Source organism: Streptomyces sp. NRRL S-920 (assembly GCF_000717945.1).
Classification (GTDB): Bacteria; Actinomycetota; Actinomycetes; order Streptomycetales; family Streptomycetaceae; genus Streptomyces; species Streptomyces alboniger.
The window spans coordinates 115,344-173,014 of sequence record NZ_JODF01000009.1; the positions used below are offsets into that span (position 1 = coordinate 115,344).

Below are 57,671 nucleotides of genomic sequence, written 5' to 3' on the forward strand. Positions count from 1 at the left end.
CGTACGCGAAGTAGACGATGAAGCCGAGCACCATCCAGATGCCGAACCGCAGCCAGGTCTCGGCGGGCAGGTTCAGCATCAGCCACACCGAGGCCGCCACCGAGAGGATGGGCACCAGGGGCACCATCGGGGTGCGGAAGGCGCGCTCCAGGTCGGGGCGGGTGCGGCGCAGGATGATGACGCTCAGGGCGACGACGACGAAGGCGAAGAGCGTGCCGATGTTCACCAGTTCGGCGAGTTCGTTGAGGCTGGTGAAGCCCGCGAGGATGGCGATGAGCACACCGAGCAGGATGGTCGGCCGGTGCGGCGTCTTGTACTTCGGGTGGACGTGCGAGAAGAACCGGGGCAGCAGCCCGTCCCTGCTCATCGCGAAGAAGACGCGGGTCTGGCCGAGCAGCAGGATCATGCAGACGGTGGTGAGGCCGACGGCCGCGCCGAAGCTGATGATGCCGGCGTAGAAGGGGTGCCCGGTGGCCTTGAAGGCGTCGGCCAGCGGGGCGTCCACGGAGAGTTCGCTGTAGTGCTGCATGCCGGTGACGACGATCGACACGGCGACGTACAGGACCGTGCAGATGAGGAGGGAGCCGAGGATGCCGCGCGGCATGTCGCGCTGCGGCAGCTTGGTCTCCTCGGCGGCGGTGGCCACGATGTCGAAGCCGATGAAGGCGAAGAAGACGACCGAGGCGGCCGTGAAGATGCCAAGGACACCGAAGTTGGTGGGCGCGTATCCGAACATCAGCTGGATCAGTGGCGACTGGATGCTCTCACCCGCGGGCACGTCCTGCGCCTTGGGAATGAACGGCTTGTAGTTGTCGGCCTTGATGAAGAAGGCGCCCGCGATGATGACGATCAGCACCACGGCCACCTTGATGGCCACGACGACCGTGGTCACGCGCGCGGAGAGCTTCATGCCGAGGACGAGGATGGCGGTGAGGACGAGCACCAGGGCGAAGGCGAGCAGGTCGAAGCCGAAGCCGTCGGCGGCATCGGGCCCGGTGAGCGTCTCCGGCAGATGCCAGCCCGCGTTGTCCATCAGCGACCGGACGTAGCCGGACCAGCCGACGGCGACCACGGCGGTGCCGAGGGCGAATTCGAGCACCAGGTCCCAGCCGATGATCCAGGCGGGCAGCTCGCCCAGGGAGGCGTAGGAGAAGGTGTACGCCGACCCGGCCACCGGCACGGTCGAGGCGAACTCCGCGTAGCAGAGGGCCGCGAGCGCGCAGACGACGCCCGCGACGACGAAGGCGAGCGCGGTGGCGGGGCCCGCGGACTCCTTGGCCACTTTGCCGGTCAGGACGAAGATGCCGGTGCCGATGATGACACCGACGCCGAAGACCGTGAGGTCCAGGGCGGACAGCGATTTCTTGAGCGCGTGCTCCGGCTCCTCGGTGTCCTGGATGGACTGCTCGACGCTTTTTGTTCGGAACAGGGGGCTTGTCACGGGTGAACCTCCAGCTTGTCGTCCACGACATGATCGAGAGGGCGAGTACCCCTGAAGCCCCGGCACGGGCCTATTCACGCGAATGGGCCGGTCCCACCACCCGTACAGGGTGGTCGGTACCGGCCCATCGGCCGTGCGGGTTGACGTCAGTCGCGGGCGGGCTCCACGGAGTCCACGGCCGCGGCGGCGGACCGCTCGAACCGGCCGTCCAGCTTGGCCACCAGCCCCGTCACCTGCCGGGCGATGTCCGGCGCGGTCAGGCCGATCTCGGCCAGGATCTCCTTGCGGGAGGCGTGGTCGAGGAAGCGCGGCGGGATACCGAAGTCGCGCAGCGGCACGTCCACGCCCGCGTCGCGCAGGGCCTGGGCGATCGCCGAACCGACGCCGCCCGCACGGGAGTTGTCCTCCACGGTGACGACGACGCGGTGCTTCTCGGCGAGCGGCGCCATGGCCTCGTCGACCGGCTTGACCCAGCGGGGGTCGACGACGGTCGTGGTGATGCCCTGCTTGTCCAGCAGGTCGGCGATCTCCAGGCACATCGGGGCGAGCGCGCCCACGGAGACGAGCAGGACATCCGGCCGGCCCGTGCTCGCCTTGCGCAGCACGTCCATGGCGCCGACCTTGCCGACGGCCTTGACCGCCGGGCCGACCGCGCCCTTGGAGTAGCGCACGACGGTCGGCGCGTCGTCGACCTCGACGGCCTCGCGCAGCTGGAGGCGGACCTGGTCGGCGTCGCGCGGGGCGGCGATCCGCAGGGTCGGCACGCACTGGAGGATCGACATGTCCCACATGCCGTTGTGCGAGGCACCGTCCGTGCCGGTGACGCCCGCCCGGTCCAGGACGAAGGTGACGCCGCACTTGTGCAGGGCCACGTCCATCAGGAGCTGGTCGAAGGCGCGGTTGAGGAAGGTCGCGTACACGGCGAAGACCGGGTGCAGGCCGCCGGTGGCGAGGCCCGCCGCGGAGACGGCCGCGTGCTGCTCGGCGATGCCGACGTCGTAGACCCGCTCCGGGAACGCCTTGGCGAACTTCTCCAGACCGACCGGCTGGAGCATGGCCGCCGTGATGGCGACGATGTCCTCGCGCTCGTGGCCGAGCTTGACCATCTCCTCGCCGAACACGGACGTCCAGTCCATGCCGCCCGCGGCGATGGGCAGCCCGGTGTCGGGGTGGATCGGGCCGATGCCGTGGAAGTGGTCGGCCTCGTCGTCCTCGGCGGGCTTGTAGCCGCGGCCCTTCTCGGTGATGCAGTGCACGATGACGGGGCCGCCGAAGCGCTTGGCGCGCTGGAGCGCGGACTCCAGGGCCTCGATGTCGTGGCCGTCGATCGGGCCGACGTACTTCAGGCCGAGGTCCTCGAACATGCCCTGCGGGGCGATGAAGTCCTTCAGGCCCTTCTTGGCGCCGTGCAGCGTCTCGTAGAGCGGCTTGCCAACGACCGGCGTGCGCTCCAGGAGGTCCTTGCCGCGGGCCAGGAAACGCTCGTAGCCGTCGGTCGTCCGCAGGGTCGCCAGGTGGTTGGCGAGTCCACCGATCGTGGGGGCGTACGAACGCTCGTTGTCGTTGACGACGATCACCAGCGGGCGGTCCTTGGCGGCCGCGATGTTGTTCAGCGCCTCCCAGGCCATGCCGCCGGTGAGCGCGCCGTCACCGATGACGGCGACGACGTGGTCGTCCTTGGCGCGCACCTCGTTGGCCTTGGCCAGGCCGTCGGCCCAGCCGAGGACCGTGGAGGCGTGGCTGTTCTCGATCACGTCGTGGTCGGACTCGGCGCGCGAGGGGTAGCCGGACAGGCCGCCCTTGCTGCGGAGCTTGCCGAAGTCCTGGCGGCCGGTGAGCAGCTTGTGCACATAGCTCTGGTGGCCGGTGTCGAAGAGGACCTTGTCCTTCGGGGACTCGAAGACGCGGTGCAGGGCGATGGTCAGCTCGACCACGCCGAGGTTGGGGCCGAGATGGCCGCCGGTCTTGGAGACTGCCTCGACGAGGAAGCCCCGGATCTCTCCGGCCAGCTGGTTCAGCTCCTCGGGACTGAGCCGGTCCAGATCGCGCGGTCCCGTGATGCGGGTCAGCAGCGGCACCCGTGCCTCCTTGCAGTAGAGCTGAGATGTGCTGTTCGAGCGTTGCCGGGTCTGTCGAGTCTAATGTTCCGCATCCCCGAACCGCGCCCGGGGAGCCGCTCCCGGCGCACAAACAGATCCCCCGCGCCCCTGAGGGGACGCGGGGGGAAGCCCCGTGAGGGGCGCGGGGAACTGCGCGACCAGCGACGACGGCGCCGCACCCGAAGAGCCGCCCCACCAGCGGAGCGCCTACGCGCGCCCGGCGGACTTCTGCGTACGCCGCGAAACAGAGTCGATGACCACCGCGGCGAGCAGCACAGCCCCCGTGATCATGTACTGAATCTCACTCGCCATACCGAGCAGATTCAGCCCCTGCTGAATGGACTGGATCACCAGCATGCCGAGCAGCGCGGACCACACCTTGCCGCGTCCGCCGAAGAGGCTCGTCCCGCCGATGACGGCCGCCGCGATCACCATCATCAGCGTGTTGCCGCCGCCCAGGCTCTTCGTGGCGCCGCCGGAGAGGCTCGCGATGAACAGGCCGCCGAAGGCCGCCAGCATCCCGGACACCGCGAAGACGATGATCCGGACCCGGTCGACGTTGATACCGGCCCGGCGCGCGGCCTCCGCGTTGCCGCCGACCGCGAAGACCTGGCGGCCGAAGGTGGTGCGCCGCGCCACGAAGTCCGCGACGACCAGGACGGCGAGGAAGAGCACCAGGGCGAGCGGCAGTCCGCGCGCTCCCGCGGGCTCGTTCAGGACGTACGCGGCGCCGCCCGCGAGGACGGCGACGACGACCGTGCGCAGCACGATCTCGCTGACCGGGCGCGAGGGCAGCCCGGCGGCCTTGCGGCGCTTGCTGTCCAGCAGCAGGGACGCGGCGTACGCGATGATCGCGACGGCGGCGAGACCGTAGGCCGCGGCCTTCTCCGCGAAGAAGTGCCCGGTCAGGTCCTCGACGACGCTGCCCTCGGGCGTGTTGATGCTGCCCTCGCCGCCCATCAGCCAGATCTGGAGGCCGCTCCAGCCGAGGAAGCCCGCCAGGGTGACCACGAAGGCGGGTACGCCGATCTTGGCGAAGAAGAACCCGTGGACGGCGCCGATGGCCAGGCCGGCCAGGACGGCGATGACGACGGCGAGCCAGTCGTTCAGATCGTGGGTGACGCTCAGCACCGCCCAGACCGCCGCACCCATGCCCGCGACCGAGCCGACCGAGAGGTCGATCTCGCCGAGCAGCAGGACGAAGACGATGCCGACGGCCATGATGCCGAGGCCGGAGGTGAAGACGGCGATGTTCGCGAGGCTGCTCGCGTCCAGGAAGTGGTCGTTCTTCAGCTGGAAGACGACCGCGATGACGATCAGGCCGATGACGACGGGCAGCGAGCCCAGCTCACCGCCGCGCATCTTGCGCTTGAACTCGGTCCAGTAGCCGGCCAGGCCCTCCTCGCGGACGAGGAGGCGCGGGTCGACGGCGGGGACCGGGGCGGCCGGGGCCGGGGTGCCGGAGTCGGTGCTCGTCGGGGTCTTGGCGAGGTCGCTCACTTCGCTCCCTCCTTCGGTGCCGTGGCCGTACGCGCCTTGCGGCGGGTCACGGCGTTGTCCGTGGCGCCGGTGATCGCGGCGATGATCTCTTCGTTGGTGGTGCCGGCGACGGAGAACGTGCCGTTGTTGCGGCCGAGCCGCAGCACCGCGACCTTGTCCGCGACGGCCCGTACATCGGCCATGTTGTGGCTGATGAGGATCACGCCGTGGCCGCGCTCGCGCAGCCGTTCGACCAGGTCGAGGACCTGCGCGGTCTGCTCGACGCCGAGGGCCGCGGTGGGCTCGTCGAGGATGACGACCTTGGGGTCGCCGACCAGCGCGCGGGCGATCGCGACGACCTGGCGCTGACCGCCGGAGAGCGCCGCGACGGGGATGCGGACGCTGGGGATGCGGATGGAGAGGGTGTCCAGGAGTTCCCTGGCCCGCTTCTCCATCCTGATCTCGTCGAGGACGGAGGCGCTCTTCAGCTCGCTGCCGAGGAAGAGGTTGGCGACGACGTCGAGGTTGTCGCAGAGGGCGAGGTCCTGGTAGACGGTGGCCACGCCGAGGTTCTGGGCGTCGTGCGGCCGGCCGATGCGGACCGGGCGGCCCTCCCACTCGATGGTGCCGTCGTCGATCGGGTGAACGCCCGAGATCGTCTTGACGAGGGTGGACTTGCCGGCGCCGTTGTCGCCGACCAGGGCGACCACCTCACCGGTGTGGATTTCGAGGTCTACGTCCGTGAGCGCCTGGACGGCGCCGAACCGCTTGGAGACCCCGCGCAACGCCAGCACGGGCGTAGCGGACACGTGAATCATCTCCTTCACCGCCTGACCGGCGGGGATGGTGGTACAGCGAGAGCAGAACAGCGGCCCGTGGAGCGCTCTCACGAACGCCCCACGGAGCCCGTGGGGTGCGAACGGCGCGGCCGTCCGCGTCAGTTGCGGGAGTTACTTGATGCCCGCCGCGTCGCACGCCTTCTTGTACTGGGCGGTGCAGATCTCGCTGACCTTGTAGACCTTGTCCTTGACGATCGTCTCGGCGACCTCGTTCTTGGTGATCGCCTGCGCGTCGTACAGCCGGGCGGGGATCCCCTTGAAGTCGCCGCTGAGCGAGTCGACCTTGCGGTCGGTGACGGTGTCGATGGCCTTGCCCTGGAGCAGGCGCACGGCGATCTCGGCGGTGGTCTCGGCCTCCGGCTTGATCTCCTTGTAGATCGTGTAGTCCTGGTCGCCGCTCAGCAGGCGCTGCACGCCCGCCAGCTCGGCGTCCTGGCCACCCACCGGGACCTTGATGCCGCGCTGCTTCAGCGCGGTGATCACGCCGCCCGCCATGCCGTCGTTGGCGGCGTAGACGCCCTGGATGCCGTCCTTGCCCAGCTTGTCGATCGCGGAGGACATCTTCCTGTTCGCCTCGTCGGGCGACCAGTCCGGGATGTCCTGCTCGTACGCGATCTTCTTGACCTTCTTGTCGAGCACCGAGTGGGCGCCCTTCTTGAAGAAGGGGGCGTTCGGGTCGGTCGGCGAGCCGTTGATCATGACCACGTTGGCGTCCTTGGCCTTGGCGCCGAGCGCCCTGACCATGGCGCCGCCCTGGAGGCGGCCGATCTTCTCGTTGTCGTAGGACACGTAGGCGGCGAGCGGGCCCTCGGCGAGACGGTCGTACGCGACGACCTTGACGCCCTCCTTGTCGGCCCGCTCGACCCAGGACTTCGTCGACTTGTAGTCGACCGCGTCCAGAATGATCACCTTGACGCCCTGGGTGATGAGGGCGTCGAACTGCTTCTTCTGGTTCTCGATGTCCTGAGCGGCGTTGTTGTACTTGACCTCGCAGTCCGAGCAGAGTTCCTTGATCTTCGCCTCCATGATGGGGCGGTCGAAGGTCTCGTACCGGGTCGTCTTGTTCTCGGGGAGCAGCAGACCGATGGTCTTGTCGTCGCCGCCGCTGCCCTTGTCATCGCCGTCTCCGGCCTTGCCGCACGCGGTCATGGCCAGTGCCATCGAAACCGCGGCCGTGCCTATGACGACGCGACGCGTCATTGCGTTCATGGTGGGGTGCCTCCCTGACGAGGCCGCGTCGTTGCGGCCGAGGTGGCTCGAAGTCAACTCGGCCGCCACACCAGCGTCAAGGAGTAAATCCTTAACGAGATGACAACGGTGCCATGCGTTATCTAAGTGAAGGCGGGAGTATCTGCGGGGAGCGTTCCATCCAAAAGGGTTGAATCGCCCATCTCGCTGAGTGCGAGGGCCAGTGCGCCGAGCACCTCGGCGCGGCCGCCAAGTGCCCCCGGCAGCACGGTCAGTTGCCGGGCCGCGCTCGGGATCGCGTACCGCCCGACGGACTCCCTGATCGGGCCGAGCACCAGCTCACCGGCCTCCGCGAGGTCGCCGCCGAGGACGACCCGGGAGGGGTTGAGGAGGTTGCAGAGGTTCGCCACGCCGCTGCCGATGTGCCGCCCGACGTCGGCGATCACGCGCCGGCACCCCGGGTCGCCCTCCCGGGCGAGGCCCACCACACGCTCCATGGTCAGATCCGTGCCGTGGCTCGACTGGAGCAGCGGCAGGACATAACGGGCGGCGGTGAAGGTCTCCAGGCAGCCGCGGTTGCCGCAGCGGCAGACCGGGCCCGACTCGTCGAGGGTGATGTGGCCGATCTCCCCCGCCGTGCCGCCGGGCCCCCGGTAGATCCGCCCGCTGATCACCAGCCCCGCGCCGACACCGCTCGCGACCTTGATGTACGCGAGGTCCTTGACCCCGCGGCCGCTCCCCCAGACCAGCTCGCCGAGCGCGCCGAGGTTGGCGTCGTTGTCCACGTGCACCGGCACGCCGAGCCGGGCGCCCAGCTCCTCGGCGGGCTTGGTGCCGGCCCAGCCCGGCAGGATCGAGGTCGAGCCGAGCGTCCCGGACTCCACGTCGATGGGCCCCGGCACGCCGAGCCCCACGCCCGTGATCTTCGTACGGTCCACGCCGGTGGCCGCGATCAGCCTGCTGACCAGCTGCTCTGCCCGGTCGAAGCCCTGCGCGGCGGACGCGTCGACGTCCAGCGGCTCGGCCTCCTCGGCGAGTACCTGGTGGGCGAGGTTGCCGACCGCCACGCGCAGGTGGGTGTGTCCGAAGTCGACGCCGATGACGATGCCCGCGTCGCCGCTGAGGGAGACGCTGCGGGCCCGCCTGCCGCCCGCCGAGGTGGGCGTGACCTCGACCGTTCCGGCGTCCTTCAGCTCGCGCACGATGTTGGAGACCGTCGCCGCCGACAGGCCCGTCGTCCTCGCGATCTCCGCCTGCGTGAGCGACCCGGCCAGGCGTACGGCGCGTACGACCCGCTCCAGATTGGCCCGGTGCAGAGAGGACTGCGACCCCGGAGTCTCCATTGACTCTTCCACCTTTGCCGTATGACGTACGGCACCAGGGCCGCCCGTACAAGTTGTGAACTCCAAGCTCCGATGAAGGGGTTGGCGCAGTCAAGTCCTTGACGGAAAAACAGGGGAACGGACACGGAACGGGCCGGGGCCCGGCGGGAGGTATTCCGCTCCCCCGCCGGGCCCCGGCCCGCCTCGGCGCCGGCCGCTACTTCACGGACCCCGCCGTGAGCCCCGACACCACATGCCGCTCGATGAAGGCGAAGAGCACGATGACCGGCACGATCGCGACCACCGACGCGGCGAAGAGGTAGTTCCACTGGACCGTGTAGTTGCCGATGAAGTTGCTGAGGCCCACCGTCAGCGGCTGCTTGTCCGGCTCCGTGGTGAGCGTCAGGCCCATCACGAACTCGTTCCAGGAGGTGATGAAGGTGAAGATCACCGCGGTGACCACGCCGGGGAGCGCGAGCGGCAGCGTCACCTTGATCATCGCGCCGAAGCGGCTGGTGCCGTCCACCATGGCGGCCTCCTCCAGCTCGGGTGGGATCGAGCTGATGTAGGCCGTCAGGATCCACACGGCGAAGGCGAGGTTGAACGCCGCGTTGGTGAGGATCAGCGTCCAGACCGAGTTCAGCATGTCCAGCTGGTGGAACTCGCGGTAGAGGCCGACCAGCAGGGCCGTCGGCTGGAACATCTGGGTGACGAGGACGAGGACCAGGAAGAGCTTGCGGCCGCGGTAGCGAATGCGGGCCGTGTAGTAGGCGGCCGGGAGGGAGACGAGGAGGACCAGGAGCGTGGCGCCGCCTGCCACGAGCAGGGTGACCTGGAGGTTCTGGCCGAGATCGGACTCCTTCCATACGTCGATGAAGTTGGCCCACTCCAGGTTCTGGGGCAGATACGTGCGGTCCCGCAGCTCCTCCTTCGGGCGCAGCGCGGTGACGATCATCTCCAGGTACGGCGCGAGGAAGACCGCCGCGAGGAGCCAGGCGCAGGCCGTGATGACCAGGGTGCGGGGCCGGAAGGAGCGCTTGGGTGCGCGGCCCTTCCGGGGCGCGGGGCGGGTCGCCGTGGCGGTGGCCATCAGTCCTCCTCGTTCCACCGGCTGACCTTCAGGAAGATCAGCACGAGCACCACGACCATCAGGAAGTTGACGACCGACATGGCCGCGGACTCACCGATGTCGGTCTCCTTCAGCTTGTACATGAACACCATCGACGTGGAGGTGTCGTAGCCCGGCCCGCCCTGGGTCATGGCCCAGATGATCGGGAAGGAGTTGAAGACGTTGATGAGGTTGATGACCACGCCGACGAGGAAGGCGGGCCGCAGCATCGGGAGCGTGATGTGGCGGTACGTCTGCCAGGGCCCCGCCCCGTCGATCCGCGAGGCCTCGTAGATGTCCCGCGGGATGGTCTGGAGGCCCGCCAGGAGCGTGTACGTGGTGAAGGGCAGGGAGACGAAGACGGCGACGGCCATCATCCAGGGCCAGGCGGTCTCCGGCCGGCCGAGCCAGTCCTTGGAGCTGTCGATGAGGCCGAGGTCGAGCATCAGCGTGTTGAGGACGCCGGCGGTCTGGTTGAGCATCCACTTGAAGCCGATGGCGGTCATCAGGACGGATGCCGCCCAGGGGGCGATGAGGGCCCAGCGGGTGAGGCGCCGGCCCGGGAACTTCTGGTTGAAGAGCTGTGCGAGGGCGAGGGAGAGCAGCATCGTGACGGTGACGACGACGAGCGTCCAGATCACCGTCCACGTCAGGACCGCCCCGAAGTCGCTCTCCTCGAAGAGCTTCTTGAACTTGTCGGCCCCGGCGCTGCCGCGCACCTTGCCGGCGATGGAGATGTTGAGGAACGAGGTGCGGATCAGCTCGATGACGGGCCAGACGACCACGGCGAGGATCAGCAGGATGACGGGCGCTATCCAGGGCAGCGGGCCGAGCCGGGCGATGCCGCTGCGGCGGCTCACCGGCCTTGCCGCGCGCCCGCCCCGTCCCCGGCCTGCGTCGGCAGGGGACGGAGGGGCCTTCAGTGACACAAGGACTCCTTGCGAACTGGGTTGACGGGGGGTGCCTGGGGGATGCCGGAGGTTACTTGGCGTCGGCCGCCGCCGACTCCGCCTTCTTCTGGAGGTCGCCGAGCACCTGCTTCGGGTCGTCGACGACGGCCTTGCCGCCGGTCTTCTTGATCTCGGCGGAAACGAGGTCCCAGGAGGTGTCGCCCAGCGGGTAGAACTTCGCGCTCGGCAGCACCTTGAAGAACGGCTCCAGGTCCTTGTGCTTGCCGTTGCTCCGCATGGTCTTCAGGGCGTCCTGGGTGACGGGCATGAGGTTGTACATCTCGTCGAACTCCAGCATCTTCTTGGAGTACGTGAAGTCCAGGAACTTCTTCACGCCCGCCTTCTCGGCGCCGCCGTCCTTGAACGCCATCATCCAGTCGGCCACGCCGAGGGTGCTCTCCAGCGGGCCGTCCTTGCCGGGGATGGGGACCACGCCGTAGTCGACGTTGCCGCCCTTGGCCATCTGGATGAGGCTCGGGTGGCCGTTGAGCATGCCGACCTTGCCGCCCGCGAAGTCGGCGAAGGCCGTCTTGCGGTCGGTGGAGGCGGGGTTGGCGTAGGTGAGGCCGGGCTTGACCAGGTTGGTCTTGAGCCACTCGAACGTCTCGACGTTCTGGGCGCTGTCGAGGGTGTACTTGCCGCTCGCGTCGGTGTAGCCGCCGCCGTTGCCCAGCTCCCACATCATCGTCTCGCCCTGGGTCTCCTCGGGGCCGAGCGGCAGGGCGTAGGGGGTCTCGGCGGCCTTCTTGTCCTTGATCTTCTTCGCGGCCGCGGCGAGTTCGTCCCAGGTCTTCGGCGGGGTCTTCACGCCGGCCTTCTTGAAGACGTCCTTGTTGTAGAACATCACGCGGCTGGAGGAGACCCACGGGATGCCGTACTGGGTGCCGTCGACCTCGCCGGCCTTGGCGAAGGTGGGGATGAGGTTCTCGCGGGTCTTGGCCGACATCACCTCGTCCGCCTTGTAGAGGAGGTCGTCGGCGACCTTGTCGGCGTAACCGCCGGTCTGGAGGAGGTCGGGCTCGTCGCCTGCCTGGATCATGTTCTTGACGGACTTGTCGATCTCGTTCCAGTTGATGACCTGGACGTCGACCTTGTAGCCCTTGTTGGCCTTCTCGAATTCCTTCTTGACCTGGTTCCAGTACACCTTGGAGGCGTTGGAGGCCTTGTCGCCGTAGTCGGCGGCGACGAGCTTGATCGTCTTGCTGTCGCCGCTGTCGCCGTCCCCGCCGCAGGCGGTAAGTCCCAGTGCCATGCAGAGCGTTGCCGCACCGGTGGCGACCATTCGATTCCTCATGCTGTCCAACCCTTCGACATCGGTGTCGACTTGAGCGCGTACAGTCGCACCCCCGCGGCGCCGTGGCGCCGAGAATACGCACGTCCACTTCTGCCTAGACAGGCCTAGACCACTTTCGTGGCCAACCTGAAATCACCTGCCCTACCAGGTCACTTGAGGGCGCCGGCGGTCAGACCGGCCTGTACCTGTCGCTGGAAGACGGCGTAGACGACGAGCACCGGCAGCATCGCGATCGTCAGACCCGCGAAGAGCGCTCCCCAGTCGCCGCGGTAGCCCTGGGAGACGGCCAGCGAGGCGAGGCCCTGGGGCAGTACGTAGGTCTTCTCGTCCTCGTTGTTGAGCAGCAGCGGAAGCAGGTACTGGTTCCACTGGCCGAGGAAGTTGAAGATGCCGATGCTGACCAGGCCGGGCTTGGCCATCGGCATCATGATCTGGAAGAACGTACGGGTGTGCGAGGCACCGTCGACCATCGCCGCCTCCTGCACGCCGGTCGGCAGCGTGCGGAAGAAGGAGGTCAGGAAGAAGGTGGTGAAGGGCAGTGAGTACGCGATGTAGGCGATCATCAGGCCCGGCCGGGTGTCGAGGAGCCCGAAGTTCTCCATGACGGCGAAGAGCGGGACGAGCGCGAGGATGACGGGGAACGTCATGCCGCCCACGAAGAGCAGGAAGATGAGGCGGTTGCCGGGGAAGGCGAAGCGGGCGAGGACGTAGGCGGCCATAGACCCGAGCAGCATGGTGCCGGTCAGTGAACCGGCCAGGATGATCAGCGAGTTGACGGTGTACTGGCCGATGTTCGCCTTGTTCCACGCGTTGGTGAAGTTCTCCCAGTGGAAGGAGGCGGGCCAGCCCGTCGGATCGCTGAGGATGTCGGCCGAGGGGCGGAACGCGGTGAGGGCGACCCAGATCAGGGGCCCGGCGGCGAGGACGACCCACAGGACGAGGAAGGCGTGCGAGAAGACGTTGAGGGTCGCGCCCGACTCCTTCGCGCGGGGTACGGCGGCGGTCTCGGGGCGGGGCGCGGCGGCGCTGGTCGTGGTCATGTGCAGGTGGCTCCCGCGGTCTCGGTATTCGATCCGGTCTCAGTATTCGATCCGGTCGCGGTTCCCGGCCCGCATGACGATCACGGAGAACGCCATGCTCAGGACGAGCAGGACGACACCGATGGAGGTGGCGTAGCCGTACTGGCCGTCACGGAACCGTTCGTAGAGGAAGACCGGGGTGACCTTCAGGACGTGCGAGGGCACCATCACGAGGCAGATCGCGAAGGTGTCGAGCGCCTGGATGCCCATGTAGATCCAGCCGGTGCGCACGGTGTCCCAGATCAGCGGGAGCGTGACGCTGAAGAACGTACGGGCGCGGCCCGCCCCGTCCAGGAGCGCGGCCTCGTAGATGTCCTTGGGGATGGCGCCCATCGCGGCGGAGAACAGGACGACGTAGAAGCCGATGAAGCTCCAGCTGATCACGATGAGCAGCGAGATGAGGCCGAGCGTCTGGTCACCGCCCAGCCAGGCCGGGCCGTCGACGCCGGCCTTGTCAAGGCCCCCGTTGATCAGGCCGCTGTTGGTGTTGAAGACGCGCCCCCACACCACGGCGATGATGGCGACGGACAGGACCTGCGGGAAGAAGTAGACGACCTTGTAGAACGACGATCCGACGACGCCCGCGATGGCCTGTCCCCTGCGGTGCCGGCCGCCCGCGGTGATCATGTAGGCGAAGAACATGCCGAGGACGAGGGTCAGGAGCGGGGCGACGACGAGCAGGAGGACGCTGACCTCCAGCGAGTCCCAGAACCGCTCGTCGTCCCACATCTTGCGGTAGTTGTCGAACCCGACGAAGTTCGCCACCGGGCCGCCGGACCAGTCGGTGAAGGAGTAGTAGATCGCCTGGAGGAAGGGCGAGATGACGAACAGCACGTAGAACGCGAGCGGCACGGCGAGAAAGCCCACGATGAAGCGGTACTTGTCGAGCGTGCGGTAGCGCCGGTCGTAGCGGACCCGGCGCGGGGTCAGGCCGGGCGGCAGCAGGAACGCCAGACACAGCAGCGGCCCGTTGGCCGGTTTGGGCGGAGTTTTGGGCTCCGCCCTCTTCTTCGAGGGCGGGGGCTTGGCCACCCGGGGGTCGGTCTTCACGCCGTTCAGGCCTTCTTGACCTTGGTGACGTCGGGGTCCTTCAGGATCCGCTCGCTGGCCTTCTGCATGGTGTCCATCGCCTGCTTGGGGCCGATCTGGCCCTGCATGAACTTGTGGATCATGTTGTTGAAGTCCTCGCGGAACAGTTCGTTGTACCAGTCCATGAACTGGGGAATGACGATGTTCTCGCCGGCCGCCTTGATCGCCGCCTGGGCGCTCGCCGTACCCGAGGGGAGCTTCTGGCCGTCGATGGCGCCCTTGACGACGGGCATCGAGCCGATCTCCTTGAAGAGATTGAGCGCGGCCTCCTTGCTGTACATCATCCGCAGCCACTCCAGGCCGCCCTGCCGGTTCTTGGCCTTGGCGGGGATGATGAAGGGCTCACCGGCCGGGGCGTAGAGCGTGCCGAACGGCATCTTGTCGCCCGAGTCCAGCGACGGGGTCGCGCCCACGGTCATCCGGAAGTCCTCGGGGGTGGTGTCCTTCGCCTCGTTCTCCACCCAGGAACCGTTGGGTACGAAGAGGCACTTGCCCTCCTTCGTCCAGGCGGTCTGCATCTCGGTGTGCGCCTGCTGGCCGTCGAAGCCGGTCAGCACGTACTTCTTGGCGACCAGTTCCTCCCAGGCCTCGAAGACGTCCTTGACCGCGTCGTGCTTCCAGGCGCCCGGCTCCAGGTAGTCCATCGCCTCGATGACCTCGCGGCCGCCGCGCTGGGCGAACATCGTGTACATGCTGAAGAACATGTACCGCGGGTGGCCGCCCGGGTAGCTCCAGCCGTGGATTCCCTTGGCCTTGGCCTTCTTGCAGACCGCGAGCATCTCGTCCCAGGTCTTCGGGTACGCGGAGTCAAGGCCGTCCTCCAGGAGCTTCTTGGAGTGCCAGTTGCCGTACACCGTCAGCGCGATGTTCAGCTGGTAGCACTCCCTGCCGCCGAAGCGGCCCATCTGCTCCACGACCGGCACCAGCGTCTCGCGCACCGTGACGTCCGGGTCGTCCCACGAGGGGGCGTCGAGCACCTCGCTCAGATCGGCGACCTGCTTGTTGTGCACGAGCTTGCCCGGGTTCATCTGGTCGGCGCCGGAGTTGTTGACGACGTCCGCCGTGGGCTTGCCGCGTACGATCTTCGGCTGCACCTGGGTGGCGATCTTCTCGGTCGCCTTCTGGCTCGCCTCGGCCTTCGGATACTTCTCGGCGTACATGTCCGTGACGAACTGGGCGTACTTGTCGCCGTACCCGCCGTTGAAGATGTAGACCGCGAGGGCCGCGTCCTCCTTCACGCCGAGGGGATTCTTCTTGCTCTTCTTCCCCTTCTCGGCCTTGTTCTCCTCGCCGCCCCCGCTGGCGCAGGAGCTGAGCGCCCCCACGGCGGGCACCGCGAGCAGACCGGTGGCGGCCGCCCTCTTGATGACATCACGACGGTTGACGCTGGTGGATCCCATGCTCAAGTCCTCGCCTTCTCACAGGACTCAGGCGGTGAACCGGACCCTCCCCGGCACCGCGGTGGTGTGAAGCTGGGGTCGTGCGTGGACGCCGAGCGGCTGTGCGGGCCGACGGGTGCCGACAGGTATAGTCCACTCGCGCTCGACTGGGCAAGATCGAATACACATTTGCCCCACGGGGTTTCCTAGTTGAGACCTATGGGATCGCCTGGTCAAACCTCTCGCACAACACCGGGCGGGGACGTGGACTTTCGCGGCGTTTCTTTTGGACTTTCCCTGATTTCGGTTCAGGGCAGTCCGAGAGCACGGAAGACCCAGCCGGCCTCGCGCCAGGCGGCCGGGGCGAGGGCCATGCAGACCCTCATGCGGGGCTTCAGGTCCGAGGCGGTCGACATGGCTCAGGGCGCCTTCGAGCGGGCCAGAGGGCAGGGCGTGCCCCGCGTGCCGGCGTTCACCAAGCTGATCGGGTCCCGGGGCTGCCCTCAGCTGGAACGCGCAGGCCACCGCGATGCCGACCGGGGCGTACACCCGGTCCGTCGGCATGCGCCTGGCGATCGTCGGGACCGCCCACCTCGCGGCGCGAACCGGCTGCCCGTGAGTTCGTCCGGCGGACCCGCGAGCGGCCCGGCCTCGCCGCCTGATCCTCGGGCAGCCCCCGTGCCTTCGATCCGGGACGGGCAAGGGCGGGGGCCCCCACCGTGGGCGGCGCTGTCGCTGCGTAGAGTCGCAGTGAATGATCATCGATCCGACCCGCTCCAACTCGCTCCCCAGGGGAAATCCATGCGCCGCTTACCGCCCCGCGTCCTCGCAGCAGTAGCTCTGACCGCTCTCAGCGCCGGCGGGCTCTCCGCGTGCTCGACCCTCGATCAGAAGACCCTCGAGGACGACGCCACGGTGTCCCGGAAAGTAACCTCGATCCGCCTCGACAGCGGCAACGGCGGGGTGGAGGTGGACGCCTCCGCGGACATCTCGGCGGTCTCCGTTCACCGCACGGTCAGCTACCGCGGTGACAAGCCGAGCCGCACGTCATTCAGCGTACGGAACGGCGTTTTGACGCTCTCCGGCTGCGGCGAGGACTGCGGCGTCGACTACGTCGTCAAGATCCCCGCCGGGCTTCCGGTGACGGGAGGCGCGTCCAACGGCCGCCTCGAACTGACCGATGTCGGCGCGGTCGACGTGCACACGACCAACGGCGAGATCGCGGTGACCGGCGCGACGGGCCCGGTGGAGCTGCGCTCACGCGACGGCGGCGTCCACGTCAAGGATGCCAAGGGCGGCGGCATCGACACGCGGACGACGAACGGCGAGGTGACGATCCACGCGGCCACCCCGCAGAACATCAAGGCCCGCACCACCAGCGGCGGCCTCACCGTGACGGCCCCGCCCGCCAAGTACCGGGTCTCGGCGAAGGTCACCAACGGCGAGAAGAAGGTGGCGTTCAAGAACGACCCGTCGGGCGAGTACCGCCTGGATCTGTCGACCACGAACGGCGCCCTGACGGTGGAGTCGGCAGGCCGGTGATCTGCCTGCCGCAACAGCCTTGACACCGCTCGCCACTTGACTCCCTACTAGACCTTGCGCAGCGATCGTGACAACGTTGTCCAACTCGCAAGGAGGGGCTCGGGGATGCCGTACACGGCACGTAGACCTCGTTACAGACACCACCGTCCGGGTGCGCCCGGACGGCCCCGCTCGGCCGCGGCCATCGGCACGCTGGCGCTGGCACTCGTCGTGGCGGCACAGGGGGCCGCCGTCGCCGAGCCGGAGCACGCACCCCGCGAGGAACGGGAGTTCGTCTCCTCGTTCGAGGAGGGGGACGCCCGGCCGGACTGGGTGAGTACCGTCGAAACGGGTCCTGGCGGCAAGAAGAAGGCCTCCGGGGTCAACGGCGCGTTCAGCTCCGGTCTGCCCGGCAGCGTGATGGACCACGTCACCGAGGTCCGGGCCAGCGGGGAGAACGCCGGTTCGGGTGAAGTGGCGGAGAATCTCGTCGACGGCGAGGCGACGAGCAAATGGCTGACGTTCGCGAAGGACGGCTGGGTCGAGTTCGACCTGGACGACCCCGCCAAGGTCGTGACGTACGCGCTGACCTCCGCGAACGACCACGCCGGGCGCGACCCCAAGGACTGGACCCTGAAGGGTTCCACGGACGGCAAGGACTGGAAGGTCCTCGACGAGCGCGCGGGCGAAACGTTCGACGGGCGGCACAAGACGAAGAAGTACGACGTCACGGGCGGGGCCGGCGCCACGGCGTACTCCCACTTCCGCCTCGACGTCACCGCGAACAACGGCGCCGCCGACATCCTCCAGCTCGCCGATGTCCAGCTGTCGGTGGGGGGTTCCGAGGGCCCCGCGCCCGAGGACATGCTCAGTCTCGTGGACCGCGGACCCAGCGGCTCCCCCACCGCCAAGTCGCGCGCCGGGTTCACGGGCAAGCACGCGCTGCGCTACGCGGGCACCCACAAGGTGGACGGCCGCGGTTACTCGTACAACAAGGTCTTCGACGTCGACGTCCCGGTGCGGGCGGACACCGAGCTGGGCTACCGCGTCTTCCCCTCGATGGCCGAGGGCGACCTCGATTACGCGGCCACGAACGTCGCCGTGGACCTGGCGTTCACCGACGGCACCTATCTGAGTGACCTCCGCGCCACCGACCAGCACGGCTTCCCGCTGAGTCCGCGCGGCCAGGGCGCCGCCAAGGTGCTCTACGTCAACCAGTGGAACAACGTGACCTCCCGCATCGGACAGGCCGCGCGGGGCAAGACCGTCGACCGGATACTCCTGGCGTACGACGCGCCGAAGGGCCCGGCGAAGTTCCGCGGCTGGCTCGACGACGTGTCCTTGGCGGAGAAGGCCCCGCCGAAGCCCAGGGCGCACCCTTCCGACTACGCGGACACCAGGCGCGGCACGAACTCCAGCGGCGGCTTCTCGCGCGGCAACAACTTCCCGGCGACAGCCGTCCCGCACGGCTTCAACTTCTGGACGCCGGTGACCAACGCGGGCTCCCTGAGCTGGCTCTACGACTACGCGCGCGGCAACAACGACGACAACCTCCCGACGATCCAGGCGTTCAGCGCGAGCCACGAGCCGAGCCCGTGGATGGGCGACCGGCAGACGTTCCAGATGATGCCGTCCGTCGACAAGGACACGCCGAGCGCCTCGCGGACCAAGCGGGCGCTGCCCTTCCGGCACGAGAAGGAGACGGCGCGCCCGCACTACTACGGCGTGACGTTCGAGAACGGGCTCAAGGCCGAGATGGCGCCGACCGACCACGCCGCGATGATGAGGTTCACCTATCCCGGTGACGACACGAGCCTCGTCTTCGACAACGTCTCGGAGAAGGGCGGCCTCACCCTCGACAAGGAGCGCGGGATCGTCTCCGGGTTCTCGGACGTCAAGTCCGGCCTGTCGACCGGCGCCACGCGCCTGTTCGTCTACGGGACCTTCGACTCGCCCGTGACCGCCGGCGGCAAGCTCGACGGCGGCGGTGGCGGCGACGTCACCGGCTATCTCCGCTTCGACGCGGGAAAGGACCGCTCGGTCCAGCTGCGGCTCGCCACCTCCCTCATCAGCGTGGACCAGGCGAAGGACAACCTCGACCAGGAGATCCCGGCGGGCACCTCCTTCAGCCGGGTGAAGGACCGCGCGCAGAAGCAGTGGGACGCCCTCCTCGGCAAGGTGGAGGTGGAGGGCGCGAGCGAGGGCCAGTCGACGTCGCTGTACTCCTCGCTCTACCGGCTGTACCTGTACCCCAACTCGGGCTTCGAGAAGGTGCGTTCGGCGAACGGCAGGGCCGCGTACAAGTACGCCTCCCCGTTCTCGCCGCAGACCGGACCCGACACCCCGACCCACACCGGCGCGAAGATCGTCGAGGGCAAGCCGTATGTCAACAACGGTTTCTGGGACACCTATCGGACGACGTGGCCCGCGTACTCCCTCCTCACTCCGAAGAAGGCGGGCGAGCTGGTCGACGGGTTCGTACAGCAGTACAAGGACGGCGGCTGGACCTCGCGCTGGTCGTCGCCGGGGTACGCGGACCTGATGACGGGCACCTCCTCCGACGTCGCGTTCGCCGACGCGTACGAGAAGGACGTGAAGTTCGACGCGAAGGCCGCGTACGAGGCCGCGCTGAAGAACGCGACGGTGGTGCCGCCGAGTTCGGGCGTCGGCCGCAAGGGCATGAAGACCTCGCCGTTCCTCGGATACACGAGCAGCGAGACGCACGAGGGCCTGTCGTGGGCGCTGGAGGGTTACCTCAACGACTACGGCATCTCCCGCATGGGCGCGGCCCTCTACAAGAAGACGGGTGACAAGCGGTACAAGGAGGAGTCCGCGTACTTCCTCAACCGCGCCCGCGACTACGTGCACCTCTTCGACGACAAGGCGGCGGGGGCGGGCACGTCCCCCGGGTTCTTCCAGGGCAAGGACGCCAAGGGCAACTGGCGTGTCCCGTCGGACAAGTTCGACCCGCGCGTGTGGGGTCACGACTACACCGAGACGAACGCCTGGGGGTACGCCTTCACGGCTCCGCAGGACTCGCGCGGTCTGGCGAACCTGTACGGCGGCCGCAAGGGCCTCGGCGAGAAGCTCGACACGTACTTCGCGACTCCCGAGACCGGCTCCGCCGAGTTCGCGGGCTCCTACGGCGGTGTCATCCACGAGATGACGGAGGCGCGTGACGTGCGTATGGGCATGTACGGGCACTCCAACCAGGTCGCCCACCACGCCGCGTACATGTACGACGCGGCCGGGCAGCCGTGGAAGACGCAGGAGAAGGTCCGCGAGGTCCTCTCACGCCTCTACACCGGCAGCGAGATCGGCCAGGGCTACCACGGCGACGAGGACAACGGCGAGCAGTCCGGCTGGTACCTCTTCTCCTCACTCGGCTTCTACCCGCTGGTGATGGGGAGCGGTGAATACGCCATCGGCTCACCGCAGTTCAAGAAGATGACCGTGCACCTGGACAACGGACGCGACCTGGTCGTCAAGGCGCCGAGGAACAGCGCCGAGAACGTCTACGTCCAGGGCCTGAAGGTCAACGGCAAGGTGTGGAAGTCGACCGCGCTGCCGCACGAACTCATAGCGCGCGGCGGGGTCCTGGAGTTCGACATGGGACCGAAGCCGTCCGCGTGGGGCTCGGGGAAGAACGCGCAGCCGACGTCGGTCACCCGGGACGACAAGGTGCCCTCGCCGAGGAAGGACGCCCTCAAGGGTGAGGGCGCGCTCTTCGACAACACCTCGGCCACGGAGGCGACTTCGGAGTCGGCCGTGGAACTGCCGGTCGCCGGGCGTACGAAGGCGGTGCAGTACACGCTGACGTCGTCCACGGACAGGGCGAAGGCGCCGCGCGGCTGGGTCCTTCAGGGTTCCGCCGACGGCCGCGGGTGGAAGGACCTGGACAAGCGCTCCGGTGAGTCCTTCGCCTGGGACCAGCAGACGCGGGTGTTCACGGTCGCGCACCCGGGGACGTACCGCCACTACCGGTTGGTGCCGGACGGCTCCTCGACGCTGGCGGAGGTCGAACTGCTCTCCTGAGCCTGGCCGTTCAGGCCCACCCATGGATGCCTCGGTCCGTGCCGCAAGCGGCGCGGACCGGGGCATCTCGCCATGGTGGGGTTCTCCATACCCCTGGTCAGTGGGTTCTCCACAGCCCTGGTCTGGGGGGTTGCTCCATGGCCCGGCGTCGCCCTCCCGTGGCTCAATGATCTTGGGACGAGCGCACTGACCACCACCCCTTCGGCCATGTGAGGCAACCACCATGACGCACCTGCGAAAGACCCTGGGAACGGTGACGGCGATCGTCGCCACGGCGACGCTGGCGATGCCGGTCTCCGCCGCCTGGGCCCACTCCGACGACGCCGGCAGGGCCGGTTACGGCCGGGCGGACCTCCAGCGGGGTCTTGACGACATCGTCCGCGAGGACGGAGTGGTGGGCGCCCAGGCCACCTTGGTGGACGGCAGGCACCGCACGTCGGTGCGGAGCGGGACCGCCGAACTCGGCACCGGCCGGCCGGTACCGCATCAGGGCTACTTCCGGATGGGCAGCAACACCAAGACCTTCGTCTCCACCGTCGTCCTGCAACTGGTCGCCGAGGGCCGCATACGCCTCGACGACAAGGTCGACCGGTGGCTGCCCGGCGTGGTCGAGGGCAACGGCCACGACGGCCACCGGATCACCGTACGGCAGCTGCTCCAGCACACCAGCGGCCTGCCCGACTACGCCCCGAAGCTGCCCATGATCGACGAGGAGGGGTTCCAGAAGAACCGCTTCCACCAGTACGCGCCGCGCGACCTGGTCGACATAGCCCTGCGGGACAAGCCCCTCTTCGAGCCCGGCAAGGGCTGGAGCTACTCCAACACCGGTTACGTACTGGCCGGGATGATCATCGAGAAGGTGACGGGCCGGCACTGGAGCGACGAGGTCCGGGCCCGGATCATCGAGCCCCTCGGCCTCAAGCACACCTTCTCACCGGGCACGCGCACCGGCCTCCCCCAGCCGCACGCCAAGGCCTATCAGCAGTTCAAGCCGGGTGGCCGCCTCGTCGACACCACCGAGGTGAGCATGACCTGGGGCGACGCGGCGGGCGACCTCATCACCACCTCGAACGACCTCACGCGCTTCTGGCGGAGCCTCCTCGGCGGCAAGCTGCTCGGCCCCCAGCAGATGGCGCAGATGCTCAAGACGGTGCCGGCCCCGTCGGAGCACGCGAAGTACAGCAGGGAAATGGGCCTCGGCATCATGCGGACCCAACTCAGCTGCGGCGGCGGCTACTGGGGCCACGGCGGGACCACCCTCGGCCATCTGAACGCCAACGGCTTCGTCGACAAGGGCAAGAAGTTCGGCAAGGACCTGAAGGGGATCATCGTGATGCGCTCCACCAACACGGCCGCCGAGGACCGCGAGGACCGCACCGACCAGCTCGTCGACGACGCCTTGTGCAAGATGAAGTGACCCTTTGCGCAAGATGTGATCGAGGTCGACAACCCGATGCGGGCATGTCTAAGATCCACGGCGACATCGCGTGTCGGTCACCGGCCGGGTGAGGCATGGAGGTGTCAGGAGGTGCCTTCTGGAGGCATTCCTTGTCGGTCGAGCTGAACCACACGATCATCCACGCCCGGGACAACCGGGAGTCCGCCGAGTTCTTCGCGGACCTGCTGGGTCTTGAAATCACCACGGAGTGGGGGCCGTTCATCGCGGTGGCCCTGAGCAACGGCGTCACCCTGGACTTCGCCACCCTCCCCGCCGAGCACATCACCCCGCAGCACTACGCCTTCCTGCTATCGGAGGCGGAGTTCGACACCGCGTACGAGAAGATCCGGGCACGCGGCATCCGGCACTGGGCGGACCCGCACCAGAAGCAGCCGGGCGAGATCAACCGCAACGACGGCGGAAAGGGTGTCTACTTCCTCGACCCGTCGGCCCATGCGATGGAACTGATCACGGTTCCGTACGGCGGCTAAGGCCTGTCCGGCGGATCAGGGCGCATGTGCGCATGTGCGCATGTGCTGGAACACACGAGGGCCGCACCCCGTACGGAACGGGGTGCGGCCCTCGACTGCTGCTTAGCGCCTGCCTACTTGCGGATCAGGCTGCGCAGCACGTACTGCATGATGCCGCCGTTGCGGTAGTAGTCCGCCTCGCCGGGGGTGTCGATGCGGACGACCGCGTCGAACTCGACGCCCGTGTCCGTGGTGACCTTGACCGTGCGCGGCGTGGAGCCGTTGTTCAGCTCCTCGACGCCGGTGAAGGAGAAGGTCTCCTCGCCGGTCAGGCCGAGGGACGCGGCGGACTGGCCCTCCGGGTACTGGAGCGGCAGCACGCCCATGCCGATGAGGTTCGAGCGGTGGATGCGCTCGTACGACTCGGCGATGACGGCCTTGACGCCGAGGAGCGCGGTGCCCTTGGCGGCCCAGTCGCGGGACGAGCCGGAGCCGTACTCCTTGCCCGCGAGGACGACCAGCGGAATGCCCTGGTCGATGTAGTTGCGCGAGGCGTCGTAGATGAACGAGACCGGAGCGTCCTCCTGCGTGAAGTCACGCGTGAAGCCGCCCTCCGTGCCCGGCGCGATCTGGTTGCGCAGGCGGATGTTGGCGAACGTGCCGCGGATCATGACCTCGTGGTTGCCTCGGCGCGAGCCGTAGGAGTTGAAGTCGCGGCGCTGCACGCCGTGCTCCGTGAGGTACTTGCCCGCCGGGGTGTCGGCCTTGATCGCACCGGCCGGGGAGATGTGGTCGGTGGTGACCGAGTCGCCCAGCTTGGCGAGGACGCGGGCGCCCGTGATGTCGGAGACCGGGGTGGTCTCCATCGTCATGCCCTCGAAGTAGGGGGGCTTGCGGACGTACGTCGACTCGGTGTCCCACTCGAAGGTGTTGCCCGTGGGGATCGACAGCGCCTGCCACTGGGCATCGCCCGCGAAGACGTCCTGGTAGGACTTGTTGAACATGTCCTCGCCGATGGAGTTGGCGACGACGTCGTTCACCTCGGCCTCGGAGGGCCAGATGTCCTTGAGGTAGACCGGGTTGCCGTCCTGGTCGGCGCCCAGGGCCTCGGTCGTGATGTCGATCTTCATCGAGCCGGCGAGGGCGTACGCGACGACCAGCGGCGGGGACGCCAGGTAGTTCATCTTGACGTCGGGGTTGATGCGGCCCTCGAAGTTCCGGTTGCCGGAGAGGACGGACGTCACGGCCAGGTCGTGGTCGTTGACGGCCTTCGAGACCTCCTCGGGCAGCGGGCCCGAGTTGCCGATGCAGGTGGTGCAGCCGTAGCCGACGAGGTTGAAGCCGACCTTGTCGAGGTAGGGGGTGAGCCCCGCCTTGTCGAAGTAGTCGGTGACGACCTTCGAGCCGGGCGCGAGGGTGGTCTTGACCCACGGCTTGCGGGTCAGGCCCTTCTCGACGGCCTTCTTCGCGACGAGCGCGGCGGCGACCATCACGTACGGGTTCGAGGTGTTGGTGCAGGAGGTGATGGCCGCGACCGTCACCGCGCCGTGGTCGATCTCGTACGTCGAGCCGTCGGGCGCCGTGACCGTGGTCGGGTTCGACGGGACGCCGTTGGTGGTGGCCGGGGCGTCGGAGGCCGGGAAGGACTCCTGGCCCGCCTCGTCGGCGGTGTCCACGTAGTTGCGCACGTCCAGGGCGAACTGCTGCGCGGCGTTGGCGAGGACGATGCGGTCCTGCGGACGCTTCGGGCCCGCGATGGACGGGACGACCGTGGAGAGGTCCAGCTCCAGCTTCTCGGAGAAGTCGGGCTCGGCGGCCGGGTCGAGCCAGAGGCCCTGCTCCTTGGCGTACGCCTCGACGAGCGCGACCTGCTGCTCGTCGCGGCCCGTCAGCTTCAGGTACTTCAGCGTCTCGTCGTCGATCGGGAAGATCGCGGCGGTGGAGCCGAACTCCGGCGACATGTTGCCGATGGTGGCGCGGTTGGCGAGCGAGGTGGCGGCCACGCCCTCGCCGTAGAACTCGACGAACTTGCCGACGACGCCGTGCTTGCGCAGCATCTCGGTGATGGTCAGCACGAGGTCCGTGGCGGTGGTGCCGGCGGGCAGCTCACCGGTCAGCTTGAAGCCGACGACGCGCGGGATGAGCATGGAGACCGGCTGGCCGAGCATCGCGGCCTCGGCCTCGATGCCGCCGACGCCCCAGCCGAGGACGCCCAGGCCGTTGACCATCGTGGTGTGCGAGTCGGTGCCGACCAGGGTGTCGGGGTAGGCCTGGCCGTTACGGACCATGACCGTACGGGCCAGCTTCTCGATGTTGACCTGGTGGACGATGCCGGTGCCCGGGGGGACGACCTTGAACTCGTCGAAGGCGGTCTGGCCCCAGCGCAGGAACTGGTAGCGCTCCTTGTTGCGGCCGTACTCCAGCTCCACGTTCTGGCCGAAGGCCTCCGCCGTGCCGAACTTGTCGGCGATCACGGAGTGGTCGATGACCAGCTCGGCCGGGGCCAGCGGGTTGATCTTCGCCGGGTCGCCGCCGAGTTCCTTCACGGCCTCACGCATGGTGGCGAGGTCCACCACACACGGGACGCCGGTGAAGTCCTGCATGATCACGCGGGCCGGCGTGAACTGGATCTCCTGGGACGGCTGGGCCTGGGAGTCCCAGTTGCCGAGCGCACGGATGTGGTCGGCGGTGATGTTCGCGCCGTCCTCGGTGCGGAGCAGGTTCTCAAGGAGGACCTTCAGGCTATAAGGGAGCCGTGCGGAGCCCTCGACCTTGTCCAGCTTGAAGATCTCGTACGACTCGTCGCCCACGCGCAGCGTGCTGCGGGCGTCGAAGCTGTTCGCCGACACGACAGTCTCCTTCATTTTTTGTGCGCGTTCCAGCACATCCTGCCGCCACGACTCCTCGTCGATCCGCTAAGGTAAAGCTTAGTTAGGTAACCCTTACCCGGGGGCGGCTTCTGGTGCGCCTCGGCAGATATCTCGATGTCGAGATAACTCTAGTACATGACCCGCCGTGGCGACGAGGCGCGCCTTCATTCGCGCGTTCGGTGAGCCCTGATGACGAGAGCGGTCTCCGTCGGGCGGTGGAGGTGGGCACTCCTCGCGGGGGACGTGCGCGGCAGTGGGATGCCCAAGGCTGGAGTTCCTGCCAAGAAGGGAACGTCCAGGTGGAACGCTGGGACCGGGTCGGTCGGTGCGCGGGATACGGGGCCGCTTTGTCGCTGGCGCCGTATCTGTTGATCAAAGTGTTGTGGGTCGTCGGCTCGCTCCTGGGAGTGGTGCCGATCGGCGAGGGTTACAGCCAAGCCGGTTGGGTTCTGCTCAATACGGTGACCATCGGCATGGCGGCCATCGGTATCGCCCTGGCGCTCGCCCTGGTGCGACCCTGGGGCATGCGCTTACCGGGACGACTGGTGGCATTCTGCGCCTGGACCGGGTCGGGCTTCCTTGTGTCGATCCTGCCGTACGCCGTACTCAGTACGCTGCTGGATGCCGCGCGCGGCAGTTCGTCCGACGACGGGGGCGACAGCAACGCCATGCCCGGCTGGATGGGCGCCCTGCTCCAGTTCAGCTTCATGGGGATGGGGCTGGGGCTTGCCCTCGCACTCCCCGCCTACCTGCGTCGCCGCTGGCCGCAGGCGTTCACCGGACGAGGCCGGGGCAGCGCCGGTGCCGGTGCGCCCTGGGCAGCTGTCGTCGCTGTCGTCGTCGGCCTGGTCTGGCTGTACTGGGCAGTGGGCGGCACCCTCGGAATCGCCCACCCCGAAGAGCGCCACACCAACGGAGAGCTGCTCACTGGCCTGGGCGCGCTCTGGGCGCTGGCCGGCGCCGCTGCCATCTGGACCCTCACCCGGGCACGGCCCGCCCGGCGGCCCCACTGGCTTCTCCTGGCGCTCGGCTGGCTCGGGTCGGGCTCGCTCTTCGCATGGAGCAGCTGGAAACTGCCCCTCACGCTGCTCGTGGCGCTGACCCACCCAGGCGACGTCACCCCACCGGAGAACCCAGCCGTCGCCGCGGTGCTGCACCTCGCCGCCATCGCAGCGGGGGCCGGCATGCTGAGAACACTCCTACGCTCACGGCCGCGCATCCCGGCTGCCTGATACGGGCCTGAGGCTCCCTGCACGAGCTTGGACCCGGGGGTGCGACGCGCCTCCCCCAGCGACGAGGCGCGCCGTCATCGCGCCCTGCCGCGTCAGACCATCTCCGGCTGCGGCTCCAGCTGCTGCGTCGGTGGCGCGGCCTTCGGTTCCCGCGGCTCGGCGGTTCTTATATAGCCGTAGATGACCGAGGCCATCGCCCCGATGAGCAGCGGCCCGAACAGCCACGGGTGCCGGGCCATCTCCATCGGCAGGAAGCGGTACGACAGCAGGAACAGGACGAACACCGTCGTGCCGTAGGCCACCAGCTGGATGCTCGCCCGGTCCCAGCCCCGGTCGAACGAGCGCAGCGCCGCGTCGATCGTGTACGCGAACACGACACCGGCGACGATGTCCGCGCCGTAGTGGTAGCCGAAGCCCAGCGTGGCGCCGAGCGTGGCGATCAGCCAGAACGTGCCCGCGTAGCGCAGCAGTCTCGGCCCCTTGCGGGAGTGGATGAAGATCGTCGTGGCCCACGCCGTGTGCAGACTGGGCATGCAGTTGCGCGGGGTCTTGTCGTCGAACGGCATGACGTGCGGGGTGGTGATCGTCGGCGGCGTGTTCGGCCAGATGTCGGCCACCGCCCAGTGCTCGCCGTGGACGCCGTACGCGAAGATCGGCCCGACGACCGGGTAGATCATGTAGATGCCGGGCCCGAGCAAACCGATGACCAGGAACGTACGCACCAGATGGTGCCCCGGGAAGCGGCCCTCGCTCGCCACGTTGCGCAGCTGGTACAGCGCGATGACCACCGCGGCCACCGCGAGCTGGATATAGACGTAGTCGAGAACGTGCGCACCGATCTCGCCCGTGGCGTTGACCATCCGCCCCACGACCCACGACGGGTTGCCCAGCGCGTGATCGGCGGTCGCCACGTACTGGTCGAGGACCGTCGGGCGGGTCTTCCACGTGATGAGCAGCCAGGTGTCACCGGTCTTGCGGCCGGCCACCAGCAGCAGGCCGAGCCCCACGCCCTTCAGCAGCAGGAGCCGGTCCCGGCCGGTGCGGCGCGTGACGGCGATCACGGCGCAGGCGAGGATCACCCACAGCGCGCCGTTGCCGAACATCATCTTGGCGTCGACGGCCCAGCGCACCAGGAAGAAGACGATGTCGATGCCGACCGCGACGCCCATGGCGATGAACCGCTGCCGCCAGGTGAGGACCACCATCATCAACGCCATGCCGGCGTACAGCAGCGGACCCGACTTGGGGGCGAAGATCACCTCGCGCGCCTGGTTGGTGATCGGCCCGGGCAGGCCGTAGCCGCGCGCGGCGACCTCCAGCGCGATGAGGAACGCGAGGGCCACCACAGCCGCTGCGGTCCACAGGATCGCCCGTGGTTGACGCCATGCGGCGAGCACGGCTGTGCAGTTTGTTCGCGAAAACACCCGCGATGCTCTGGATATCAATTGTCCGGCCGATTTGTTAGACGTGGGCTGTGGGTCCGAGCATGTTATCGGAGCTATACGGGTGGGCTTCGCGGGTCATGCCGCCTCCCTGCGGTGAGCGTGGCCTCCGTGCGGTGAGCGTGGCCTCCATTATCCGGGCCCGCGCGCCGGCTCCCCGCCGGATGAGGCCCGCACCAGGAGCGCGGCCGGTACGACCAGCGGGCCGGGAGCCGTCCGGCACGTGCCCTCGATCAGGTCGACGAGGAGCGTCACGGCGGTGCGCGCGGTGCGCTCCGGGTCGAGGGTGACCGTGGTCACCGGCGGCGTGGTCACCTCGTAACCGGCGTCCTCGCTCGCGCACACCAGCCGCAGGTCGCCCGGGATCCGCAGGCCGTGGCGGGCCGCGGCGGCCAGCAGCTGGCGGCCGCCCGGGTCGTACGCGGCGTAGACGGCGTCGGCGCGGTCCGGGCCCCGCAGCAGCGCGTCGAACGCGTGCCCTTGGCCGTCGGCCACCTCGAAGGGCACGATCCGCGGCGCCGAGCCGTGCCGGTCGCACCACCGCGTGTACGCCGCCGTGACCACGCGGGCGTAGTGCTCGTCGCCGTTGCCCGACTGGAGGGCGATGCGGCGGGCGCCGCTCGCCGCGAGGTGGTCGAGGACCTCGCGGGCGGTCGCCTCGTGGTCGTTGTCGACCCAGCGGTCGCCGGGGCTGGGGTCTCCGGGGGCGCCGTCGAAGACGAGCGGGATGCCGCGGGCCCGCAGGGCGCGGACCATCGGGTCGCCGCGCGGGCTGTCCACGATGAGCATGCCGTCGACGTTGAGGCTGTGCCAGGAGTCGTCCGCGGCGCGGTCGGCGGGGAACGTGGTCAGGGCGTAACCCCGCGCGTGGGCGGCGGAGGTGGCCGCGGTGACGGCGCGCGAGAAGTAGGCGACCTCCGTGTAGTTCCAGGCGCCGCGGAAGGTCGTGACGGCGACGCCGAGCGTGCGGCTGCGCGGGGGGCCGGGGGTGCCGTAGCCGAGGCGCGTCGCCGTCTCGCGGACACGGCGGCGGGTGGCCTCGCCGATCCTGCCGGTGCCGTTGAGGGCGTGGGAGACCGTCGCCGTCGAGACCTCCGCGGCGCGGGCTATGTCGGCGAGCGTCGGCGCGGGCCCTGGCATGCGGGCCATCGTACGGAGGTTCGGAAATCGTCGTCCGGGGCGGGTTCTGGTTAACGCGTTACTCGGTGAGGGTCTGGCGCGGGCCGTCGTGGGGCTCGCCGTGGGGTTTGGCGTGGGGCTTGCCGTGGGGCCTGGCGTAGGGCCTGTCGTGGGGCTTGCCGTGCCGCGCCGCTTGGCGGAGATGTCTCCCGCTCGGTTCGCCCGTTGCCGCCACCTCTTGGAGCGTCGTCGTGTCCCAGCCGCCTGTGTCCCCGTCGCCCGCGTCCCAGCCGCCCGCGTCCCCGTCGCCCGATTCGCGGTCGTACGTTCCTCAGCCGTACGCCCTCCAGCCGTACGTCGCCCAGCCGCACGTCCCCCAGCCCTCCCGGCGCGGCCTTCTCCGCGCCGCCGGAGCCACGGGAATCGCCGGAGCCACCGGGCTCTCCGGACTGGTCGCCGCCGCGCCCGCCCGCGCCTCCTCTCCCGCCCGGCAGTCCGCCGCGCTCGTCCTGCACAACGCCCGGGTGTTCACCGGCACTTCGGGGAACTCCCGGGCCGAAGCGGTGGCCGTCGGGCGGGACGGGCGGATCCTCGCCGTCGGTGCCGGCCGGGCCGTGCGGCGGTTCATCGGCCGGGATACCGACGTGGTGGACGCCCGGGGCGGCACCGTCATGAGCGGGATCCACGACGGGCACGCCCACCCGATGGACGCCGCGAGCCGCTCCCTGCGCCCCTCCCTCGCGGGGGCCGAGCAGACGGTCGACGAACTCCAGAAGACGCTGACCGGGTTCCTTCAGGACTCCGCAGACCAGGAGCCCTGCGGCTGGCTGGTGGTGGAGGACTGGAACCCCATCGGGCTCCTCCCCCGCGGCACCGCCCCGCACCACTCGATGCTCGACGCCCTGCCCACGCGCCGCCCGATCGTCCTGCGCGGCGGGGACGGCCACAACCTGTGGGCCAATCAGCGCGCCCTGGACATCGCGAAGGTCACCGCGTCGACCCCCGACCCGGCCGGCGGAGAGATCGTCAAGGGCCGGGACGGCAAGCCCACCGGCGTGCTCAAGGACGACGCCCAGCCGTTCGTCGCCCGGCACATCCCCGAGCCCGACGAGACCCGACTGGCGCAGGCCGCCACGGAGATCCTCGCCGAGGCCGCCGCGTCCGGGATCACCACCTTCATGGAAGCCGTCGTCGGCCGCGGCGAGCTGAAGCTCTATCAGCGCCTCGCCGAGTCGGGCCGCCTCCCGCAGCGCATCGTGCCCGCCCTGCGCATCGACACCGAGCTGACCGGAGATCCGGCCGCGGCGCTCGCGTACGCCCGTGGGCTCCGGGCGGACTTCAAGGGCGTACGCGGACTGCGCTTCGGCACGGTGAAGGTCTTCCTCGACGGCGTCATCGAGTACCCCGCGCAGACCGCCGCGCTCCTGAAGCCCTATCTGGACAAGGACGGCAGGCCCACCGACAATTGCGGCGACCTGTACGTGTCGGCCGCCGACTACGGACGGCTCAGTGCCGCCTTCAACGCCGAGGGCTGGCAGATGCACGCGCACGCCATCGGCGACCGTGCTGTACGCACCTCCCTCGACGGCTACGCGTACGCCCTGCGCGCCACCGGCCGCCGGGACGTACGCAACACCACGGCGCACCTCCAGCTGGTCGACCCCGCCGACCTCCCCCGGTTCGCGGCGCTCGGCGTCGTCCCCTGCATGCAGCTCCAATGGGCCGCCCGCGACACCTGGACCGTGGACGCCCTGCTGCCGTACATCGGCGCGGCACGCCACCGCTGGCAGTACCCGGCACGCAGCCTCCAGAAGCGGCGCGCGGCGCTCGCGGGTGGCTCGGACTGGCCGGTGGACCCCCTTCAGGTCTGGAACCAGATCCGGACCGCGATCGACCGCGAGGGCATGGACGGAGAGGGCGACCTCTACCGCACTGAAGAAGGCATCAGCCGTGCGTCTTCCCTGCTCATGCACACGTTGGGCACCGCGCGTCAACTCCGTACCGACCACCTCACCGGGACCGTCGAGCAGGGCAAGGAGGCCGATCTGGTGCTGCTCGACCGCGATGTGACGCGCTGTCCGGTGGCCGATATCAGCTCTGCCGAGGTGCGCCTCACGCTCGTCGGAGGCACAGTGGTGCACGACGCACAGTCGTCGGCAGGACGCGCGGCCGCCGCCCGGGTGACGCGGGCGGCGGCGGGGCCCCGGCCCACGGCGTACGCGTCGGTGCACGGCGGACGGCACGCTTCCTGCGGTTGCGGCTGAACTCCCTTGCGCCGTTCCCCGAATGGGCCTGGGACGCTCCCCGTATGGACCACCCCAGCGCGCACGTCATCTCATATCTGAGATAACCTGCGACGCATGGCAGACGACTACCTCGTACGCATCGGCAAGCTCATCCGTGATGCCCGGCAGCACCGGGGCTGGACACAGACGCAGCTCGCCGAAGCGCTCAGCACCAGCCAGAGCGCCGTGAACCGCATCGAGCGGGGCAACCAGAACATCAGCCTTGAGATGATCGCCCGCATCGGCGAGGCGCTCGACAGCGAGATCGTGTCGCTCGGCTACGCCGGGCCGATGCACCTGCGGGTGGTCGGCGGCCGCCGGCTCTCCGGCTCCATCGACGTCAAGACGAGCAAGAACGCGTGCGTGGCGCTGCTCTGCGCGTCCCTCCTGAACAAGGGCCGCACGGTGCTGCGCCGCGTCGCCCGCATCGAGGAGGTCTACCGCCTTCTGGAGGTGCTCAACTCCATCGGCGTACGCACCCGTTGGATCAACGACGGCGTCGACCTGGAGATCGTGCCGCCCGCCAAGCTGGAGATGGACGCCATCGACGCGGAGGCCGCGCGCCGCACCCGTTCGATCATCATGTTCCTCGGCCCGCTGCTGCACCGCATGGACCGCTTCAAGCTGCCGTACGCGGGCGGCTGCGACCTCGGCACCCGCACGATCGAGCCACACATGATCGCGCTGCGCCGGTTCGGTCTGGACATCGCGGCGACCGAGGGGCTGTACCACGCCGAGGTGGCGCGGGACGTCTCCCCCGACCGGCCCATCGTCCTCACCGAACGGGGGGACACCGTCACGGAGAACGCGCTGCTGGCCGCCGCGCGCAGCGCGGGCACCACCGTCATCCGCAACGCCTCCTCGAACTACATGGTCCAGGACCTGTGCTTCTTCCTGGAGGCGCTGGGCGTCAAGGTCGAGGGCATCGGGACGACGACGCTGACCGTGCACGGCGTGCCGACCATCGACGTCGACGTCGACTACTCCCCGTCCGAGGACCCGGTCGAGGCGATGAGCCTGCTGGCCGCCGCCGTCGTCACGGAGTCCGAGCTGACGGTGTGCCGGGTGCCGATCGAGTTCCTGGAGATCGAGCTGGCGGTCCTGGAGGAGATGGGCCTCGACCACGACCGCTCGGCGGAGTACGCGGCGGACAACGGGCGTACGCGCCTCATCGACCTCACCGTGCGCCCCTCCAAACTGGAGGCGCCGATCGACAAGATCCACCCGATGCCGTTCCCCGGCCTGAACATCGACAACGTCCCCTTCTTCGCGGCCATCGCGGCGGCGGCACAGGGCAAGACGCTGATCCACGACTGGGTGTACGACAACCGCGCGATCTACCTCACGGACCTCAACCGCCTGGGCGGCCGCCTCCAGCTCCTGGACCCGCACCGCGTCCTGGTCGAGGGCCCCACCCGCTGGCGCGCCGCAGAAATGATGTGCCCCCCGGCGCTGCGCCCCGCGGTGGTCGTCCTCCTCGCGATGATGGCGGCAGAGGGCACGTCGGTGCTGCGCAACGTGTACGTGATCAACCGCGGGTACGAGGATCTGGCGGAGCGGCTGAATTCGGTGGGGGCGCAGATCGAGACGTTCCGGGACATCTGAGACGCCCCTGGGGGCCGCGGCAGTACTCCGTCCGATCTGCGTGAGCGTAGGGCGGACGGGGTGCGGCGGCGCTTTGGGCCAGCCCTATCATGTCGCTATCTGCCGAGAGTACGTGGATCCCAGATGACGCATTACCGGGATGACACCATACTCATATTCGGAGACAAAAGAAGAACTACTGAATGTCGGCTGACTATCGGCGGGGCACGAATATACACAAGGTGTCGCACCCGGAGGCCTCGTTGACGTGCTGAAGGGGCTGGCAAGAGACCCTTGTAACATTTTCCGGGGGATTCACTTCTGTGGACTTTGCCCTTCCTTCGAAGTTGCGCAGGAGCATGTATATCGAGACGGCTTGTTCCTGGGCAGTGGGGAGATTCGAGTTCACTCTTCGCCTGGAATAAGCTGGGCGGCACCGGTCTTGATCGCACATTATGTTGAGATCCACCGATACCTCTCTCCGGTGGAATTCGTTCGCGCGGCACTTGAATAGAAATTCCGGCTATTGGCCTGCCGCGCCGCGTTGAAATCAGTGCGCCTATTTTGTGGCGAGCGGTCCGAAATCGGCCGACTGCGGTGTGCAGCCGGTGCGGCGGATCAATCAGGGCCGGAAGACGCCGCCGATCAGCAGCAGACCGATCAGGACCATCCCCGCGGCTGCGGGAATGGCCCCACCATCCGCCGCTACACAAGTATCCGAAGGAGCGCTCACCTTACGCGCGGGGGTGCTCCCCACGACCGGTTCTCTTTCGAAGGCCTCATGACTGCCCCCCCGTACGTGCAGGGAGGGTCACCAGTCCAGGGTCCGGTGGTTGACGGGCAGGTGCTCCCGCGCGTGCGGAGGGCAGTAGTCCCACTGCGATCACCACAGCCGCTGAACAACACCGTGTACTCATTGCGCGTGGAAGATGGTCCCCGCTCCCCGGAACCGCCCCCGGCCTCCACCGCGCGCTGCTTCAAGGCCCGCTCGACCTCATACTGCGGCAGGACCAGGACGTGCACAAAGCGGGAGGGCAGCGGCGCGAGGGCGAGCGCGAGGCGGTCGAAGAGGCGCCTCGTGGCAGGCGGCCCCCCCCTGGCCAGTTCGTCGGCGAGGCCCCAAGCGCCGAGCTGCTCCAGCGTGCGGGCATGCACGACAACCGCGCGCGAGAGGTTACTGATGCCGGGCGCCCGCTCCTCGACGAGGGTGACGGGGCGCCCGCTGCGACGAGGTCCCCGGCGAGCAGCATCCCGGAGGCCCCCAACCATGACGCCACCCTCCGCGCCCACCGTGTTCCTGATGGTGCGCGTGTTCCCGGTCGCACCAGTTCCGCTCTAATGATGCGCCAAAATCATCCATACATCGACGGCTAAGCGGCCAGAAAAGGAAGGATGGAGGTTTGTAACACCTAGGGCGTTAGGCCCTAGAGCACTTCGAATGAATACGTTACGCCCCTCATAAGTACTCCCCACTTGCGAGGGGGATGCCCCACCTAGGGCGTGAGAGACGCGTGCTCCCCACACCTGCGGGGATGGTTCCGCCGCGTAGCGGCTCGGGCGCCGGAGGGCGCCTCCAGCGCCCATGGTGACAGTTCCATAGCCCCTTCGTGCTGCGCCTTGTCCCGCCCACGGCGGCTGGCCGCCGGCAGCAGCCCTGGCAGCACACTGCCAGCGGATGGCACGGTCTCACCACTGTCGATACCGACCAACGGCCACGGAGTTTACGGTTCCCCCGTGGCCTGCCCGTGCCGCGCTGGGGTGGCGGCCGGTCGCCGACTGGGGAGCCTCTTCAGTCCGCCTCAGTTCCCCGCTACGGCCCATGGCGGGGGCGTCGCGGCCGGGTCAAGCCGTGGCGCCCCTGCCGTGATGCGTGCTCGGCCGTTTACGGTCTCGGCCGATGCGGCTACTGGCCCGAGGCCGCGAGTTCCTTGAGGTCGACCGTGTCGCCCTTGCCGGGAGCCTTCGGGCTCACGGGCTTGTTGTAGTCCGTGAACGTCGCCTCGTTGGGCTTGTCGCCGCCCTTTACTGACGTGCGCAGGATGTATGGCTTGCCCTCTGTCGCGACGTACATCGTGTGGGTCTCGCCTCCGGAGGCCTTCTTCGTCAGGGTGATGGCCTCCTTTCCGTCGATGGTCGTCGTGTCGCCCTTCTTCATGCCTTTGCGGGTCGACTTGTCCTCGTCCATGGAGGCGACCAGGCCCTGCTTGTCGCACAGGCCGGATGTCGAGGCGTCGTCGGCGGGCGTCTTGACCCACTTGTCGGTGACCTTGGCGAGCACCTTGTCCGAACCGGGCTGGTTCTTCAGCGCGTTCTTCCAGTACTGCTCGTTGCCGCGCACGTACAGCGACGCGTTCGTGTGCCGCAGCTCGGCCTTGGCGCCCGCGGTGTCGACGACTCCCTCGCAGTTCTTCTCCTGGTCGACCGCGAGGTCCACGCTCACCGACTTCCCGTCGGCCTGCCGCAGGTCACCCTTGAGGCGCATCGAGTCCGCCTTCTTGGTGGCCGCGACCGCCTTGGCCGCGATCTGGTCGGCGCTGTCCTTGGCGAACGGTTTGTCGGAGCCGCCGTCGTCGCTGTCACCGCAGCCCGTCAGCAGAGCGGCCGAGAGTCCCATGATGCCGATGACACCCGTAACCTTGCTCGCACGCACGTGTTCACCCCTCCTCAATCGCCCCGGCCCTCGTGGCCGCGGCTGTCTCCAGGTACCCAGGAACTTCCTTCCGACGCAGGCGACTTGACGGGGTGGCGGGGGCTCTCTCGCGTCTCCTTGGTGTCATCGCGGCCAGGGTCTTCGCCAGGCCGTCGGGGCGGTTGAGCGGGGGGTGCGGCATGCCGTTCCGGCCGCGGCGCCTCAGTCCAGGACCGCTACCCCGTCCAGTTCCACCAACGCTTGGTCGTCCCACAGCCGGACCGCGCCCAGCACCGCCATCGCGGGGTAGTCGCGACCGGCCAACCGCCGCCAGATCGCGCCCAGTTCGGGTGCGTGTTCGCGGTAGTCGGCCACGTCCGTGGCGTAAACGGTGACGCGGGCGAGGTCGGCGGGGGTGCCGTCCGCGTGGCGCAGGGCGGTGAGGAGGTTGGTGAGGGCCACCTCGAACTGCTCGGGCAGGGTGGTTCCGACGACCTTGCCCTCGCCGTCCAGGGCGGTCTGCCCGGCGAGGAAGACGAGGCGGGAGCCGGTCGCGGTGACGGCGTGCGAGAAGCCGGTGGGCGGGGAGAGTTCGGCGGGGTTGACGCGATGCAGGGTCATGGGGGTGACCTCCTGGGTCGGGGCGCAGATCCGTTCGGGGGCAGAAGTCGTCGGGGGCACAAGTCGGGGGGCAGACGTCGGGCGCAGAAGTCGCGAGCAGACGTCGGGAACAGGGCGAGCTTCGCGCCGCGCCCCCTCGGAGGGCGACGCGGTCATCCGTGCCCCGTCAGGAGCGCGGGGGGAACTGCACGACCAGACGCAAGCGACCCGCGGGCCGCGGACCAGCCCCCTCCCCGCCAATCGGCCACTGGCCACCGGCCACCGGCCCTCACCCATACAGCTCCTTCGCGATGATCGTGCGCTGCACCTCGCTCGCCCCCTCATAGATGCGCGGCGCCCGCACCTCGCGATAGAGGTGTTCGAGGAGGTGGCCGCGCTGGAGCGCGCGGGCGCCGTGCAGTTGGACGGCGGCATCGACCACGTACTGCGCGTTCTCCGTCGCGAGCAGCTTCGCCATCGCCGCCCGGCGTGCGATGCCGGGTGCCCCGGCGCCTTCCCTGTCGTACGCGGAAGCCGCCGCGTACACCATGAGGCGGGCCGCCTCCGTGCGCGTGGCCATCTCGGCGATCTGGTGGGCGACGGACTGGAGGTCCTTCAACTTGCCCCCGAACGCATCCCGTTCGGCCGTGTACGCGAGGGTCGCGTCCAGGGCCGCGGCCGCCATGCCGACCGCGAACGCGCCGACGCTCGGCCGGAACCGGTTCAGGGTGGTCATCGCGACCCGGAAGCCGCGGTCGACCTCGCCGAGGACGTCCTCGGGGCCGACCCGAACCCCGTCGAAGGCGAGCGCGCCGATCGGGTGCGGGGAGAGCATGTCGAGGCGGGTGCCGGTCAGGCCCACGCGGTCGGCGGGGACCAGGAAGGCGGTGACGCCACGGGCTCCCGCGCCGGGGGACGTACGGGCGAAGACGGTGTAGAAATCCGCGTCGGGGGCGTTCGAGATCCAGCACTTCTCGCCGGTGAGGCGCCAGCCTTGCGAGCCGGAACGGGTGCCTGGGCCGGACCTGGAGCCGTCCGGTGTCGCCGTGAGGGACAGGGCCGCCGCGTCCGAGCCCGCGCCCGGCTCGGAGAGCGCGAAGGCCGCGATGGCGCGGCCGGCGCGGACGAGGGGGAGCCATCGCTCCCGCTGCGCGGCCGTGCCGTGGGCGTGCACGGGGTAGGCGCCGAGGCCTTGCAGGGCGAGGGCGGTCTCGGCCTCCGTACAGGCGTAGGCGAGCGATTCGCGCATCAGGCAGAGGTCGAGGGCGCCGGTTCCCCGGGCGGGGGGCGCACCGTGGCTGGGGCCGAGGGCGGGCCCCGAGCCCCCGCCGGGCCGGATGGTGGGTGCCGAGCCCCGGCCGGAGCCAACCGCGGCGCCCACAGTCTGACCGGGCTGGACGTCAGGTGCCGAGGCACGACCGGAGTCGGCGACGAGGGACGACCCCTGGCCGGAGGCGACATGAGGTGCCGAGCCCCCGCCCGGGCGGCCAGCAGGCGCCGACCCCTGACCGGCGCCTACCGCCGCGGCCACATCCCGGCCCGAACCGACAACCGACCCCGAGCCCCCACCCAGGCGGCCAGCAGATGCCGACCCCCCTTCCCGCCGGACGGAATCTGTCGAGCCCCGTTCCGAGCCGCCAGCGGGCCCCTCATCGAATAGGCAACCCAGCAACCCCAGTTCCCCCAGCGCCTCGACCAGGGGGCGGTTCACGCGGCCCGGCTCGCCCTTCTCCGCCAGGGGGCGCAGCCGCTCGGCGGCGAGTGTGCGCAGCTCCGCGCACCACGCGGTTTGTTCAGGGTCGAGCGAGAAAGCCGTCATCCCGGGCCCCTCCTTTATCGCGCACCGTTGACTGTCGTCACCATCACGATACGCTCGTGGGGCGAGCCCACCACAGCGCCCGACCCGCAGGCAAGGGGGCAGAGCCGCCATGGAATCCAACGGCATCCCAGGGCTGACACCATCCGGCCACACCGACACCTTCGCCCGCGATCACCTTCCTCCGCGCGAGCAGTGGCCCGTGCTCGTCCACGACCGCCCCGAGCTGCACTACCCCGCCCGGCTCAACTGCGGCGCGGAACTCCTCGACCGGACGGTGGAGCGGTTCGGTGCCGCGCGGCCCGTCTTCCACGCCGCGTCCGGTGAGACCTGGACGTACGGCGATCTGCGCGGCCACGTCGACCGGATCGCGTGGGTACTGACCTCCGACCTCGACGTGCGGCCCGGCCAGCGCGTACTGCTGCGCGGGCCCACCACACCGTGGCTCGCGGCCTGTTGGCTTGCCGTGATGAAGGCGGGCGCGGTCGCCGTGACGGTCCTCGCCCAGCAGCGCGCGCAGGAGCTGGCCACCATGTGCGAGATCGCCGAGGTGCGGCACGCGCTGTGTGACATCCGGTCGGTCGACGACCTGATCAAGGCCGGGGTGCCGGGGCTGAGCGTCACCACGTACGGCGGCGAGGGCCCCGACGATCTGCTGGCGCGCGCGGCCGCCGGGCGGCCCGAGCGCTACGAGGCGGTGGACACGGCGGCCGACGACGTCGCTCTCATCGCCTTCACGTCCGGTACGACGGGCCGCCCCAAGGGGTGCATGCACTTCCACCGCGACGTGCTCGCCATCGCCGACACCTTCGCCCGGCACGTCCTCAAACCGGTCCCTGATGATGTGTTCGCCGGGAGCCCGCCGCTCGGATTCACGTTCGGGCTCGGCGGGCTCGTCATCTTCCCGCTGCGCTTCGGCGCGTCATCGGTCCTGCTCGAACAGGCGGCGCCCAAGCAGCTCCTGCCCGCCATCGGGCGGCACCGCATCTCGGTGCTGTTCACCGCGCCGACCGCGTACCGCACGATGCTGGACCGGCTCGACGGGCACGACATCTCCTCGCTGCGCCGCTGCGTCTCGGCGGGCGAGAACCTCCCCGCGGCCACCTGGCAGGCCTGGCACCGGCGGACCGGGCACCGCATCATCAACGGCATCGGCGCGACGGAACTGCTGCACATCTTCATCTCCGCCGCCGACGAGGCGATCCGTCCGGGCACCACGGGCCGCCCCGTGCCGGGCTGGCACGCGCGCGTGGTGGACGATTCCGGGGCCCCGGTGCCGGACGGCGAGCCCGGACTGCTCGCGGTGCGCGGGCCCGTCGGCTGCCGCTATCTCGCCGACGAGCGCCAGCTCCAGTACGTACGCCACGGCTGGAACGTCACCGGCGACACGTATGTCCGCGACGCCGACGGCTACTTCCGCTATGTCGCCCGCGCCGACGACATGATCATCTCGGCCGGGTACAACATCGCGGGCCCCGAGGTGGAGGAGGCGCTGCTGCGCCATCCGGATGTCGCGGAGACCGCGGTCGTGGGGCGCCCCGACGAGCTGCGCGGGCAGGTGGTCGTGGCGTACGTGGTGCCGCGCGAGGGCGCGCCGCGGGACGCGGACCGGCTCCGCGACTTCGTGAAGGCGGAGCTGGTCCCCTACAAGTGCCCCCGCGAGATCGTCTTCCTGGACGCGCTGCCGAGGACGGCGACCGGGAAGCTCCAGAGGTTCCGGCTGCGTACGCCGCCCTCCGCGCGGTCCTCGGCGGAGCCGGGGCCCGTAGAGTGATCACGTGTCCGAGCAGCACACTCCACGGTCCCTGATCGTCACCTTCTACGGCGCCTACGGCCGGGCCGCACCCGGCCCGGTCCCGGTGGCCGAGCTGGTGCGCCTCCTCGCGCCGGCCGGCGTCGACGCGCCCTCGGTGCGTTCGTCGGTGTCACGGCTCAAGCGGCGCGGCCTCCTCGTGCCCGCGCGCACGGAGGCGGGCGCGGCGGGCTACGCCCTCTCCCCGGACGCCCGTCAACTGCTGGACGACGGCGACCGCCGCATCTACGGCACCACGGCCGGGGCGCGGGAGGGCGGCTGGGTCCTCGCCGTCTTCTCGGTGCCCGAGGCGGAGCGGCACAAGCGGCACGTGCTGCGCTCCCGTCTCGCGGGCCTCGGCTTCGGCACGGCGGCGCCGGGCGTCTGGATCGCCCCCGCGCACCTCTACGAGGAGACCCGGCACACCCTGGAGCGCCTCCAACTGTCCTCGTACGTGGATCTGTTCCGCGGCGAGCACCTGGGCTTCGCCGCCACGGCGGAGGCGGTGGCCCGCTGGTGGGACCTCGCCGCGCTGGCCAAGCAGCACGAGGCGTTCCTGGACCGCCACGAGCCCGTCCTGCGCTCCTGGCAGGCGCGCGGGGACGCTCCCCCGGCGCCCGATGAGGCCTACCGCGACTACCTCCTGGCCCTGGACTCCTGGCGCCAACTCCCTTACGCGGACCCGGGCCTGCCCGCGGATCTCCTCCCGCGGAACTGGCCCGGCGCGCGGTCGGCGGCGGTGTTCGCGGCGCTGGACGGCCTGCTGCGGCAGGCGGGGGCGCGGTTCGTGTCGCCCGATGACTAGTGCCTGACGCGCCATCACCTACCTAGCGACAGGCGGGGTTTCGGGGCGTCCGTGCGGCCCGTCTGGGGGCGGCGGCTGCCCGCGCGGTACTGGAGGGGCCAGGGGGCGCCCGGGCCCTGGTAGCCCTGCTCGGCTGCCGCGTGCAGGGTCCAGTGGGGGTCGTAGAGGTGGGGGCGGGCCAGGGCGCAGAGGTCCGTACGGCCCGCGAGGAGCAGGGAGTTGACGTCGTCCCAGGAGGAGATGGCGCCCACTGTGAGGACGGGGATGCCTGTTTCGTTGCGGATGCGGTCGGCGTACGGCGTCTGGTAGGAGCGGCCGTACGCGGGGCGTTCGTCGGAGACGACCTGGCCCGTCGACACGTCGATGGCGTCGGCGCCGTGCGCGGCGAAGGCGCGGGCGATCTCGACGGCGTCCTCGGCCGTGGTGCCGCCGTCGGCCCAGTCGGTGGCCGAGATGCGGACCGTCATGGGTTTCTCTTCCGGCCACACCTCTCGTACCGCGTCGAAGACTTCGAGGGGGAAGCGGAGTCGGGCGGTGAGGGTGCCGCCGTACGCGTCCGTGCGGTGGTTGGTGAGGGGGGAGAGGAATCCTGACAGCAAGTAGCCGTGGGCGCAGTGGAGTTCGAGGAGGTCGAAGCCCGCGTGGTCGGCGCGGCGGGCCGCCGCGACGAACTGTTCGCGGATCTCTGTCAGACCGGCGCGGGAGAGTTCGCGCGGGATCTGGCTCTCGGGCTTGTACGGGAGCGGGGAGGGCGCGCTGAGCGGCCAGTTGCCGTCGGGCAGCGGGTCGTCGATGCCGTCCCACATGAGTTTCGTGGAGCCTTTGCGGCCCGAGTGGCCCAGCTGTACGCCGACGGCCGTGCCGGGCGCCCGGGCGTGCACGAAGTCGGTGATCCTGCGCCAGGCCGCGGCCTGTTCGGCGGTGTAGAGGCCGGTGCAACCCGGTGTGATGCGGCCGCGCTCGCTGACGCACACCATCTCGGTCATGACCAGGCCCGCGCCGCCGAGCGCCCTGGCGCCCAGGTGGACGAGGTGGAAGTCGCCGGGGACGCCGTCCTCGGCGGAGTACATGTCCATCGGGGAGACCACGACGCGGTTGCGCAGGGTGAGGCCGCGCAGGGTGAAGGGCGTGAACATGGGGGGCGTACCGTCCCGGCAGCCGAACTCGTCCTCCACGGAACGGGTGAAGTGCGCGTCGCGCAGGCGGAGGTTGTCGTGGGTGACGCGGCGGCTGCGGGTGAGGAGGTTGAACGCGAACTGGCGCGGCGGCTGGTCGAGGTAGTCGGGCAGCCGCTCGAACCACTCCAGGCTGGCGCGGGCCGCTCGCTGCGTGGACTCGACGACGGGGCGGCGTTCCGTCTCGTACGCCTGGAGGGCGCTCGGGATGTCCGGCTGCTCCTGGAGGCAGGCCGCGAGCGCCAGGGCGTCCTCGACGGCGAGCTTGGTGCCGGAGCCGATGGAGAAGTGGGCGGTGTGCGCGGCGTCGCCGAGCAGGACCGTGTTGCCGTGGGACCAGCGGGAGTTGACGACCGTACGGAAGTTGATCCAGGCGGATTTGTTGCCGCGCAGGGGGCGGCCGCCGAGCGCCTCTGTGAAGATCTTGGCGCAGCGGGCGGTGGACTCGCGCTCGTCCAGTCCGTCGAAGCCGGCCGCTTCCCAGACCTCCTCGCGCATCTCGACGATGACGGTGGACGCGCCGGAACCGGAGGCGGAGAAGGGGTAGCCGTGCAGCTGCATCACGCCGTGCTCGGTCTCGGCGATCTCGAAGCGGAAGGCGTCGAAGGCGAAGTCGGCGGCCAGCCAGATGTACCGGCAGCGGTGTGTGGTGACGCTCGGGCCGAAGGCTTCGGCGTGCGCCTCGCGGGTGAGGCTGTGCACGCCGTCGGCGGCGACGACCAGGTCGTAGGCGGTGGCGAGGGTGGCGGCGGGCGGCGCCTGCGTGCGGAAGCGGAGCTGGACGCCGAGGTCGCGGCAGCGCGCGTGCAGGATCTCCAGGAGCCTGCGCCGCCCGAGCGCGGCGAAGCCGTGGCCGCCGGAGGTGTGGCGCCGGTCGCGGTGCACGATGTCGATGTCGTCCCAGCGTACGAACTCGGCCTGGAGGGCGTCGTACACGGCCGGGTCGGCGTGCTCGATGCCGCCCAGCGTCTCGTCCGAGAGGACGACGCCGAAGCCGAAGGTGTCGTCGGGCGCGTTGCGCTCCCATACGGTCACCTCGCGGGCGGGGTCGAGCCGCTTGAGCAGCGCGGCGGCGTAGAGGCCGCCGGGGCCGCCGCCTATGACGGCGATGCGGTGCGCCTCGGGCGGCGTGGACGGCTTGGGCGCCGGGGTGGCGCCGGGGGCCTGGCTGGCGCCCTGTGCCTTCGGAGAGTGGGGGGTCTCGGCCGCGGTGGGCGGGAGGAGTGGGGCCGGTCCGGCGCCCGTCCCCGGCGCGTTTGCTGCGTACTGCTTGCCCGCCACAGCGCACTCCGAGAGTGACCCGGATCCGGTAGGCACCGCCCCGGCGGGCGCCCCCGCCCTCACCGGCCCCGCCACTTCGGCGGGCGCTTCTCCGTGAACGAGGCGTGGAACTCGGCGTAGTCCTCGCCGTTCATGAGCAGTGCCTGGGTCGCCGCGTCCAGTTCCACCGACGCCGCCAGGGGCATGTCCAGTTCGGAGGTGAGCAGCGCCTTGGTCTGGGCGTACGCGAGGGCCGGGCCGTCGGCGAGGCGGCGGGCCAGGGTGCGGGCGGCCTCCGCGGCCTTGCCCTCGTCCGTCAACTCACTGATCAGGCCGATCCGTTCGGCCTCCGCGGCGCGCACCGCGTCGCCCAGCATCAGCAGCCGCGTGGCGTGGCCGAGGCCGACGACGCGGGGCAGGAGGTAGGCGGCGCCCATGTCGCCTCCGGAGAGCCCCACGCGGGTGAAGAGGAAGGAGAAGCGGGCGCTCGGGTCCGCGACGCGGAAGTCCGCGGCGAGGGCGAGCACGGCGCCCGCGCCCGCGGCCACTCCGTGCACGGCGGCGATCACCGGGAAGGGGCACTCCCTGATGGCCCGGACGACCTGCCCCGTCATGCGGTTGAAGTCGAGGAGCTGGGCGGTGTCCATGGCGAGCGTCGCGCCGATGATCTCGTCGACGTCCCCGCCCGAGCAGAATCCGCGCCCCTCGCCGCCGAGCACCAGGGCGCGTACGGACTTGTCGCGGGACAGCTCGGCGAGGAGGTCGCGCAGGTCGGCGTAGGCGCCGAAGGTGAGGGCGTTGAGCTTGTCGGGGCGGGCGAGGGTGACCGTGGCGACCCCGTCGTCGACGGCGAGGCGCAGATGCCGCCAGTCGGGGGTGCGGGAAGCGGAGCCGGTGAAGGGACTCATCAGGTGCGGCCTCCTGGGCCTCGGGGCTGCGTCGCTCCCTTCGAAGCTATCAGCTGTTCGTGACTGTCGTCACGAGTACGCGATACACGCGGTACATCACCCCGGGCCGGACGTCCCCCGCACGCCCGACCGTCGTCCCTGTCGACATAGCGCTTAAGATTCGTACGGTTGAAAGCAGGATCGCCTGCTGCTCTGAACGGACCCCCCGCCTTGCACGAGCCCGCCTCCCCCGCCTCCTGGCGCATCGCGCTGCCGCACACCACGGCAGCCGTGCCCGTCGCGCGCGCCCTGGTCCGTACCGCGCTGACCGACATCGAGTCGTCCGCCGACACCGACACCGCGGAACTGCTCACCGCGGAACTGGTCGCCAACGCCGTCGAGCACACCAGGGGGCAGGACCCGATAGAGCTGGTGATCGAGCTGCTGCCCACCGGCTGCCAGGTCGAGGTGCACGACTCCAGCCCGCTGCCGCCCGGCGATCTCACCGCCCCCTGCCCGCCCGAGGAGCCCGACCCCTGGCAGGAGCACGGCCGAGGTCTCCTCCTGATCCGCACCCTCAGCTCGTCGTGCGGGCACCGGCCCACCGAGTCCGGCAAGGCGGTGTGGTTCACGCTCCCCACCCGCGGGTGCGCGGGCGGCGGGCCCGGGGTCAGCTGAGCCGGCGGAGCACGGCCGCGCCGATACGGCGGACCGCCGCCGGATCCAGCAGGGCGAGCGCGGGCAGTGCCCGCCACCAGTCCTCACGTACCAGCAGCTCACGGATCAGACGCTCGGCGCCCGCGCTGTCCACCGCCCGGGGCCGGTCCGTGTAGGAGTCCAGGACCAGCAGGCGGCGCAGGAGCGACGGTCCGGCGGCGACCGAGCCGCCCAGCGAGTGCCACTCCCTGCCGCCGCCCAGGAGGGCCAGGGCCGCCGCGGCCAGAAACGGCCCCGTCGACCGCTCCGGCACCACGCACTCGCGCTCGGCCTCGGGGATGCCCAGCAGGAACTCCGTCATCGCCCAGAGGGCCCCGGCCTCCGCGTGCTCCGGGCTCTCCGAACACGCGTCCCTGCGCCGCCACCGCTTGAGCAGCCCGACCGCCTCGTCGGGGTCGGTGGCCGCCAGCGCGAGGACGGCCGACGCCCGTTCGAACGGCGAGCCCAGCCAGCGCGTGGCCGACGCCCTCGGCATCAGCGCCTGCGCACCCGTCGACGTACCGGCCACGGACCGTACCCGGGCCGCGATCCAAAAGCGCACCGCGTCCGGCTGCCCCCAGAGCGTCGCCGCGAGCCCCGCCCACCACGCGGACGAGGAGACCTCCGGGCGCGGGTCACCGTCGTTGGCCTCGGCGCGCGCCCGTTCCGCGTACCGCGCCCGGCGCGGATCACCCGGCGGGAGCTGCCGGATCAGCGAGGCGAAGCAGGAGGCGGCCTCCGCACCCTCGCGCTTCCCGGCGAGGACGGCGGCGTCATCCACTCCCTTCGCCCGGGCCAGTACGTCCAGATAGTCACAAAAGCGCGTGAACGCGCCCGGCGACAGCCCCAGTCCCGCCCGGCGCATCATCCGCCTCACCTCGGCTCCCCCCTCGGCACGCCAGAGCAGGATCATCAGCCACCGCGACTGGGCCGGCAGATGGTAGCGGGAGAGTCGGCCGGCCAGGTCCGCGTCCCCGGCGAGCGCGAGGGCCTCGGGAAGCACCGGGAACAGCGGAAGCAGCGCGGCGTGATCGCTGTCGGAGCCGCGGGAGCGCTCCGCGAGCGCCCTGGCCAGGGCGGCCGCCTCCTCGGGGGCGGTGGCGGCGAGGCTCAGGGCGATGGCGGCTTCCACCTCCGCGGCCTGCGTGGCGTTCAGCGCGGACGCGGCCTGCCGGGCCTCGGCGGTCCGGCCCGCCAGTGCGAGCGTTTGCCCCAGAATGCCGCGCATCTCGGCGCTGAAGAGGGGCAGGGCGACCTCGGCTCCTTCCTCGGCGGCCGCGCCGAGCGCGAAGATGCCTCCGGTCTCCTCGCCGGTGGCCTGGCGGACGTGTGCGAGGGCGGGTTGGACGTCTGCGCCGAGGGGGGTGCGCAGGCGGACCCGGCGCACGATTCCGCGCGCGCGTTCCGGCTCGGCCCGTGCGAGCAGAACGGCCAGGCAGGCCAGGGAGTGCCTGGCGCGTCGGTAGGGCACCTGTTCCGCCGCCCGCAGAAGCCGCTCGCTGCGCGCCGGTGACTCCTCGCGGACCGCGAGCGCCGCGCAGCCGAGGAGCAGGGCCCGGTCGGGCCGCGCGCGGTCGGGCCGCGCCCGCAGGCGCTCCGCCGACCCCTCGGCCACGTCGGCCAGTTCCGTCACGCCCATGAGCGTGCCCGCGCGGGCACGCTCGGCCAGGGTGCGCAGCACGAGGGCCCGCTCCCAGCCGTCCGGGGGCCGCAGCGCCTCGGCCAGGGCGGCGTGCGGCTCCCCCGCCCTGATGAGCCCGGTCACCCGGTCCACGCAGAACCCGACGTGTTCGTACGCGTAGACCTCCGCGCCGCCGACCCGCCGCAGCGCCAGGCTCTCGGTCTCCGCGGCCACGCTCCGGGCGAGGCGCGGGTCGGGCACCGCCGCGTGGGCCACCATCCGGGCCAGGGCGCGCTGCCGGGCCTGAGGGTCGATGAGGGAGCGGGCCATGCCCTCCGCCTGGGCCCGCCGCCCGAGCGCCGCCCACACGGCGGGCAGGTACTCCGGCAGGACGCCGCCCCTGTGCCCCAACCGGTCGTTCAGGAGCGCGAGTTCTCCGACGGTCCCGAGGTCGCCGCCCGGCGTCGCGGCGAGCCGTCTGCGGGCCGCCTGAACGTCGGCGCGGGCGACGGCATCGCTCCCGGTGACGGCGAGGAGCCTCTCGTGGCGGAGCGGGTCGGTGATCGTGGCGAGGTGGCGCACCAGGTCGTCGCCGGACGCGAGGAGCCTGCCGTACGTGTGCAGGAGGTATCCCGGCGTGCCGTCGGGCCAGCCCCGCTCGCGGTACTCGTCGGCCCAGGCGTGGATGCGGGCGCGGTACCCCGCGAGGGCCGGGCCGAGCGCCTCCGCGGCCTGTTCGTGCAGGGTCTCGTGAGCGAAGAGGTACCCCTTCTCCTCCTCCAGGTCCCAGCGCGTACGGGTCTCCAGGCTGCGGCCGAACATGCTGGAGAGCCGGGCCTCCAGCTCGTAGGGCATCAGCCCCGTCAGCTCCACGAGGTCGCGGAGGGTGAGACCGCCCTGCGCGGCGGTGACCAGACCGAGGAGGTCCACCTGCGCACGGTCGCCGCGCAGCGCCTCGTGCAGCTCGCGCTTGGCCTCCTCCCAGGTGTGCCGGGCGAAGTCGTTCGCGTCGAGCCGCCTGCGGGGGCAGTGCCGCAGCGGGTGGTCGCCCGGCACGTCCAGGGGCACGCCCGGGTGCGGGCGGCTGGTCACGAGGACGCGGACGTTGGCGGGCGGGCGGGGCGGCAGCAGGGCCGCGATGCTGGGGCGGGGGCTGCCGGGGCCCGCGCCGCGGTCCTCGTCGAGGCCGTCGACGACGAGGAGCAGCGTCTCGTCCCGCTCGGCGAGGCGTTCGGCGGCCCGCTCCAGGAGGAGCCGGCGCAGTGGGTCGCGGCCGGCGGGCACCGCCTCGGCGCCCGCGATGCCGGCGAGGGGCGCGAGCTGGGCGATCAGGGCGTCGGTGAAGGCGTCGCTGTCGGCCTGTTCGGCCCAGCGGGCGGTGACGAAGAACGACACCGTGCGGACGCCCGCGGGCGGGTGCAGGACGAAGGTCGAGGCGAGGGCCGTCTTGCCGCTCCAGGGCAGGGCCTGCCACCACTGGTAGGGCTCGTCGCGCCCCGCGCAGAAGGTGACGAGTTCCTCGATCTCCGCCTCCCTGGCGACGAGCCGGGGCGGCGCGATGTCGCGCACCTGCCGCACATGCGCGCTCTGGGCGAGTGCGCCGCCGTCCAGGGGCAGTACGTCGCGCAGGTCGCCGCCGGGGCCGACGCGTACGCCGATCAGGGCCTCCAGAGCGGCCTGTTCAGCGGCGTCGAGCCGCTCGTGCCAGCGGTCGACGCGGAGCACGGCGAGGCTGCCGAGGCCGTCCGAGCGGTGGTGTCTGGCGACGATGCCGACGAGCCGTTCACCGCTGAAGACGGGGGCGCCGGACATCCCCTCCCAGGGCGAGCGGTCCGGGTCGGGGTCCCGGTCCGGGGGCGGGACGCGCAGGTCGAGGGTGCCCTCGCGGCGGTTGCCGAGGACGGCGGTGGAGCCCTGTGCGTGGCAGGAGTCGCGGTAGGCGAGGGCGGCGCCCGTCGGGTCGGTACGCAGCTTGTGGCGGGGGAATCCGAGGGTCGTACAGCGCAGGACGGCGTCGCGTTCGCCGATGCCGCCGAGGAGGAGGGGGCCGTCCGCCTTCTCCCCCGCCACCGTGAGCAGGGCCGCGTCGGTGTCGGCGTGGGACCAGGCGAGGGCTGCCCGGTGGGTGCGCTCGCCCGGCCGGTCGGCGTCGAAGCGGACGTCCACGGTCCGGGCGCCGCGTACGACGTGTTCGGCGGTGAGGACCAGGCCGTCGCGGATGAGGCAGCCGGTGCCGCGGCGCCGCTCGCCGTGCCCGCTCGTCACGATGATCTCGGCGACCCGCCGGACGTCGAGACCGGGTGTGCTCACCGCTCCCCCGCGCCGGTCAGCGCTCGCGCTCCGCCTCGCGGCCCGCGATCTCGGGCGGCCCGGACTGTCCGGTGATCTTCGGGTGCAGCGTGAGGGAGATGCGGTGGGTCTCACCGCGGGCGATCCGGGCGTCCGCGCCCGCGTCGAGCACCCAGAAGCGGATCTTGGCGTCGGCTCCGCCCGAGCGTTCGACGGCGACGGACGCCTCGACCTCGACGGGCCCCAGTTCGAACCGCAGCCGGTGCCCGGCGCCCGCCGTCATGGCCTCGTCCAGTTCCCGCCTCAACTCGGCGATGACTTCGGAGAGTTCAATCACGGCCGCCCCCTCGCTCCCGTGCCGCCCGGCCCCCGTGCCCCGCGGCCTCCCGGGCCGTCGGCCGGATCAGCTTACTGGGCGGGCCCCCCGTTCAGGGCCTGATCGGCTGCCTTCGCCAGACGGGAGCCGCGTCGCCCGTACAGCGCGTACACGACGGCGCCGACCGCCAGGAAGACGGCGAACTGCACCCACGTCGACCAGCCCGTGCCCCAGATCAGATAGAGGCAGAAGCCCACGCCGAGGAGGGGGCTCACGGGGTAGAACGGCACCCGGAAGGTGCGCCGCAGGCCGGGGTGCGAGCGCCGCAGGGCGAGCACCGCGATGTTCACCACGGCCATGATGGCGAGCGTGCCGATGGTGGTCAGGCCGACCACCACGTCGAGCGAGGAGAAGGCCGCGGGGACGGCGACGACGGCCGCGACGATCCAGGTGTTGGCGACGGGCGTCGAGGTCCGCGGCGAGACGCGTTCGAAGACACGCGGCATGAGGCCGTCGCGGGACATCGACATCAGGATGCGGGTCTGGCCGTACATCACGGCGAGGACGACGGACGCGATGGCGACGACCGCGCCGAAGGCGATGATGCCGCCGCCGACGGTCGACCCCGTGACCTCGTTGACGACGAGTGAGAGCGCGGCGGGCTTGTCCGCCACGGCGTCCGAGCCGAGCGCGCCGATGGCCGCGAGCGCCACCGCGACGTACAGCAGGGTGACCACGCCGATGCAGATCATGATCGCGAGCGGAATGTTGCGCCGCGGGTCCTTGACCTCCTCGCCGGCCGTGGTGACGGCGTCGAAGCCGATGAAGGAGAAGAAGGCGAGCGAGGCGCCCGCGGTGATGCCGGAGACGCCCGCACCCGCGAACGGCGTGAGGTTGCCGTCCTCGAACGCGGTGAACGCGATGGCCAGGAAGAGCAGCAGGATGCCGATCTTCAGCACCGCCATGGCGGCCGTGGCACCGGCGCTCTCGCGGATGCCGCGCACCAGGAGGACGGCGGCGAGCAGGATGACGACGACGGCGGGGAGGTTCACCGCGCCGCCCTCACCGGGGCCCGCGGACAGGGCGGCGGGCAGCTCCCAGCCGGTGAGACTGTTCAGGAGTTCGTTGAGGTACTGGCTCCAGCCGACGGCGACCGCCGAGACCGAGACGCCGTACTCCAGGAACAGGCACCAGCCCACGAGGAACGCGACGCGCTCGCCGAGGGAGGCGTACGCGAACGAGTACGAGCTGCCCGACACCGGGATCGCGCCCCCCAGCTCGGCGAACGAGAACGCGGTGAAGATGCAGGTGACCGCGGCGAGAACGAACGAGACGGCGACGGCGGGACCCGCCTCGGCCACCGAGTCGGACAGTCCGACGAAGATGCCGGTGCCGACGATGGCGCCGACGCCGAAGCACACGAGCTGGAAGAGCCCCATGGTCCGTTGGAGGCCGTGCCCCTCGAGGTCCGCGCCGGATTCGGCGACGAGCTGGTCGGGGGACTTGATGCGCAGCCCGTTCGGACTCTTGGGGCTCATGGGGTGGTTCTCGTTTCTGGTGGTGCTTGGGTCACGGGGCTCCACGCGGGCCCCGAATGCGCGCTTTCCGACGTTACGCCCCCGGTACGTTACGCCCCCGGTACCGCCTCCCTCTCCACCGGGCAGCTCATGCACCGCGGCCCGCCCCGGCCGCGCCCCAGCTCGCTCCCGAGGATCTCGATCACCTCGAGGCCCTGCTTGCGCAGATACGTGTTGGTGGTCGCGTTCCTCTCGTACGCGACCACCACGCCCGGTTCGACGGCGAGGACGTTGCAGCCGTCGTCCCACTGCTCGCGCTCGGCGGCGTGCACGTCCTGCGTGGCCGTGAGCACCCGGACCGAGTCGAGGCCGAGCGCGGCGGCGATGGCCCGGTGCATGTTCTCGGGCGGATGGTCGGTGACCTTCAACTCCCGGTCCCCGACACCCGGTTCGATGGTGTACGAGCGGAGCATGCCCAGGCCCGCGTACTGGGTGAAGGTGTCGCCGTCGACCATCGTCATGACCGTGTCGAGGTGCATGAACGCGCGCCGCTTCGGCATGTCGAGGGCCACGATCGTCTGTGCGGAGCCCGCCGCGAACAGCTTGTGCGCGAGCATCTCGACGGCCTGCGGGGTGGTGCGCTCGCTCATGCCGATGAGCACCGCGCCCTTGCCGATGACCAGGACGTCGCCGCCCTCGATGGTCGAGGGGTAGTCGGCCTGGCCCTCCGACCAGACGTTGAAGTCGCCGTCCCGGAACAGTGGGTGGTGGCGGTAGATCGCCTCGAAGTGGACGGTTTCGCGCTGCCGGGCGGGCCAGCGCATGGCGTTGATGGAGACGCCGTCGTAGATCCAGGCGGAGGTGTCGCGGGTGAAGAGGTGGTTGGGCAGCGGGCCGAGCAGGAAGTCGTCCAGGTCCATGCAGTGGAAGCGCACGGATGTCGGCTCGGCGTGCCGTTCGAGGAACTCCCGCTTCGTCATGCCGCCGACCAGCGCCTCGGCGAGTTCGGCGGACGGCAGCGTCTCGAACGCGGCGCGCAGGTGGTCCGTGGCGAGCGGGCCGTACTCCTTCTCGTCGAAGACCCGGTCCAGGACGACGAGGCGGGCCGCCGGCACGTCCAGGGTCTCGGTCAGCAGGTCGCCGAAGAGGTGCACCTCGACGCCCCGGTCGCGCAGTACGTCCGCGAAGCCGTCGTGCTCCTGGCGGGCCCTGCGCACCCAGAGGACGTCGTCGAAGAGGAGGGCGTCCTTGTTGCTCGGAGTGAGCCGCTTGAGCTCCAGATCGGGGCGGTGCAGTATGACGCGGCGCAGCCGCCCGGCCTCGGAGTCGACATGGAATCCCATGGGGTCCATCTTTCCCCGGCCGGACGGCCTACGCGCGGTCAACACGGCACCTGGTGGCGGATCGGCGCCCCGGTTCTCAGAGCCGCGGGTCCACCGGTTCCGACTCCAGGGCCAGCACCGCGAACACCGCTTCGTGGACGCGCCACAGCGGCTCGCCCTCCGCGAGGCGGTCGAGGGCCTCCAGGCCGAGCGCGTACTCGCGCGTGGCGAGCGAGCGCTTGTGGCCGAGGGAGCGGTCCCGCAGCTTCTCCAGGTTCTCCGGGCGGGTGTACTCCGGGCCGTAGATGATCCGCAGGTACTCGCGGCCGCGGCACTTGATGCCGGGCTGCACCAGCCGCCCCTGGTCGTTCCTGACCAGGGCCGTGAGGGGCTTGACGACCATGCCCTCGCCGCCGCGGCTGGTCATCTCCAGCCACCAGTCGACGCCCGCCCGCACCGACGACTCGTCGCCGGTGTCGACGTAGAGGCGGCGGGTGGTCTGGAGCAGGCCGCTCTGGTCGTGCTCCACCATGCGGTCGATCAAGGCCAGTTGTTCGTCGTGCGCGAGCGCGGCGAGGCTGCGGCCCTGGGCGGCCAGGATCTGGAACGGCGCGAGCCGTACGCCCTCCAGGCCCTCGGTGGGCCAGCAGTAGCGGCGGTAGGCGTCGGTGAACGCGGCGGCGTCCGTGGCGCGTTCGCGCTGCCTCGCGAGCAGCGCGTCCACGTCGACGCCCCGCGCCGTGGCGGCCTCCAGGGCGGCCAGCGCGCCGGGGAAGACCGCCCCGGAGGCGGCGCCGACGGCCGCGTACTGCGTGCGGAGCAGGCCGGATGCCTTCAGGGACCACGGCATCAGCTCGGCGTCGAGCAGCAGCCAGTCCGTGTCCAGCTCCTCCCACAGGCCCGCGTCCGTGACGGCGGCGCGCAGCCTGGCCAGTATCTCCTCCGTCGTGGACGCGTCGCTGAAGAAGGGGCGGCCCGTGCGGGTGTAGAGGGAGCCGGTCGGGCCCTCCTCGACGCCGAACCGCTCGCGGGCCACGGCCGCGTCGCGGCAGACCAGGGCCACCGCGCGCGAGCCCATGTGCTTCTCCTCGCACACCACGCGGGCGACGCCGTCCCGCGCGTACGAGGCGAAGGCCTCGGCCGGGTGCTCCAGGTAGGCGTCCCTGCGCGAGGTGGCGGTGGGCGCCATCGTCGGCGGCAGGTACGGCAGCAGGCGCGGGTCGACGGCGAAGCGGCTCATGACCTCAAGGGCCGCCGCGGCGTTCTCCTCGCGCACGGCGACGCGGCCCGCGTGCCTGGTCTCCACAACCCGGCGGCCGTGCACGTCGGCCAGGTCGAGCGGGCGCCCGTCGTGGCCGCCCGGCGCCTCGGTGCGCAGCGGCTTGACGGGTTCGTACCAGACCCGTTCGGCGGGTACGTCGACCAGCTCGCGCTCTGGCCAGCGCAGCGCGGTCAGCTTGCCTCCGAAGACGGCGCCGGTGTCCAGGCAGATGGTGTTGTTCAGCCAGCTCGCGGTGGGCACGGGGGTGTGGCCGTAGACGACGGCGGCCTTGCCGCGGTAGTCCTCGGCCCAGGGGTAGCGCACCGGCAGCCCGAACTCGTCGGTCTCGCCGGTGGTGTCGCCGTACAGCGCGTGCGAGCGGACCCGCCCGGACGTGCGCCCGTGGTACTTCTCGGGCAGTCCGGCGTGGCAGACCACCAGCTTGCCGCCGTCGAGGACGTAGTGCGACACGAGCCCGTCGACGAACTCCCGTACCTGGGTGCGGAATTCGTCGCTCTCCCGCTCCAGCTGCTCAATGGTCTCGGCGAGTCCGTGGGTGTGCTGGACGCCGCGGCCCTTGAGGTAGCGGCCGAGCTTGTTCTCGTGGTTGCCGGGCACGCACAGCGCGGTGCCCGCGGCGACCATCGCCATGACGCGGCGCAGCACGCCCGGGGTGTCCGGGCCGCGGTCGACGAGGTCGCCGACGAAGACGGCCGTACGTCCTTCGGGGTGCGCCCCGTCGACGTATCCGAGCTTGCCGAGGAGGGCTTCCAGTTCGAGGGCGCAGCCGTGGATGTCGCCGATGATGTCGAAGGGGCCGGTGAGGTGGGACAGGTCGTTGTAGCGCTTCTCGGTGACGATCTCGGCCGCTTCGATCTCCGCGACGCCCCGCAGGACGTGCACCTTGCGGAAGCCCTCGCGCTCCAAGTGGCGCAGGGAGCGGCGCAGTTCGCGCTGGTGGCGCTGGATGACGCGGCGCGGCAGTCCTGCCCGGTCCGCGCGGAGCGCGTTGCGGGCGGCGCAGACCTCCTCGGGCACGTCGAGCACGATGGCGATGGGCAGCACGTCGTGCGTCCGGGCCAGCTCGATCAGCTGCTTGCGGCTGTCGCTCTGGACGTTCGTGGCGTCGACGACCGTACGACGGCCGGCGGCGAGGCGCTTGCCCGCGATGTAGTGCAGCACGTCGAAGGCGTCGCGGCTGGCGCTCTGGTCGTTCTCGTCGTCGGCGACGAGGCCGCGGCAGAAGTCGCTGGAGATCACCTCGGTGGCCTTGAAGTGCCGCCGTCCGAAGGTGGACTTGCCTGATCCGGTGGCGCCGACGAGGACGACGAGGGAGAGGTCGGTGACGGGCAGGATCCGCCCCGCGCGTGGTGCTTCGGTGCCGCTGCTGGTGCTGGTGCTGGTGTCGTCGGTCATGCCGCCCGTACCCCCTTCGTGTTCTTCTCGGTCGTCGTCGCGGCCGGGCGGGTCTGCTCGGTCTGCTCGGTCTGCTCAGTGCGGGTGAAGGCCGCCATCTGGGTGGGCGGTCCCACTTCGGGATCGTCGTCGCCCACGGGTATGAACTCCACGCCGTACCCGTGGCGTTGGGCGACCTCGTGCGCCCATACCCCGAACTCCTCGCGCGTCCACTCGAAGCGGTGGTCGCCGTGGCGTGTGTGGCCGGCGGGGAGCGTCTCCCAGCGGACGTTGTACTCGACGTTGGGCGTGGTCACCAGGACCGTGCGGGGGCGGGCTGAGCCGAACACCGCGTACTCCAGGGCGGGCAGCCGCTCCACGTCGACGTGTTCGATGACCTCGCTGAGCACCGCCGCGTCGTACCCCTTGAGCCGCTTGTCGGTGTACGCCAGCGAGCCCTGGAGGAGCTTGACGCGCTCCGCCTGGCGCTCACCCATGCGGTCCAGTCCCAGCCGCCGCGAGGCGACGGTCAGCGCGCGCATGGACACGTCGACCCCGACGATCTCGGTGAACCGGGTGTCCTTGAGCAGCGCCTGCACCAACTGGCCCTGTCCGCAACCCAGGTCGAGCACGCGGGCCGCGCCCGCGGCGGTGAGCGACGCGAGGATCGCCTCGCGGCGGCGGACGGCGAGCGGTACGGGCTTCTCCTCGGTGTCGGAGCGCTCGTCGACGGCGTTGTCGATCTCCTCGACGTCCGTGTCGTCCGCGTCGGCGAGCCGCACCAGCTCCAGGCGCTCCCTCGCCTCGCGCGTCAGGGACCAGCGCCGCGCCAGGTAGCGGCTGGTGATGACGTGCTGTTCCGGGTGGTCGGCGAGCCAGCCCTCACCGGCCCGTAGCAGCTTGTCGACCTCGTCCGGGGACACCCAGTAGTGCTTGGCGTCGTCGAGGACGGGCAGCAGGACGTACAGGTGGCGCAGTGCCTCGCCGAGGGTCAGCCTCCCGTCGGGCGCGTCGAGTACGAGACCGACGTACCGCGAGTCGCCCCACTCCGGAAAGCGCTCGTCCAAGGGGACCGGCGTGACCTCCACCGTCCAGCCCAACGGCTCGAACAGCGCCCGTACCAGCTCGGCGCCTCCGCGCGCGGGCAGCGCGGGCACCTCGACGCGCAGCGGCAGCGGCTGCGCGGCCCGCTCGGGCCGCGCGGTGCACACGCCGCGCATCGCGCTGGAGAACACCGCGCTCAGCGCGACGGCGAGCAGTGACGACGCGGCGTAGGGCCGGTCGTTCACGTACTGCGCGAGCGCCGCGTCGGGTGCCCCGCCGCGCCCCCTGCCCTTGCCGCGCCGCACGAGGGCGACGGGGTCGACTTCCAGGAGCAGCGCGGCCGTGCAGCGCTCCTCGCTCGCCTCGGGGTAGAAGACATGCGCGGTGCCGTGGGAGGTGGAGAACGCCTGCGTCCTGCCGGGGTGCTTGTGCAGCAGGAACCCGAGGTCGGTCGCGGGGCGTTCGGGGACGCCGGTGGTGCTGATCGTCAGGAACACGGTGGGTTGGCCTCGAAACGGGGGCTGGGTGGTAGGACGCCCCGGAGACCTGACCGCGGCCCCTCGTCGGGCTCGCGGCGTCACGCGCGCCGCGCCACGGTCGCCCGCCCGCGCGGCGCCCCCATCCCCGGCGCGCCCCCTCAACGTACCGCGCCCTCCGCGGGCGCACCCGGGAATTTCCCCTCGTCAGGGCGGTGGGGAGAGGTCGCGCGACGACCGGGTGCGGCCGCCGCCCGGCGTGCGCCCCCCGGCGGAAGGCCGGGCGGATGTGCCGGCTGCTTTTCCTCTCTGCGCGCCGTGTGCGCTCCCTCGAAGGGGTTCGGTCGGTGCGCGCGCCGGTGATACGCCTGTTGGCAGTCCTACTCGTCGAGCGCGTGCTCGTACGCGCGGCATCGCAGAGGAGTGATCGTATGGCGTCGTTCGACACAGGACGGTTGTGTGCGATCGTCAAGATCCTGGACAAGGCGAGCACCCACCTGCGGGAGGCCGCGGTGGAGTGCGCGGCGGCGGGCTCCACGACAGCCGTCCCCCGGCAGGACCCGGATCCCACCGCGACCGGCATCGCCGCTCTTCTGGACGTCTCGGAGCACGCGTCGGTCGGCGTGCGGCGTGCCCTCCTGCACATCAACAACGGCGAGGCGCAGCGCGCCCAGCACGAACTGGACGCGGTGCGGGTCGAACCGTCCGGGGTGGTCTTCGCCCCGGCGGGCCTGCCCCGGCCGCTGCCCCCGCGTGTGGCTACGGCGCTCCGTCTGATGCTGGGGATCAACGGGTTCTTCCCCTCGGAGACGGAGCAGGTCCTCGTGCGGGCCGCCGTGCAGTAGCCGGCGGGGCGGCGCGGGGCGCGTACCCGGGCCGCGCGGATGCCGTCGTCGGCGTGCGCGGTGATGTTTCGTACGCGACGATCAGGTAACTGGAGGCCTCCCACCGTATCCGTCTGATGAAGGAGCCCCCGTGCGCGCCCTGGCACTCGTCTGCACCCTCTCCCCCTCGCCGTCCCCTTCCAGCAGTGAGCTGCTGGCCGGCCAGGTGCTGGCCGAGCTGGAGAAGCTGGAGGTGAGCGTGGAGTCGGTGCGGGTCGCCGACCACGACGTGAAGTCCGGCGTCTCCACCGATCTGGGCGACGGGGACGCCTGGCCCGCGCTGCGCGAGAAGGTTCTCGCGGCCGACATCCTGCTCCTGGCCACGCCGATCTGGCTCGGTCACCCTTCGAGCATCTGCCAGCGCGTCATGGAGCGGCTGAACGCCGAGTCCGAGACCGACGACCAGGGCCGCCCCCTGATCCACGGGAAGGTGGCGGCCGTGGCGGTCGTGGGCAACGAGGACGGCGCGCACAAGGTGAGCGCCGATGTCTTCCAGGGGCTCAACGACATCGGCTTCAGCCTCGCGCCGGGGGCCGTGACCTACTGGGTGGGCGAGGCCCAGCAGGGCACCGACTACCAGGATCTGGACAAGACCCCCGACGCCGTCGCCGACACCACCCGGG

General features: G+C 70.4%; 38 protein-coding genes and 2 pseudogenes (2 of these 40 cut by a window edge). 12 read left to right on the plus strand and 28 right to left on the minus strand.

The window, feature by feature from the left end:
* The 12 genes from IG54_RS0109385 to ngcE all read right to left on the minus strand — a co-directional run.
* Positions 1 to 1,441: the 5' portion of an amino acid permease gene (locus IG54_RS0109385; RefSeq protein WP_030779834.1), read on the minus strand. It extends 62 nt beyond the left edge of the window; the window shows 1,441 of its 1,503 coding nt (coding positions 1–1,441); the start codon lies at positions 1,439 to 1,441; its stop codon lies beyond the left edge, outside the window.
* A gap of 146 nt (positions 1,442 to 1,587) precedes the next feature.
* Positions 1,588 to 3,519: a 1-deoxy-D-xylulose-5-phosphate synthase gene (gene dxs, locus IG54_RS0109390; RefSeq protein ID WP_030779837.1), complete on the minus strand. Its 1,932-nt coding sequence runs from the start codon at positions 3,517 to 3,519 to the stop codon at positions 1,588 to 1,590.
* A 228-nt stretch (positions 3,520 to 3,747) separates the two neighbouring features.
* A complete protein-coding gene (locus tag IG54_RS0109395) occupies positions 3,748 to 5,040 on the minus strand; it encodes a sugar ABC transporter permease (protein ID WP_030779840.1) in 1,293 nt (430 codons plus the stop codon).
* Positions 5,037 to 5,837 carry an ATP-binding cassette domain-containing protein gene (locus IG54_RS0109400; protein ID WP_030779843.1) on the minus strand — a complete coding sequence of 267 codons (801 nt, stop codon included), beginning with the start codon at positions 5,835 to 5,837 and terminating at the stop codon, positions 5,037 to 5,039. The genes IG54_RS0109395 and IG54_RS0109400 overlap by 4 nt, the downstream gene beginning before the upstream one ends.
* A gap of 132 nt (positions 5,838 to 5,969) precedes the next feature.
* A complete protein-coding gene (locus IG54_RS0109405; RefSeq protein ID WP_030779846.1) occupies positions 5,970 to 7,067 on the minus strand; it encodes a sugar ABC transporter substrate-binding protein in 1,098 nt (365 codons plus the stop codon).
* A gap of 122 nt (positions 7,068 to 7,189) precedes the next feature.
* Positions 7,190 to 8,389, minus strand: a complete 1,200-nt coding sequence (locus tag IG54_RS0109410; protein WP_030779849.1) for an ROK family transcriptional regulator — start codon at positions 8,387 to 8,389, stop codon at positions 7,190 to 7,192.
* Between the two features lie 196 nt (positions 8,390 to 8,585).
* Entirely contained in the window at positions 8,586 to 9,458 is an 873-nt protein-coding gene (locus tag IG54_RS0109415) for a carbohydrate ABC transporter permease (protein ID WP_030779852.1), read from the minus strand.
* Positions 9,458 to 10,405 (minus strand): carbohydrate ABC transporter permease, encoded by a 948-nt coding sequence (locus IG54_RS0109420; protein WP_199809517.1) that lies wholly within the window; start codon positions 10,403 to 10,405, stop codon positions 9,458 to 9,460. Before IG54_RS0109420 ends, IG54_RS0109415 begins: the two co-directional genes overlap by 1 nt.
* Positions 10,406 to 10,457: 52 nt before the next feature.
* Entirely contained in the window at positions 10,458 to 11,720 is a 1,263-nt protein-coding gene (locus tag IG54_RS0109425; RefSeq protein WP_030779859.1) for an extracellular solute-binding protein, read from the minus strand.
* Positions 11,721 to 11,869: 149 nt separating this feature from the next.
* Positions 11,870 to 12,760, minus strand: coding sequence for a carbohydrate ABC transporter permease (locus IG54_RS0109430; RefSeq protein WP_030779861.1), 891 nt, complete (start codon positions 12,758 to 12,760; stop codon positions 11,870 to 11,872).
* A 39-nt stretch (positions 12,761 to 12,799) separates the two neighbouring features.
* Positions 12,800 to 13,729 carry a carbohydrate ABC transporter permease gene (locus tag IG54_RS0109435; protein ID WP_234336083.1) on the minus strand — a complete coding sequence of 310 codons (930 nt, stop codon included), beginning with the start codon at positions 13,727 to 13,729 and terminating at the stop codon, positions 12,800 to 12,802.
* A 125-nt stretch (positions 13,730 to 13,854) separates the two neighbouring features.
* Positions 13,855 to 15,288, minus strand: a complete 1,434-nt coding sequence (gene ngcE / locus IG54_RS0109440) for an N-acetylglucosamine/diacetylchitobiose ABC transporter substrate-binding protein (RefSeq protein WP_030779867.1) — start codon at positions 15,286 to 15,288, stop codon at positions 13,855 to 13,857.
* Between the two features lie 780 nt (positions 15,289 to 16,068).
* Here ngcE and IG54_RS0109455 point away from each other — a divergent pair.
* From IG54_RS0109455 to IG54_RS0109470, 4 genes are all read left to right on the plus strand, one after another.
* The gene (locus IG54_RS0109455; RefSeq protein WP_030779870.1) at positions 16,069 to 16,809 is read left to right on the plus strand and encodes a DUF4097 family beta strand repeat-containing protein; all 741 of its coding nucleotides are present in this window, start codon (positions 16,069 to 16,071) and stop codon (positions 16,807 to 16,809) included.
* Positions 16,810 to 16,914: 105 nt separating this feature from the next.
* The gene (locus IG54_RS0109460) at positions 16,915 to 20,823 is read left to right on the plus strand and encodes a GH92 family glycosyl hydrolase (RefSeq protein ID WP_078593892.1); all 3,909 of its coding nucleotides are present in this window, start codon (positions 16,915 to 16,917) and stop codon (positions 20,821 to 20,823) included.
* Positions 20,824 to 21,046: 223 nt separating this feature from the next.
* Positions 21,047 to 22,240: a serine hydrolase domain-containing protein gene (locus tag IG54_RS0109465; RefSeq protein WP_051819392.1), complete on the plus strand. Its 1,194-nt coding sequence runs from the start codon at positions 21,047 to 21,049 to the stop codon at positions 22,238 to 22,240.
* Between the two features lie 131 nt (positions 22,241 to 22,371).
* Positions 22,372 to 22,752, plus strand: a complete 381-nt coding sequence (locus tag IG54_RS0109470; RefSeq protein ID WP_030779878.1) for a VOC family protein — start codon at positions 22,372 to 22,374, stop codon at positions 22,750 to 22,752.
* 113 nt (positions 22,753 to 22,865) lie between these two features.
* Here the strand turns inward: IG54_RS0109470 and acnA are convergent, their stop codons facing one another.
* The gene (acnA, locus tag IG54_RS0109475; RefSeq protein WP_030779881.1) at positions 22,866 to 25,580 is read right to left on the minus strand and encodes an aconitate hydratase AcnA; all 2,715 of its coding nucleotides are present in this window, start codon (positions 25,578 to 25,580) and stop codon (positions 22,866 to 22,868) included.
* Positions 25,581 to 25,900: 320 nt separating this feature from the next.
* Here acnA and IG54_RS0109480 point away from each other — a divergent pair, with 320 nt between their 5' ends.
* Positions 25,901 to 26,833, plus strand: a complete 933-nt coding sequence (locus IG54_RS0109480) for a hypothetical protein (RefSeq protein WP_030779884.1) — start codon at positions 25,901 to 25,903, stop codon at positions 26,831 to 26,833.
* A gap of 92 nt (positions 26,834 to 26,925) precedes the next feature.
* Here the strand turns inward: IG54_RS0109480 and IG54_RS0109485 are convergent, their stop codons facing one another.
* Both IG54_RS0109485 and IG54_RS0109490 read right to left on the minus strand, forming a co-directional pair.
* The gene (locus IG54_RS0109485) at positions 26,926 to 28,230 is read right to left on the minus strand and encodes a phosphatase PAP2 family protein (RefSeq protein ID WP_234336078.1); all 1,305 of its coding nucleotides are present in this window, start codon (positions 28,228 to 28,230) and stop codon (positions 26,926 to 26,928) included.
* 177 nt (positions 28,231 to 28,407) lie between these two features.
* Complete coding sequence (locus IG54_RS0109490; RefSeq protein WP_078593904.1) at positions 28,408 to 29,415, minus strand: LacI family DNA-binding transcriptional regulator; 1,008 nt, start codon at positions 29,413 to 29,415, stop codon at positions 28,408 to 28,410.
* Positions 29,416 to 29,645: 230 nt separating this feature from the next.
* Between IG54_RS0109490 and IG54_RS0109495 the strand changes: the two genes are divergently transcribed.
* Both IG54_RS0109495 and IG54_RS0109500 read left to right on the plus strand, forming a co-directional pair.
* Positions 29,646 to 31,658 carry an amidohydrolase gene (locus IG54_RS0109495; RefSeq protein WP_234336079.1) on the plus strand — a complete coding sequence of 671 codons (2,013 nt, stop codon included), beginning with the start codon at positions 29,646 to 29,648 and terminating at the stop codon, positions 31,656 to 31,658.
* A 96-nt stretch (positions 31,659 to 31,754) separates the two neighbouring features.
* Positions 31,755 to 33,284, plus strand: a complete 1,530-nt coding sequence (locus tag IG54_RS0109500; protein WP_030779898.1) for a helix-turn-helix domain-containing protein — start codon at positions 31,755 to 31,757, stop codon at positions 33,282 to 33,284.
* 708 nt (positions 33,285 to 33,992) lie between these two features.
* Here IG54_RS0109500 and IG54_RS43740 read toward each other — a convergent pair.
* From IG54_RS43740 to IG54_RS43750, 5 genes and pseudogenes are all read right to left on the minus strand, one after another.
* Complete coding sequence (locus tag IG54_RS43740) at positions 33,993 to 34,532, minus strand: FAD-dependent oxidoreductase (RefSeq protein ID WP_420712235.1); 540 nt, start codon at positions 34,530 to 34,532, stop codon at positions 33,993 to 33,995.
* A gap of 634 nt (positions 34,533 to 35,166) precedes the next feature.
* Positions 35,167 to 35,913, minus strand: coding sequence for a hypothetical protein (locus IG54_RS0109505; protein WP_030779901.1), 747 nt, complete (start codon positions 35,911 to 35,913; stop codon positions 35,167 to 35,169).
* 201 nt (positions 35,914 to 36,114) lie between these two features.
* Positions 36,115 to 36,513 carry a RidA family protein gene (locus IG54_RS0109510; protein ID WP_030779903.1) on the minus strand — a complete coding sequence of 133 codons (399 nt, stop codon included), beginning with the start codon at positions 36,511 to 36,513 and terminating at the stop codon, positions 36,115 to 36,117.
* A gap of 268 nt (positions 36,514 to 36,781) precedes the next feature.
* A pseudogene (locus tag IG54_RS43745) lies at positions 36,782 to 37,765 on the minus strand (acyl-CoA dehydrogenase family protein); the annotation flags it as partial.
* 372 nt (positions 37,766 to 38,137) lie between these two features.
* A pseudogene (locus IG54_RS43750) lies at positions 38,138 to 38,311 on the minus strand (acyl-CoA dehydrogenase family protein); the annotation flags it as partial.
* A 109-nt stretch (positions 38,312 to 38,420) separates the two neighbouring features.
* Here IG54_RS43750 and IG54_RS0109520 point away from each other — a divergent pair.
* Together IG54_RS0109520 and IG54_RS0109525 are read left to right on the plus strand one after the other, a co-directional pair.
* The gene (locus IG54_RS0109520) at positions 38,421 to 40,082 is read left to right on the plus strand and encodes an AMP-binding protein (RefSeq protein WP_051819393.1); all 1,662 of its coding nucleotides are present in this window, start codon (positions 38,421 to 38,423) and stop codon (positions 40,080 to 40,082) included.
* Positions 40,083 to 40,086: 4 nt separating this feature from the next.
* Positions 40,087 to 40,905 (plus strand): PaaX family transcriptional regulator C-terminal domain-containing protein, encoded by an 819-nt coding sequence (locus IG54_RS0109525; RefSeq protein ID WP_030779913.1) that lies wholly within the window; start codon positions 40,087 to 40,089, stop codon positions 40,903 to 40,905.
* A 14-nt stretch (positions 40,906 to 40,919) separates the two neighbouring features.
* Here the strand turns inward: IG54_RS0109525 and IG54_RS0109530 are convergent, their stop codons facing one another.
* Positions 40,920 to 43,190, minus strand: coding sequence for a bifunctional salicylyl-CoA 5-hydroxylase/oxidoreductase (locus IG54_RS0109530; RefSeq protein ID WP_030779916.1), 2,271 nt, complete (start codon positions 43,188 to 43,190; stop codon positions 40,920 to 40,922).
* Between the two features lie 230 nt (positions 43,191 to 43,420).
* Entirely contained in the window at positions 43,421 to 44,248 is an 828-nt protein-coding gene (locus tag IG54_RS0109535; protein ID WP_030779919.1) for an enoyl-CoA hydratase family protein, read from the minus strand.
* Between the two features lie 210 nt (positions 44,249 to 44,458).
* On the opposite strand from IG54_RS0109535, the gene IG54_RS0109540 reads away from it, so the two are divergent.
* Positions 44,459 to 44,905: an ATP-binding protein gene (locus tag IG54_RS0109540; protein WP_051819394.1), complete on the plus strand. Its 447-nt coding sequence runs from the start codon at positions 44,459 to 44,461 to the stop codon at positions 44,903 to 44,905.
* Here the strand turns inward: IG54_RS0109540 and IG54_RS39190 are convergent.
* The 6 genes from IG54_RS39190 to IG54_RS0109570 form a co-directional block, all read right to left on the minus strand.
* Positions 44,898 to 48,854: a trypsin-like peptidase domain-containing protein gene (locus IG54_RS39190; RefSeq protein ID WP_030779927.1), complete on the minus strand. Its 3,957-nt coding sequence runs from the start codon at positions 48,852 to 48,854 to the stop codon at positions 44,898 to 44,900. The genes IG54_RS0109540 and IG54_RS39190 overlap by 8 nt on opposite strands.
* A 16-nt stretch (positions 48,855 to 48,870) precedes the next feature.
* Entirely contained in the window at positions 48,871 to 49,170 is a 300-nt protein-coding gene (locus IG54_RS0109550; RefSeq protein ID WP_030779929.1) for a trypco2 family protein, read from the minus strand.
* Positions 49,171 to 49,241: 71 nt separating this feature from the next.
* A complete protein-coding gene (locus IG54_RS0109555) occupies positions 49,242 to 50,687 on the minus strand; it encodes an amino acid permease (protein ID WP_030779933.1) in 1,446 nt (481 codons plus the stop codon).
* Positions 50,688 to 50,776: 89 nt separating this feature from the next.
* Entirely contained in the window at positions 50,777 to 52,009 is a 1,233-nt protein-coding gene (locus IG54_RS0109560) for an arginine deiminase (RefSeq protein ID WP_030779936.1), read from the minus strand.
* Between the two features lie 76 nt (positions 52,010 to 52,085).
* Positions 52,086 to 54,665 (minus strand): polynucleotide kinase-phosphatase, encoded by a 2,580-nt coding sequence (locus IG54_RS0109565; protein ID WP_051819395.1) that lies wholly within the window; start codon positions 54,663 to 54,665, stop codon positions 52,086 to 52,088.
* Positions 54,662 to 56,185, minus strand: a complete 1,524-nt coding sequence (locus tag IG54_RS0109570; protein WP_030779943.1) for a 3' terminal RNA ribose 2'-O-methyltransferase Hen1 — start codon at positions 56,183 to 56,185, stop codon at positions 54,662 to 54,664. Before IG54_RS0109570 ends, IG54_RS0109565 begins: the two co-directional genes overlap by 4 nt.
* Before the next feature lie 410 nt (positions 56,186 to 56,595).
* Here IG54_RS0109570 and IG54_RS0109575 point away from each other — a divergent pair, with 410 nt between their 5' ends.
* Together IG54_RS0109575 and IG54_RS0109580 are read left to right on the plus strand one after the other, a co-directional pair.
* A complete protein-coding gene (locus IG54_RS0109575; protein ID WP_030779945.1) occupies positions 56,596 to 57,009 on the plus strand; it encodes a hypothetical protein in 414 nt (137 codons plus the stop codon).
* Between the two features lie 130 nt (positions 57,010 to 57,139).
* Positions 57,140 to 57,671, plus strand: partial view of a flavodoxin family protein gene (locus tag IG54_RS0109580; protein ID WP_030779948.1) — the 5' portion only. The gene runs 71 nt beyond the window's last position; 532 of the gene's 603 nt are visible here — the first part of the coding sequence; its start codon is at positions 57,140 to 57,142; its stop codon lies off the right edge, out of view.

Coding starts and splice junctions, on each gene's coding strand:
- IG54_RS0109400 (WP_030779843.1), bottom strand. CDS start 5,837: ATGATTCACGTGTCCGCTACGCCCGTGCTGGCGTTGCGCGGGGTCTCC.
- IG54_RS0109405 (WP_030779846.1), bottom strand. CDS start 7,067: ATGAACGCAATGACGCGTCGCGTCGTCATAGGCACGGCCGCGGTTTCG.
- IG54_RS0109410 (WP_030779849.1), bottom strand. CDS start 8,389: ATGGAGACTCCGGGGTCGCAGTCCTCTCTGCACCGGGCCAATCTGGAG.
- IG54_RS0109415 (WP_030779852.1), bottom strand. CDS start 9,458: ATGGCCACCGCCACGGCGACCCGCCCCGCGCCCCGGAAGGGCCGCGCA.
- IG54_RS0109425 (WP_030779859.1), bottom strand. CDS start 11,720: ATGAGGAATCGAATGGTCGCCACCGGTGCGGCAACGCTCTGCATGGCA.
- IG54_RS0109430 (WP_030779861.1), bottom strand. CDS start 12,760: ATGACCACGACCAGCGCCGCCGCGCCCCGCCCCGAGACCGCCGCCGTA.
- ngcE (WP_030779867.1), bottom strand. CDS start 15,288: ATGGGATCCACCAGCGTCAACCGTCGTGATGTCATCAAGAGGGCGGCC.
- IG54_RS0109455 (WP_030779870.1), top strand. CDS start 16,069: ATGCGCCGCTTACCGCCCCGCGTCCTCGCAGCAGTAGCTCTGACCGCT.
- IG54_RS0109460 (WP_078593892.1), top strand. CDS start 16,915: ATGCCGTACACGGCACGTAGACCTCGTTACAGACACCACCGTCCGGGT.
- IG54_RS0109465 (WP_051819392.1), top strand. CDS start 21,047: ATGACGCACCTGCGAAAGACCCTGGGAACGGTGACGGCGATCGTCGCC.
- IG54_RS0109490 (WP_078593904.1), bottom strand. CDS start 29,415: ATGCCAGGGCCCGCGCCGACGCTCGCCGACATAGCCCGCGCCGCGGAG.
- IG54_RS0109500 (WP_030779898.1), top strand. CDS start 31,755: ATGGCAGACGACTACCTCGTACGCATCGGCAAGCTCATCCGTGATGCC.
- IG54_RS43740 (WP_420712235.1), bottom strand. CDS start 34,532: ATGGTTGGGGGCCTCCGGGATGCTGCTCGCCGGGGACCTCGTCGCAGC.
- IG54_RS0109510 (WP_030779903.1), bottom strand. CDS start 36,513: ATGACCCTGCATCGCGTCAACCCCGCCGAACTCTCCCCGCCCACCGGC.
- IG54_RS0109520 (WP_051819393.1), top strand. CDS start 38,421: ATGGAATCCAACGGCATCCCAGGGCTGACACCATCCGGCCACACCGAC.
- IG54_RS0109535 (WP_030779919.1), bottom strand. CDS start 44,248: ATGAGTCCCTTCACCGGCTCCGCTTCCCGCACCCCCGACTGGCGGCAT.
- IG54_RS0109555 (WP_030779933.1), bottom strand. CDS start 50,687: ATGAGCCCCAAGAGTCCGAACGGGCTGCGCATCAAGTCCCCCGACCAG.
- IG54_RS0109560 (WP_030779936.1), bottom strand. CDS start 52,009: ATGGGATTCCATGTCGACTCCGAGGCCGGGCGGCTGCGCCGCGTCATA.
- IG54_RS0109565 (WP_051819395.1), bottom strand. CDS start 54,665: ATGACCGACGACACCAGCACCAGCACCAGCAGCGGCACCGAAGCACCA.
- IG54_RS0109575 (WP_030779945.1), top strand. CDS start 56,596: ATGGCGTCGTTCGACACAGGACGGTTGTGTGCGATCGTCAAGATCCTG.